We start from the raw sequence: 57671 nt of genomic DNA on the forward strand, positions 1-57671 counted from the left end.
AATATATAAGATTATGATTGTTGATGACGAGATGCTTGTTAGGCAAGGAGTCAAGCACCTTCTAGATTGGGAACAAGAGGGATACCGAATCGTCGCTGAGGCTTCGAATGGTCTTGAAGCTTTGGATTTGGTTGATGAGGTCAACCCTCATGTCATTCTAACAGACATCGTAATGCCAGTTATGGACGGTGAGGAATTTGTTAAGCGGGTGAAGGCGAAGTACCCTCAAATTGAGGTGATCGTCTTAAGCAGCTTCAGTGAATACGGCTACGTTCGCTCCACCTTTCAGAGCGGAGTGGCGGATTATATCCTAAAGCCGAAGTTGGAAGCCGAATACCTGTTATCGATCTTAAATAAAACAACTGCCAAAATGGTTGGGACGCAGATGGGTGATCAAGGAATTGATATGGAGGAAAAACAGCTTACACGAATAATCGAGAAGCTAATGAGCGGTTACGAGGCTTCGCAAGATCCTGGGTTGGTGCATTCGAAGTTTCCATACAGGCGTTTTGCAATTTTCGGTACGGACATGCACCATATTAAAGATTCTGATGATAAGGTGACTTTCGCAAGCCAAATAGATAGAGGGCTGCGTAAGCTCAGCAAGGACAAAGCAGCCTATATGCAGCTGAAGTTTGACAACGATTCTATTCTTTTCTTAATCAATGTGAATCCAGAGCAATGGGTCGAAATGGTCATGGAGCTCAGGTGCCTCGTCCCAGAAATGACAGAGATTAAGAGCGGTACCCAATTCGTACTTAGTCAAAGCTTCGAAGATTTTAACCGCCTTGGTGAGATTTATCGGAACAATTACTTGAAGCTTACAAGATATAGTTTTTACCTGCCGACACGAAGCCTGATTGAAAATGATCATTTACCGGGACTCTCGGATGCGTATCAAGAATATGACATGGGCGAATTATCGGAACAGCTGCGACGCAAGCAATTCCAGAAGGCGTTTACGAGCTTTCTGGAATTTGTGCATCTGTGGTCGAAGGACTATCGCACCGAAATTTTTGAATTCAAATCGTTTTTGGGTAACTTCATATTTAACGTGACGACAACACTTGGGAAAATGAAGTATGAAACCCCTGGGGGAGAAGACGCTAAATACGACTACTTCCGAAAAATTGATGAAGCAAGGTATGCCAAAGACGCAATTGCTATTGCTGAAGAATTCATACATGAGGCAGAACATGTGATTCGCAAGGCGAACTCATTATTTAATCTAAATATATCTAATCTACTTGAATATATTCATGAGCATTACGCTGATCCGATCACGCTGACCGGAGTGGCGAGGCAGTTTCATTTCAATGCTTCGTATCTTTCAAGCTTTTTTGCTACTCATAATGAGGAAGGTTTCAGTGAATACCTGAACAAAGTCCGGTTGGAAAAAGCGATGGAGCTTCTCTTGACGACAGGAGAATCGATATCCGAAATCAGTGCAAATGTAGGCTATTCGGACCAGAGTTATTTTACAAAGGTGTTTAAAAAGCATACCGGCATATCGCCAAGCCAGTATCGGAAACAATTCTCGGAGGAGATAAAGGAGTCATGATAAGAAAGGCTGCATTAAAGCTGAAAAAGCAGGGCTTGTTCCTCAAGTTGTTTCTCGTCACGCTCATTAGCATCGTTACCGTATCGCTAATAACCCTAGCTATAACGATCAGCATGTCGGAGAAATTATTTTTTCAAACGTTCAGCATTACTAACAGCAAGTTACTGAACCAGATGAAGACCAACCTTGAGTCTTACAACTACACGGTAGCTACTGGAGCAGCGATGATAGCTCAAAATGCCTCTATCCGAAACTATTTATCTGGCGAAGAGACGGATGCAGTATCACTTGCCACCGAAACATACCATATGACAGAAGGCATGAAGGCGATTCGGTCCAACTTTAGCGCTTATGACGTTGGAATTATGATCATAGGCGTGAATGGTCGGAGTTATTCAACAGATGCTTATTATTGGTCCACTTTCGCCGAGGAAATGAAAAATCACACCGTTACGAAAGCAACAAATGACCAATCTGCGCAAATCTTGTACCAGCTCTATCCAGCTGGTGATAACAAAGGCATAGCGAAAGAGCAAGTGCTTGTGGCTTCCAAAGCTTTATTTGATCAACAGACAAGTAGTTTTTACGGCACCTTGTATGTCGCAATTCGTGATCGCAATTTCAGATCTTTTTATGCTAACTTTACGAGTGAAGGCAATGACGTGTTGTTGATAAATAAAAACGGATTGATTGTGTCCAGCAATCGGAGCGAGCGGATTGGGCTGATGGACAAGCCGTTATATACAGAAGTAGCAGCTCAGCAGCTCGGAGAAGAAGATGAAGGATCCGCCTACGTCATGGGTAATGAACGAATTGTGTTTTCTGAATATTTGCCGGAGTTTGATTTTTATCTGGTAAATCTAATTGACAAGAAAGCCGTGACCGGACAGATGGTGAATGCAGAAGCGGTGACGTTGACCATTATGGTCATCGTGGCGATTTCCCTTATTATCGTATTTTTAATTACCCGAAAAATGACGAAGTCCCTGCGTGTACTCGTTAAACAAATGTCACATATTCCAACGAGTGGATTCGATAATCATATCGATATCGCTACTAGCAGTTATGAAGTTAAAGAGCTGGGCAACGCTTTTAATTATATGCTTGATGCACTGCATGATTATGTAGATCGACTGTTGGAAACCCAAAAGCAAGTGCGTAACGCAGAGCTGGCCGCACTACAAATGCAAATCAATCCGCACTTTCTATACAATACGCTGGCATCAATAAAGTTTTTGGTGCTGCAGGGTAATAAGGAAAAAGCAGCAGGTACAATTAATGCACTTATCTCTCTACTGCAAAATACAGTTAGTGATGTAGAGTCCACTATTCCTGTTTGTCAGGAACTGGAGACAATGAAGCATTATGTCTATATCAATCATGTGCGGTACAGTGAGAAGATACGCGTGAATTATTTTGTGGAGCCGGACAGCTTGGATTACCACATACCGAAGCTCATTCTCCAGCCTTTTATCGAAAATGCTTTCTTTCACGGATTCAACATTAAAGAACAAGGAAGTATTTTGATCATGATAGCCGTGCAGGAGGACCAACTAGTATGCGAGGTTGTGGATAACGGAGACGGTATGGATATAGAGCAAAAGCAGCTGAAAGTGGAGAAGATACGTACGCCGAAGAGGAAACGCCAATTTTTCTCCGGCATCGGCATACGTAATGTAGACGACAGAATTAAATTAATGTATGGGGAGAATTATGGGATTAACATAACAAGCAAACGGGGAGAAGGTACTAAAATCAAAATTAACATTCCATTAATTAATAAATAAAGAATGTGCAAAACAACTAAAGAATGTGCTAGAGACGTCATGAAAAGTAAATAAACGATCCAATAATAGCACAAAAGCTAACAAAGATAATACAAAAGAATATGTACACAAAGTGTTAAGATGGATGCGTTATTGGAAAACGTTTTCATCTTTTTTTATTTTACAAGGGGGATTATTAATTGAAAAAATTAGTTTTCGTTCTGCTTGCTAGCGTTATTCTCTTGACGGCATGTTCGTCTGGTGGAACGAAAGGCAGTCTAACAAGCTCGGGCGATGGAGGCACATCCAATCCGAAAGAGATTACTGTTTGGGCGTGGGACCCGGCGTTTAACATTGCCGCCATGGGTGTAGCAAAAGAAGCATATTCACAAGTTCATTCGGATGTCTTGATCAACATCGTGGAAAACGCGCAGGCTGATATCGTTCAAAAGCTGAACACCGTGTTGAATTCAGGTTCAACGAAAGGTTTACCTAACATCGTATTGATCGAGGATTATCGAGCACAGAGCTTTTTGCAAGCGTATCCGGATTCGTTTTATGAATTGACAGACGCTGTAAAAGTCGAAAATTTCGCTGATTATAAGATTGATCCGACCAGTGTTGATGGTAAGCAATACGGCGTACCGTTTGATTCAGGTGTCACCGGAATGTATGTACGGACAGATTATTTGGAGCAAGCGGGCTATAGCTTAGCTGACATGGAAGAAATCGACTGGAAGCAGTATATCGAGATCGGTAAAGCTGTAAAAGAGAAGACCGGCAAAAGCATGCTCACCCTTGACCCTAACGATCTTGGACTTATTCGCATGATGATGCAATCTGCTGGGCAATGGTATACAGCAGCGGATGGCAAGACTCCGTTCATTGCAGACAACGCCGCTTTAAAAGAGGCGATTGAATTGTATAAAGAAATGCTGGATTCCGGCATTGTGAAGGTGATATCGGATTGGAGCCAATTTGTTGGTGCATTCAATCATGGTGAAGTCGCCAGCGTACCTACCGGTAACTGGATTACTCCTTCAATTAAAGCAGAAGCTTCTCAGTCACAAAAATGGGCAGTAGCTCCGCTTCCTAAGCTTGCAGTAGCAAAAGGCTCCGTCCATGCATCAAGCCTTGGCGGCAGCTCTTGGTATGTAATGAATGTGGAGGGAAAAGAAGCTGCTGCCGAGTTTCTCGGAAAGACGTTTGCCTCCGACGCTGAACTCTATCAGTCTCTAAATACTAAGATTGGAGTCATCGGTACCCTGAAGGCTGCGGCAAGTGGAGAAGCTTACTCTGCGGCAGACGAATATTTTCAAGGCCAAAAAATCGTATCTGATTTTGCAACATGGACCGCAAAGATCCCCACCGTCAACTACGGCATGAACACTTACGCCATAGAGGATATTATTGTTGTTGCACTGCAAGCTTATTTTGGCGGGAAAGATGTGGATACTGTTCTGAAAGATGCGCAGATGCAAGCTGATACTCAAATTCGCTAAATACACACAACTGTATATCATAGTTTCTCTCCACTGCCCCCCAATTGTTAGACACCATCTAACAATTAGGGGGCAGTTTTTCTATGATCAATTTATGACTTCTTCTCCCCAGCCGTCATAACACATTTTCACAAAACGATTCACCCCGTACCCGTCAAGTCCTGTTGCATAGCAGCCAATTTCATAATTTCCTTGAAGTCGAAGGCCATCAACTTTACACTTTGATTCGCATATACGATCCGACTATTGTCATCAGAGATCATAAATGATGCTAGCATTGTCGTTCCGAACTATTTGTGGCATGTATTCACACGGTTCAATTGGGGTGAGCCTTGGGGTGCAGCAACACGTGAAGGGCAGCTTGAATGGCGGCGCACCAACCAACGGTTTTTTGCTCGTAACTTCATTCCGTCAATGCTTGGATGGTTTCTTGTTCGTTCGGCTTCCGATCAGTTCGAAGCAACGTCACCTGATGAAATAGAGTGTGTATTATCGAAAGCGGCAGGTTTTAACGCTGGTTTTGCTTTAGTTGCCGATATGCAGGTGCTTAGGCGAAACGGCAACATCGAGTCGGTATTTACATCCGTACGCAAGTGGGAAGCTGCCAGACAAGCTGGCGCCTAGTGGACAACCTCGATCTTTTAGTTGCAAGTTCGAAGGCGCTCCGAAACCTCTAGTTAGCGTCCGAGTGACGACAGGGGAAGAAGTAGTAAAATAAGCGGCGACCGTTTTCCTATACATAATAGGGGAACGGTTGTTTTTTCTGAGTACGCCGATTTCCGAAACTCTAATGATTCACTATTGCTTCCGTATCTCCGATTATCCATTCATGTCCACATAGTGCAAAATTAAGTCTTGTTAGTTCAAATACTAATATGGTTTGGGAGTTTATCATCTAAGAATATGCTTTTACTAATAGACTGATAGTTTAGAGTCTGGAGAAGTTGTTTCAACTTCAGGACAACGAAAAAAACCTTAATTATGAAATTCGGTATACAGCTATGATCTTATTCCAGGCTGGGCAATATGGCCATTCAGGCTTGTGATCTTGTTCACTTGAAGTTTGACAGATACTTTAGCCAACAAATGAAAGAATCAAGCACTCAGAGAGCTAAAAGGAGAAAACAATGAGCACAAGAAAAGACTTACAACATTACCCTTATATGAATGCAAGCTTGCCTATTGAAGAAAGAGTTGCGGACCTTATATCGAGAATGTCACTTGAAGAAAAGGTAAGACAGCTTGATATTTATTCTGGAAATGAAATTTCCGATTCAGTAGAAGGCTTAAATGCAGATTTGCTTAACTACGAAAAAATGGAAAAGGTATCTGCTGGAATTGGAATCGGATGCATCCAAAACCGAAATTCCAAAGCGGAGACTGCTAATAAAATTCAGGAGTATATCATCCAAAATTCAAGATGGGGGATTCCGGTACTCTTTAGTGAAGAGGGACTTCACGGTTTTGGGTGGAAAGGCTGTACAGTGCTCCCTCAGCAGGTCGCACTCGCATCAACATTTGAGCCAGAACTCGGATATAAACAAGCGAGAGTCATCGCTTCCGAAGCGCGCAGCTTTGGTATACATGAGGTTTGGGCACCTGTTCTCGATCTAGCTAGGGAAATCCGATGGGGACGAGTGGAAGAAGGATACGGAGAGGATCCTTATCTAGGGTCTATGTTCGCGGAGAACATGGTAAGAGGGCTTCAAACGGATGACCTTACAAGACCCGATGCCGTAGTGTCGGAACCCAAACACTTTACAGGATACGGTGCTCCTAGGGGAGGACACAATTGTGCTCCGGCCATGATGGGGCATCATGATAATGCATTTTACTGTCTGCCTGTATTTGAGGCTGCTTTTCAAGCGGGTGCAATGAACACAATGTGTTCCTATAACTCTATTGACGGCACTCCTGTAGCTAGCGACCATTCGCTGCTTACTGGTGTACTTCGCGATAAGTGGGGCATGAAGGGCTTCGTACGAGCGGATATGACGGCTGTCTCCATGCTGCATACCATGCACTTTGTTGCTGAAAACAATCGGGAAGCTATCAAAATGGGTCTTGAAGCCGGTGTTGACATGCAGCTTTACGACTTTCCGCATGATATATACCAGGACAGCATTATTGACCTTGTAAAATCAGGTGAGGTGGACGAGAAAGTAGTAGACACAGCTGCTGGACGTGTACTTACAGTTAAATTTACAGTTGGAATCTTTGAAAATCCATATACAGATATCGAACTTTCTTCGAAAGTTGTGCACAGTGAGGAGCACGTACAGACGGCTCTCGAAGTTGCAAGAAAGTCGATCTGCCTGTTGAAAAACAGCAAAAATACGCTTCCTCTCAAAAGAGACATTGGCAAGATTGCAGTGATTGGACCAAGCGCGGATATTCCCCGTTACGGAGATTACAGCAGCCCAGTTGTGCCTGAGCATGCGGTTACGCTTTTGAAAGGCATCCAAAACATCGTTTCGGAAAAGACCGAAGTTATCTACGCCAAGGGCTGCGAAATTCTGGAGTCCGACTTAATGACTATACCGGGCAAATGGCTCAAGGACAATGATGACAACGACGGACTTGTAGGTGAGTACTACAATTCTCTTTCTTTTGAGGGAAATCCTGTTTGTGTGCGAAATGACAAACAGATAAACTTCAACTGGATTTACACAAAACCTGCTGACGGTGTAAACGCAGATAACTTCACCGTTCGTTGGACAGGCAAAATTAAACCGTGCGATACAGTGGATGGTTACATTGGACTCAGCAGCATGGACAGCATGCGTTTGTGGATCGACGGCACGCTGCTTGTTGACGGTTGGGGCGACCTTGACTCCAATCAGATGGTTGCGTTCAAATTTGTCGAAGGCGAAGAGTACGATGTTAAGGTTGAGTATCTCAATGATTCACGTGGGGTAAGGGTAATCCTCGGTTACAGCCTCGGCAACGATTATATGGACGCTGCGGTTAAAGCAGCACAAGAGGCGGATGTTGTTATTGTAGCGGTGGGTGACAACGATCAGACTAGTGGAGAGAACCTGGACAGAGCGGACCTTAATCTTCCGGGCAGACAACTTGAACTCGTCAAGAGAATTTATGAAACAGGAACGCCTGTTGTTCTTGTCCTCCAAAACGGACGTCCGATGTCGATCACATGGGAGGCAGAGCATCTGCACGCGATTATAGAGGCATGGTTTGTTGGCGAGCAGGGCGGAAATGCTATTGCAGAGGTTATTTTCGGAGATGTCAATCCTGCTGGTCGTATTCCGATGTCTTTCCCAAGATCGGTTGGTCAGCTACCTGTATACTATAACCGCACACCATTCTATGGACATAAATATGTTGAAATGGATTGGCTCCCACTGTACCCATTCGGGTTTGGTCTGAGTTACACAACATTTGCGTATTCGGATCTTGACATTTCAGCAAGGGAAATTGCTCCGGATGGAACAGTGGATGTATCGTTTAACGTAACTAATACGGGAAATGTCGCAGGTGAGGAAGTTGCTCAGCTTTATATTAGGGATGAATTCAGCAGTACGGTCAGACCAGTCAAGGAGCTTGCAGGGTTTAAGCGAATTCATCTTGAAATAGGCGAAACAAAGCGCATCACACTTACACTGGGATACAGACAACTCCGTACACTTACTAGAAGCCATGATTGGGTTGTGGAACCGGGTAAATTTGAGGTAATGGTCGGACCAAACTCGGGCGACGTTCCGCTAACAGGAGAGTTTTTCGTTCGGAAATAAATATGTATGAGTTATCACTGCTGGTATGATTCGAAATTAGGGAGGTAGTTCATTTGCCGCGTGTTCTTTTTATACGCAGCAAGGGAACTGTATCCCTTTTTTTGGTTCCATTTACCTCTGTATTTCTCCCCATTTTATAGGAATAACATGATTTTCATTAAAAATTGCTTCGAAATCAGAAAAACCTTTTGACTTTTTATAATGACCCCCAATAATTTACATAACGCACCGTGACTGCTCATGAGGTTAAAGCGATTGCCGGCGATCATGAAGTAGAAGTTAGCTCAGGGAATCCGGACTAGACTTTTTCGATGAGCGTAATGATGAAAAGCGGAGTGATCATGTTATAAAGCGGAAGAAAACGGAACCTTGCGCTATTGTCACGGGATGGATGAGGTTAACAACATTCTGGATAGAATTAGGAACTAATGGACAATTATGATGTGTTGACTCTGCTTGCTCGATAATTATAGAGTGCTCAGTGCCGGCCGTGTTGGTCAGAAAATCAATTTGTAAAACAAAATTAAACATGATCTCAAACCACTTTCTAAAGTGGTTTTTTTATTGTCTTAGTAGGTTTCTATCCTAGTTTTTTTACTCTTAATCCACCGTTCGAACAAAGCTAATTTACTTTTGCATCGTATTTATCCGGTATAAACGTTTGAATTGGATTCTAAAAATTTCTGGAGTGATGATCTTTACAGGAAAAATTATGTCTACTAAACTAGCTACATTCTATTGTTAACCAAAATGAAAACATAAGGTTAACAATTAAATGTATTCAGCAAAAGGTGGTGTCATCCTGTGGCTATCTCTACAGTCGTTATCTTGATGACATAAAAAAGTACGGAAATGTTAAACAATTTGCCGCTAAAACAAACAACCCACCGGGCACTTTCCCCATTTCTAGCATTCCTTGGGTTAGCTTCACTGGCTTTAACCTGAACATCTATAATGAGGGAACCTATTTATTACCCATCTTTACAATGGGGAAATATTTTCAGCATGACGAAAAAATACTGTTGCCATTATCAGGACAATTCCACCATGCCGTTTGCGACGGTTACCATGCCGGGGTGCTGTATAATGAGCTGCATGGTTACCAAACTACACGGGTTAAATAGAGCAAGGAGCAGCTACTACGGTAGCTGCTCCTTGTTTCTATTAAGCTAAAGGGCAGCCTGCTCATACGATCTATCAGCAACTATTCTTAATTCTAATAAGAAATTACTTATATATAGAATCTTAATTTATACGCTTATTCATAAGCGGTTGCACAATGCTCATATCGGGAATTGTGTATCCAATAGGCATTAATTGAAGAATACGATTCCAGATGTTTTTTTGTTCAATATCATGGGCTGATGAGAATTTGGAATCGATCATCTGCTGTAAATTATGAGCAGTTAGCAATTCTGGTCTTCTCAGGTTAAAAAGTATTGATCTTCGACTTGCTTTTTTAAGCATTCGTTTAATTATCTTCTTTTTGCGAGTCTTCTTTTTCTGTTTTTTCGTTTTCTTATTTTTAATGCGATTAGATATCTTCTTCTTCGTAAGATGCGCCATTTACTTCTTCCTTTCTTTTTCTTCCGTTGAACAGGTTGTATAGGTTGTATAATTTGTGTAGGTTGTATAGGTTGCAAACTAATTTCGTTATCGATTTCTGGATGCTTGCTTTTCGCGAGATTATACAAATCGATGACACGTTCAGTCATCGCATGCAATGACCAATGTTCCTCTCCCCATCTCTTTGCATGATTTGCCAGCTCAATCAGTGATGTTGAATCATCTTCATCTAAGGCTGATCTTAAGCAATGAAACAGCTGATCTCTATCTCCAGCATGAAATACAAGTCCAGTCGATGAGTGGGTTACCATTTCTGGAATACCACCAGCGTCTGAAGTGATGACTGGCTTGCCTGCAATTTGTGCTTCGATAATGGCAAATGGCTGGTTATCCTGCATGCTGGGCAGGACGACAAAATCAGCTTGTCGAAGCAATTCAGGAACATCCTCGCGGTTTCCCATAAAGATAACGTGATCAGTAAGACCGAGATTATTGGCAGTTTGCGTTATTTCTTCACGAAGAAAACCATCTCCTACGAACCAACAAATCCAATCCGTACGTTCTTCTTTTAGTTTGGCTAGTGCATAGATGAGATGAATTTGACCTTTCACAACATCAAAGCGTGCAGGGCACATAAATACTTTCTTCTCAGCAGGTCTTGTAACATTTGATTCTCGATTCATGTTTTGAAGAAACTCGTCAATGTCAAAACCATAATGGCTGACTGTAATACTATGTTCTGGAACAGAAAATTCATTTACTAAAACATCTTTTAACCACTGCGAGGGCGAGATTGTTACATCACTGACGGTTGCACCCAAATTTTCACGTATGGCCGAATAGTGCCAAAGCGGGGTATTTGTGTCTTGTTCCAGTAACCCCAATTCTTTCAACTTAACAAGCCACTCTTTGGTGAGACAGCCATGAATTGTCGTTACTAAAGGAGTTTTAGGAGATTTAACACGTGACAACGCATGTGCGCTAACAATGTCCTGTGCATGGATAATGTCATAATCGGATAAGTCGAAGTACAAGGCAGCTGCTTCAATACAATACCGCTCAATTTCGGTGCTAGTTATCCATGGATCAGTTCCGGGCAAATAGTGATTCATATAGAGACTAGTCTGATCGGCAATAAGAGATGTTAGTTTGCTTTTATCAATGAATAAGCTTTTTCCTGGGACATGGAATCCCTGTCCATCCGGCGTCGGGGAGAATATATCTACGTGATGCCCTGCGAGCTGTAATCCTTTTGACAACTGATTGACATACGTATTTACGCCACCTGCATGAGGTAGAGACCAGCTGCAGGCGATTAGTATTCGCATTTGTTCCCCTCCGGTCAATTTGTCTGTCATTCCACTATCATATGAGTCTATTACAATAATGTTAACGTACATCCACCTATTTTTCTCTTGTATCATTACAGGCGATTATCAATCAACGATTGCATCTAGTCGGTATAATTCAATATCCTCAAAATCTTATAAACTTCGTGACATTCTACTATTTCTGTAAAATATAGACTTTTATCTAATGCGATTTTGATTAATTTTCGTATGATGCTAGAAGATTAGTCAAAGGAGTTGAAAGAGTGAAAGAGCATGCTACTAATTATAAAATTGGTATTATTGGGTTAGGGTACGTTGGCTTGCCATTGGCTGAGTTGTTTCTTGAGAAAGGAAATACGGTTTATGGCATTGATACTGATGAACGAAAAATCAATATGTTAAACAAGCGTCAATCCTATTTGTCTGACTATAAGAAAAACGAGATTCGAAATCTTTTCAGTAAAAATAGTTTTCATGTTGGGACTACCTTCAATGTCATCGAGAAAGTCGATGTCATAATCATTTGTGTGCCTACGCCGCTAGATGATCATGATCAACCTGATTTGAAATATGTGATTGGAGCTGCACAAAATTTGCTTCCACATTTGCGAAGAGGTCAACTCATTGTATTGGAAAGTTCTACGTACCCGGGAACTTGTGAGGAGCTGCTTAAGCCGATTTTGGAGTCCACTGGTCTCCTAGTAGGCAGAGAAATTTCGCTCGCATATTCACCAGAACGAATTGATCCCGGTTCGAAATGGGAATTGGAGCATATCCCCAAAGTTATCGGAGGCGTAACGCCATCATGCACATCGTATGCCAAGGAAGTATATGAAGCAGTGTTTAAACGCATGGTCGTCGTGTCTTCACCGCGAGTTGCCGAAATGACGAAGCTGCTCGAGAACAGTCAGCGTTATTTGAATATCTCCTTTATGAACAGTCTGTTGAAGATATGCGAGGAGCTGGATATAAGCCTATGGGAAGTGATCGAGGCAGCAGGTACAAAGCCATATGGCTTTACGAAATATTATCCAGGTCCTGGCGTTGGCGGACATTGTATACCGGTTGACCCATTATATTTGTTGTGGAAGTCGAGGGAACACCATATTGATCTGCCTTTTATTGAGCTTTGCCGTCAGGTAAATGAGGATATGCCTAGTTTAATAGTAGAACGGGTTGCAAAGACTTTGCGTCCTAAAGAGCTAAAGGAATGCAATGTACTTGTCATCGGGGTTACGTATAAGAAAGATGTAAATGATCTGCGAGAGTCCATCGCGCTGCACATTATAGAGCAACTGCTAGAATCCGGAGTTAAGGTAGATTATTTTGACCCGTATGTAAATGAACTGAAAATTGGCGAAACTGTGCTTCATGCAGTCCCGCTTACGGCACGAAATATGAGAAATATTGATTGTACGTTAATTTTAACGGATCATTCGAATATTCCTTACGAGCTATTTGTGAAACACACACCTGTTGTCATAGATACACGCAATGCTACAAGCAAAGTTGCAGACCGTAAAAACGTCATCTTACTTTAAAAGAGGGGGGATTTCAATGAAAATAGTAGTAACTGGTGGCGCAGGTTTTATCGGCTCACATTTAGTTGAGCGTTTGCTGGAGGAAGGCCACACCGTTTGGACAATAGATGATTTCTCGAATGGGCGGCCGGAATTTTTATCTCATCTCCAAAACCATAAACGTCACACACTTATCCAAGGCTCAGTAATGGATCGAGTGGTGATGAAGAAATTGATTGCCAAAGCTGATGTTGTTTACCACTTAGCGGCTGTTCTAGGCGTTAAAAATACGGTAGATGATCCCATTAAAGTTATAGAAGGCAACATTGACGGTACACGCAATGTACTTGAATTAGCATATCCGCGTCATGTCAAAGTCATTTTTGCTTCAACATCCGAAATATATGGAAAAAATGAGGAGCTGCCTTTTCACGAAATGTCCGGACGTATCTATGGTGCTCCATCTGTTCATCGTTGGTGCTATGCAACGGCGAAGTCGCTGGATGAGCATATGTGCTTTGCTTATGCCCAAAAGGGACTGCCAGTTAACGTGCTTCGGTATTTCAACGCATACGGACCTAGGCAAACAAATTCGCAATATGGCGGTGTTGTAGCACAATTCATTAAGGCAGCCTTGAAGGGAGAGCTACTTGAGGTTTATGGAGATGGGTGTCAAAAACGTTGTTTCACTTATGTAGATGATACGATCTCTGGTACTTTAGCAGCACTCAAGCCGGAAGCTAACGGACTTGCATTCAATATCGGTACGAACCGCTCTATCTCGATTAGGGAACTTGCAAACTTGATTGTTTCTCTTAGCAATTCGAAATCTTCTATCGTGTCCAAAACGTATGATGAAGCTTATGGCGCGGGTTATGAGGATATACCGGCACGAGAGCCGGACTTAACAAGATCACAAACTTTGCTTGGCTATAGACCTTCCGTGAAGTTGGAAGAAGGACTTATGAGAACAATAGACTGGTATCGAAATCATATATGATTTTTGTTCCTTTTGGCTGAAAGAGGGGTGACGGATGAAAATTGCACTTGTTTCATATTGGTGTGTTCCATATACAGGTGGAGTATCCACTTATGTATTGGCACTCAGGAAAGGACTTGAAGATAGGGGGCATGAGGTCGATATCCTCTCTCATAACGAAACTGGGCAGAATTACCACGTTGTCGATAAAGGTAAGTCGATTGATAAGCAAGCTGTATTAACTCCGATCATGCAGTATATGGGTCTTCGGTTCAATGAGAAATCATTGAATTATAATTCTTGGTTGGCAGCAATGGACGGGGAACGAATCGCTTTCCGTCAAGCATTATCCGAATTTTCCTTAAAGGAATATGACCTGATTCATGCGCAAGATGTGATCTCTGCGATTGGAGTATCTGAAGTTAAGCCGCGAACTACACCTCTTATTGTAACCCTTCACGGGAAACTAGAAGCCGAATGGAGGCTTCAAGGTTATATTTCTGATGATACCCTATCTGAACAATGGGGAAATGCGCTCGATCATTATGGAAGCATGGTTGGTGATTGGAATATTTACCCTTCCAAATGGCTTAAACAACAATATGAATCAACTGGGCTCATGAATGATATACAAATGGATGTTATTCCATATGGATTCGATACGTTATCTTTCCTCCATAAATCTACTAATGGAATAATAACGACTAAACCAGAAGGGGTGAAGCTGTTGGTCTGTCCCGCGCGTCTAGATCAGGTGAAAGGCCATGATGTTTTATTCCATGCACTTTCATTGCTGTTAAAGAACCGTTCGGATTGGATATGTTGGTTGATCGGAGACGGACCGCTGCGGGATAGTCTTGAACAAGTGATGTACCAGTATAATCTGGAGGGCCATGTCAAGTTTCTTGGACATCGGAACGATATGGCAGCTCTATTGAAGGAAGCGGATTACGTTGTAGTGCCAAGCATTCATGATAATTTTCCGTTCGTGGTCATGGAATCGCAAGCAATGGGGAAACCGATCATTGCTTCAGCAGTAGGAGGTATTCCAGAAATGATTACTCATGGAGAGAACGGTTTATTAGTGCCGGCCGGTCGAGCAGATTTGTTATGCAGCCAAATTCATAAACTATTCAATGATGACTCTCTTCGAAAACGTCTGGCCAATAAAGCCAGATCTTATGGACTCAAAAAATGGTCGTTGGATACGATGTGCGATCGAACTTTACAGCTGTACGAAAAGGCGCTTCAAGTCAAGCGAGGTGAAGTAAATTGAAAATTTTACTTGCAACGTACTGGCTGATCCCCCATGTTGGAGGGGTTTGGGTCTATATTCAAGATTTAAAAGCAAGCTTGGAACGACTAGGTCATGAGGTGGATGTGTTCGCTAGGCATCCGGATGAAAATAGCTATTATATGGCTAATACTGGTGAGCGGGTAGAGAAAGAGAGATTTAAACGGCTCGTCGAAGGCGAAATACGAGCGATCTACGCTCCATACCAGTCGCTAATTGATCCATGGATTGTAGAACAGGAAATTGAGTTCTGCTCTTATGCCCTTGCAGCATCTTATTTTGGACTTGGAAATTATGATTTGATTCATACTCAGGATGTCATTTCATCCCGAGCACTATGGCAAATTAAACCGGAAGAGATACCATTAATAAGTACAATCCATGGATGCCTCTCAACTGACTACTGGGTATCGCTCGAAGGGAAATTGCCGTCCGATACGATTTGGAAGTATGCATGTGCTCGGGAGTATTATGGCGCAACCTCAAGCGATTTGACCATTGTTCCGACGAAATGGCTGCATGATACGCTCGTTGGTTATATGGTGCCTTCTCAGCATATGGAGGTTATCCCATATGGGATGAACGTGGAGCTATATTTGCAACGGATGAATGAACGCTCTACCTTTAAGATACCGGATGCAGCGAATGTCATCATCTGTCCTGCGCGATTTGACAAAGTAAAAGGGCACAGCTGTTTACTAGATGCTCTGTATACTCTCAAACAAATAAGAAATGATTGGATATGTCTACTCGTTGGTGATGGGAATCTTCGGTCAGAGTTAGAGTCGAAAGCAAACCGCTTGGGCTTAGCTAGTCACGTCATTTTTACGGGCAGCAGAAATGACGTTCCGTCATTGATTAAGCAGTCTGATATCGTCGTGCTCGCAAGCTTAAATGACAATCATCCGTTTACTGTCATGGAAGCGCAGATTGCACATAAGCCACTCGTTGTTTCCAATGCTGGCGGTATTCCGGAAATGGTGAAACACAATCATACGGGATTGGTTGCAAAAGCTGGGGACAGTGACGAATTGTCACACTGCTTGAATGCACTGCTGGATGATCATAAGCTTCGCAATAAGCTTGCAGCTAATGGTTACAAATGGGGCGTGAAACGATGGTCACTAACGACCATGGAGCAGCTAACCACACATCTTTATGAACAGCTCTTGAATAAACAGCGTATACGAAAAGTAACACATCCTCCGAAACATGATGGAAGACATGGGGCATGGATAAGCTCTTCATTAAGAGAAATGTACAATATGTACATTCCGCAATCCTTTTCAATTGTTGATGATCATATTGTTGGTTCCGTTCTATATCAAGGAAAATAAAAAACTATCTGAAAGGAAAGATCACATGGCCAATATACAAATCACCCCATCAGGTCCACAACAAGAACCATCCATCGCTCTAAATTCACTGGATCAATCTACTGTCATCGTAACAACGAATGATCTGCGTTCAGGAAATAACATGACGACGATCTACCGGTCAATCAATGGCGGTGCATCATACACGGAGATGCTGAATTCCCCTCCAGTGGGGTTCGCGGCATCAGGTGATGGTGTGGCTGCGTACGGTTATCCTAATCTGTTTCTTGTTGCTGCGACAGCTTTGAATGTGAACCCTGTACGGGACTCGTCCATTATCGTGTACCGCTCGACGAACAATGGCGCCTCCTTCTCAACCCCAATCATTGTAAACCAAGGGTTTGGCACCGCTGTATATAACGACAAGCCGTCTATACGCATAGATACGTCGAATGGCAGTCCGTATCTTGGTCAAGCATATGTTGCGTTTACACGTTATTTCAACAATTTCCAAAGCTCTGAAACATTGATTTCGCGATCACTAGACCAAGGGTTAACCTGGTCTACTCCCTTTCTGTTAACAAATCAAGTTCAAGATGTTTCGAATTTTGGATCGAGTATCGCAATTGGCCCCGCAGGCGAAATTTATGTCGGATGGATGCAATATGGTCCAGGAACGCCGCAATTTCTTATGCGCAGATCAGATGATGGGGGAGTGACTTATGGTCCTATTATTACCATATCGACAGTCTCGTTAGTTCCAACCCCTCTTCCTGTACCAACCTTTGGTTTTCGCGTCTTGACGATTGCTTATTTAGCCGTAGATATCTCGCCATTTAACGGAGAAGGCATCGTCTATGCTGCTTGGCAAGACAACCGTACAGGTTCTGCACATATATTTCTCTCGCGGTCGACTGACAAAGGCGTTTCATGGTCAACGCCAATTCAAGTAGATGATAGCCCGGCAGGATCGCAAAATATTTTGCCCAATTTAACGGTATCGCGTGATAATGGCGGGGTGAAGGTGATGTACTATACGAACCGTGTAAGCAACTCGTTAATCGATGTGTTTTTAGCTGAATCAAACAATGCCGGTTCGTCGTTTGCGCCTAATCTTCGTGTGACAAGCGTCTCCTTCGATCCGAATGCGGACCCGTCATTAGGCACTCCAACACCATCGATTGGTGATTATAACGACCTAATTGTAAAAGCAACTGGCGCAGCACTCATTGTCTGGATGGACACACGGACGGGATCACAGAACATTTTCGAGGATATCTAAACAAAGAGCGAATTGATTTCCAGCCTAACGGAAATCAATTCGCCATACTGCTTAGTATAGAAACGGTAAAGGTATCGGACTATTGTGTTATAGAAGAACGGTACCGTCCAAATGAACTGGACCAGTAATCGTAGCAACGTTTTGACCGATATGTTCAACAGTTAATGCGTATTGCTGGAATGTGCCAACGATAGCAGGAATAGCCGTCTCGGTGTGTTGGAAAGAAGTCGTGAAATCGAGCGGTACCCATGGACCTTCACTTGCGGTTCCTAAAAATACGGAATCAGTCGTTTGGAAGACAACCGTCGCGGGGGCACTCGTTCCGCCGCGACGAATGCGGAAGAGAAGCTTCGGTACGATATTCAGGACCAGTAATTGCGCCTCCCAGCCGATGGTTGCTTTTAACTCAATCCGGTTGTTTACATTAGTAACTTGAAGAAAGATAGATGTCAGCAGCACTTCCGAACCGGGAGAAATAGAAAGGGGGAGAGACCCTGTTCCAACGGGAACTTCTTGAAACTGGTAGTCATTAATGATTACAGCCATAGCTTTCACCTCCTTTCCTATTGAAAAAAGCATGAATTGGGATATTTAAAAGCCAATCGTTGTACCCATTAACGTAACCGGACCAACTACCGTAATCGTTCCGAGTCCATTGCTTTGCACAGTCAAAAAGTATTGTTGAAACGAACCGACAAGGCTTTGATCAGGCGATTCTACGTGATTTAAAGTTGTTGTTATGATGTTCGAGATTAACCCGCCTGTTCCTAAAAATTCCGAATCTGTTGTTTGATAGACCTCAGGGAATGCCACCGTAGAACCCCCGCGTCGGATGCGGAATGTGAGCTTGGGTACAATCGGAAGCAAAAGTAATTCAGCTTGCCAACCGACCGTAGCTTGCAATACTAATTTATTGCTTGTGCTCGTGACATTAAGAAATACGGATGTTAATAACGTTTCGGTACCGGCAGCCAGCAATAATGGTAATGACTGTGTGTTTTGCTTCACCTCTTGTGACGCAAAATCAACTAAAAATGCCATACTCTCAACTCCTTTTTAATCGTAAATTACCCGATAATTGATCCTAATAATGTAACGGGTCCAATAATTGTCGCCCCACCCGTGCCGCTCAGTTGCGCGGTTAAAAAATACTGTTGATAGGTTCCTGCAATTGCTGGGGTATCAGGAGAGTCGGAACGCTGAAGGGATGTAGTCAAGTCAGAAGTCAGTACCGGTATCAAGTTGCCAGCTCCGAGAAAAACGGAATCTGTAGTCTGAAAGATGAGCGTGCTAGCGGGTGTGAATCCACCGCGGCGGATACGGAAGATGACCTCAGGAACAAGGGGCAGCAGTGATAGTTGAGCCTCCCAGCCGACGGTAGCAGACAGTTCCACTTCCACATTTGCATTAGCGATATTAAGAAAGATAGAGGTCAGCAAAACTTCTGTGCCAGCTGGCAAATTAAGAGGAAGCGACATTTGTCCGATAGAAACTTCTTGTGATGCAAAATCAATCAATTGAGCCATTTACGCAGCTCCTTTCCTGTTCAATTGAATATTACATTATAGTAGATTCATAGATTCACATTGCGGACACGGATAGATGTACCCGTTTAAAGGTTTGATTTTTTTGGTTATTGGAGGAAAGAGAATGGATGACGAAATTACGAAGATGGAACGAATGTACGCGACGTCCTTCCACGATGTCATGATGGATCATCATTATCGATATCATTTTGCATTGAACTACATTCGTCGTGGAGATTATATATTGGATGCGGCTTGCGGCTCAGGGTATGGCACTCATTACTTGGCTACAAACTCTGCTTGCACACTGACTGTCGGTGTGGATCGATCGGATCATGCATTAAATTGGGCGATTGATCATTTCTACTGCGACAAAACCGTTTATGTGAAAAGCGATTTATCTGGATTGTTTCAAGAAGAACTTCCTATCCAAAAGTTCGATGTTATTACCTGCTTCGAAACCGTCGAGCATATGAAGGATGATCGGTCATTCGTCCAGAAGCTTTATGATTCTCTTAAATTAAACGGCATTCTTCTTATCTCAGCACCAAATGAAAAGGTTATTCCGCATTTGAACAATCCGTACTTCCTAGGTGGTGTGAATCCTCATCACTATCGCCATTATCAACCTAATGAATTGTCCAGCTTGTTGACGGATTGTGGCTTTCGTATCCAACAGGTATGTACACAAGATAATGAGACGTATGAGCTTATTATAGGCCGTGATGATGGTTTTACAACGGTTCTTGTTGCCATGAAATGAATAAAAAATAGGCGATCGCTCTCAGGCTGAATGCCTAGAAACGATCGCCGCTTTAGCCTATTATTTACGGTAATACTCATAAGTTTGTGTTAATCCTTCGATTAAGCTAACTTTCGGCCGCCAACCCAATATTTGTTCAGCTTTCAAATTATCGAGACAGCTGTCCATAATATCACCTGGCCGCTCTGGGCCATGTGCAACATCTATGGCTGAGCCGTGAATCATATTTAACCTATGCACTAAGTTATTAATCGAAGTAGGCAAGGCTGTACTTATGTTGATCGTTTCTTGATTCCCTTGACGGCTCGCAGCTATATTTGCTCTTACAACATCTTGCACAAAAATAAAATCGCGATTTTGATTGCCGCTGCCATGCACAAAAAGCGGAAGCCCCTTATGCAGGTTGCTCATAAATATGGCAATAACGCCACCTTCACCTTTTGCAGTTTGACGAGGACCATATACGTTGCTATAACGTAATATCGTGTAGTTAATGCCGTTCAATTCATGAAACAATCGAATATAGCACTCGCTTGCATGTTTGGATAAACCATAATAGGAAATCGGAGAAGGTAATGCATCCTCCGATGCACGTTCTTTTTTTGAGACACCATATACGGCCGAGGTAGAGGAGAATATGATTTTTTCGACGCCAGCTTGCTTGCAAGCATGAATAAGCCGCACGGTACCAACGATATTTACGTTAGCGTCGAATGCAGGGTCGGCTATCGAACGTTGAACATCAACCTGAGCAGCCATATGAAACACAACATCAGGCTTGACTGTTTGAATGATTTGAGAAGATGAATCACTGTTTATATCTTCAATATGCAATGTTGCTGCAGGATTTACATATTTTATTGATCCAGTTGTAAGATTGTCGATAATGTGTACCTCAGCGCCACTATCGATAAGCATATCTGTAAGATGGGAACCAATAAAACCTGCACCTCCTGTAACCAAAGCTTTCATAACACAACTCCCCACTATGACGTTTTGATTCATCATATGCATAAAAAAGGGATTGGAATATGTATTCATACCCTAGGTTATAGCCAATTTGACAGCTAATATTTCATCTAATTTTGGTCAAGAGGTTATATATGCCCATAGCAAGTTAACTGAACTAGTTCCGCGTATATTTTCTTGTCTAGATCAACAGAAAAAGGAGCGACATGAAGTATGCCTCTCCTAGTGGAAGATAAATCGGCTGATACGAAGAACTTTTTTTCGGGTAACACTTTTACGAGCTAACGGAAGAAGCTGATTAAGCTAAAGGTTTGAAATAATATTTTGTATATTGCTGATCATTCCTGTCCATACCGTAATCTGTCTGTCAGGATATGAGAATGCAACATCAATGTAGTCTTCTAGAGACCTGGAAGGCTCTTCATAACTCGGGTCTGCGTTCGGATCAAATGAAGTGTCTGAGAGACGAGTATTAGGAGCTGATTAAGTGTATCCAGGACAAAGTCCGTATCTTGCGTATCGGATAGACTGCTGGCTACGATCTCTCCGTTATATAAATCGAGGATGCTCGATAGGTACATCATTTTTCCACCGAATGGTAAATACGTAATATCCGTGACGAGTTTATGCATCGGTGCTTCAGCTTGAAATTGCCGCTTTAACAGGTACTCAGCTACATAAGCAGGCTGCCCTGTATGCTTTCGTTTCTTGACTCTGACTCGACATTGAAGCTGCTCACATTGCATGATTCGTTGTACGCGCTTGTGATTAATCTTGTACTTTTTTCGAAGCAGTGCAGTAATCTTTCGGTATCCCTAACGGAATTTATGCTCAGTGCAGAGTTCTCGAAACTCTTCAACCATGCTGTCCAATGGCCGAGTTTTTGAATGCCGAAGATCCAGCTTTTCTACTCCTCGGCCGGATTGACGAATGGTGTGAGGGTACAAGCGCCTTCGACAAATCGCTGTATTCATTTGCAATACAAAATATTGCGGAAGAGTATATGTCTACTTCTATCCCTCAAGTATCCTTTGAATTCGAAGAGAAGACGAAGATTGCTTGGTTGATTCAACCGAAACAGGAAGGATTCTTCTCCAGCAGAGTGACGGTGACGAGAGAGCGGGCTTTGGCGTTTGTTAAAGGCGCAGCAGAGATGATCCAGAACGCGTGCAAGAAGCTGCTCAATATAAAACTATCATTTCCCGTGGGTACGACATACCGGGAATGGAAAGAGCTATCCGATCAGTTTGAGCATTTGCGCTTGTTGATGAATCGCGGGCTGGGACTTGGACAAGAATTACTGCTGCTTGAACAGGAATCACACGAACTGGCCGCGGATTTAGACGTAAGAGAGCTGCGCAAACAAATGAAGAAAATGACGTTGATGCAAACGCTTCTGGAAAACGGTCAATAGGTACGAAGACAAAGGAGTTGCTGGGGGAAAATAGGTTGAAAATCAACGAAATATCCAAAGCAGTCGGTTTCTTGTCCGAGCAATCATTTTACCGTTTTTTTCGTAAAGCAATGAATGCAACCCCGCAGGAATACCGGAATCAGATTGGAAGGTCAACAGATGATAGTCGAATGTAAACAACGGCGAATAGAAGGGGGACGACAAGCTCTATTATATTCAAGGTGCAAGATCGAGAAGAGACAATTGCGAAGGGGGAAAATAAATAGCTAAGTGAATATCAACTAGTTGTCCGAAATGTGCAAAAATAAGACTTTATCTTTCAAAGACTTGAAACGATTACTTTTTGTAAAATGAAACAATAAAACTTGTGAATGCAGGATCTGTCTGTCCGTCATACCAGCCCCATTTGTCTTAAGGAATCTCTATGGGTTAATTAACAATTAGGAGGAAAGATCGGTGAAAATAAGAAGAAAAGCACTTATAACAACAGTAACGATGTCGCTTTTAGCGTTCCCCTATAATGTATTAGCAGGAGACTCCATGCCGCCTACAGGCGATGCAGCATATGGCAAGGATTAACCGATGACCCATGGATATCGAGCTGTCGATATCGAGCAATGGTCTCCAGCGACTGATCCGAATGCTGAGTGATTAAGAGCTTTTGTGCCCTTGCAACAGAGGAATTAGGCGTTTTCTGCGACCCAAGCGAATCCTAAGCTGAGCCCAGAGACTGAGTTTTTTAACCTAATTGGGGATTATGACTTCTATTTCCTTGGCGCAACGCCTTATAATAACGAGTTTTCGAACTATTTATTTAACTTCTGGCAATATACAGACTATTATGGCGGTTGGCATGGAACAGCAACAGAGGATGTACCTTCCAGCTTATATGATTCTACCGAATCTTGGGAAAGACGAGCATTTGAGTTCGGCATCGTAGATCTCCCTAACCCAGCTTATACGAATGCGGCGCACAAAAATGGCGTGAAATCGGTAGGTTGTATCTTTATCTCGCGCGGAGGGCAACCGTATGATCTTTTGCTTAAGCAAAGGGAAGACGGAAGTTTCCCGGTAGCAGAGAAGCTGATGAGATGAAGGAATACTTCGGCTTCGATGGGTATTTCATTAACCAAGATACGTCTATTAATCCCGAATTCATTAACAACTCCATCTTTATGAACTATAGCTGGAACTCTCCGGATGGATGGAATAATGGTGATAGCACGAATCAAGTCTATATTAAGAAAAGCGTCGAAGAAGCGAAGAGAAGAGGCATTGATCCTTTAAAAACAGTTTTCTCAGGGATCGAGGCAGGTATGGGGAACTTCGGAGGAACTCACAACTCCACTCGCAATATGGATGTCATTCTTGATCCAGGGACAGGGAACCCGCTTACTGCGATTGCGTCACTAGGAGGAAACTTTGTTCAACATGCCCTGGATGAGAACTTGGGTGATCCGAGCAAGAACCTTCGAGGTGATGACGATCAACAGTGGATGATCGCTGAACGTGAGCGCATGTGGTATTAAGTTCGTATGCGAATCGTGAAATCGCTGCCCTGGGTCAAGCATTTGATCCGAAGGGGAAATCCATCAACGGCTATCAAGTCAACATCGGGGAGCTTAAACTCACAGATGGGAGAAACTACACGCCTAGCACGCCTACGGGTTTTGCAGTCAAAGATCGATATCATACCAATGAAATCGATGTCGTGTGGAATCGTACTGATTATAGTAAGGTGAAGCAATACAATCTCTATGCAAAGCTGAATAATGGAAAAGAGGAATTTTTAGGCGGAGTTTATGGCGACAACTTCTATGTGAAAAACTTAGATAAACATGTCGTGGCTCTTAAATTGACTGCTGTTGGAGCCGATCAAAGCGAGAGCAAACCAGCCATTATTGAACTTGAAAGTAAAGATTATCTTTCGAAAGTGTCAGTCAATGAAACAGCCGAAGGATTCGATATCAGCTGGGGCAAGGAGAACCGCGGCAGCAAAGTTCGTTTCGACTTGAGCTTTACGGATGGCAGAAAAGATACTTATACCAAGACCTTGGATATAAAACTGGCTTCAGGGAAATTCGAAGTACCAGTGAAAGATGATGATCGTTACCTGTTAAGAATATCCACATTGGATAAGAGAGAGAATGTTATAGATACCGTCAGTTATGCAGGCAAAATGAAAGATATTTATTCCGAATCATTTGATGGAAGCTACTATATTAATGGCAATAAGCTTGGGATCGATGTACCTTCCTCGAAAGACTGGTGGCATACGTTCATTACCGTTAATGGAGTAGCGGTTAAACCTACAAAAAAGTATGATGGTGCAACAACCGATTATTTCATTCGGGGATATCATGATTTGAATGGATTATCTATTCCGGTAGAGGGATCTGTAATCGGTATTACGCTGGAAGGCTATAAAGGGAACATGTCCGAAGTCAAGAATATTACGGTAAAACAAGTTACCGAATAGATTGGTAAAGCTCACCCATATATTTAATGAAAACCTGACCCTTTGAGGTCGGGTTTTTCCAATGTTGGAACGCTTCTGCGGGTTCAAACAATTGATTTTTTTCTGAGAATGGTAAGTACATCATGGATATCGATGCAAAGGCTTGGCAGGAGGAAATGAAATGTGGTTTCAAAAGAGAAGATTTACGATTTTTCCTAAGCTGCTCCTGGGCTTCTTGATCGCGATTTTACCTGTGTACATGTTGGGCATTTATTTGAACAAACAGGTGGCCAGCAGTTTGCGGGATCAAATTCTGCAATCCATGCAAACCAATGTGAAATTTTATTTGTCATCACTGACGAATGAAATCGTTAATATCGAAAATTTCAAACGTTCCTTACTGGTGGACGAGGATCTTATGGCTTTAAGTACGGTAGCTCCGGCCTTGACGGAAAACGAGCTGCGTGAAGCGATTTTGCGGTTAGAGAGAAAGGTGGCTCTTCTGCAGGACTCCAGCTCTTATATTGCGAGTGCAACTCTCTACATCCCGTTGATTGACAAGCAAATAAAGTCCGGAAGCTACATTGAGGGTGTCTCGATCAAAGAACTGGAAACGATTCGATTCAAGATGCAGCAGCAATTATCTCCATTAGTATGGCATGGCGACAAGTTGCTTATGGGCTCCTATTACCCGGAAAGCGTGATCAAAAACAGGGCTCCCGTCTTCTTGATCGAGATCGAGATCAATCAGCGGATGATCATGGACGATTTAAGCAGTATGTCCGATCAAGGAGGAGCTTACCTCTATTTCAAGCAGGAGGGTCGTGTTATTACTAATCACGCGGTGCCCAATACTTCCGATGAAATCGAAAAATTATTATCTCGGCAGTCAGGCGGTGAAGTTGAAAGTGTCATATTTGAGAACCAAGGGAAGAAATATTTGGTTTCGCTCCGGCAATCGTCAGGATATGATTTTTCGCTAGGAATATACACGCCGGAAGACGTCATTATGCGCGACTTTGACAAATATAATGCGTTGTTCTGGATCTTGTTCGCTTTGTCCATCATTGTGATGGCGCTGTTCTCGTATTGGATTTTCAAAGCGATTCGGAATCCCGTCCGCAACCTGTTAAAGGCCTTCCGAAAAGTGGAGCAAGGTCAGCTAGCGGTTCGGGTCTCACAGAGGAGTAATGACGAATTTTCGGACCTGTCAGAACAGTTCAATAAGATGGTAGCTAAGCTGCAATCCTTGATACAAGAAGTATACGAGCAGCAAATTAGGAGTCAGCAGTCTGAACTAAGACAGCTGCAGTCGCAGATCAACCCGCATTTCCTTTACAATAGCTTTTTTATTTTGCATCAGCTGATCGAATTCGAGGATTTGGATAATGCAAGGAAGTTCGTACACTATCTTGGCAACTACTTTCAGTTTATTACGAGAGATGCAAAGTCAGAGCTGTCACTAGAGCAAGAAATGAAGCATGCTGAAGCGTATTTGAATATCCAGATGATGCGGTTCGGCAGCAGGATTAATGTTTCGGTGGAACCGATTCCCCCTTGGTGGGAGGAATTGCTGGTACCGCGTCTCATCGTGCAGCCTATCATTGAAAATGCCTACCAGCATGGACTGGAGTCCAGAATATCAGATGGTCATTTGCGAATAACGAATGAATTGCGGGACAACTTCCTTTGTATCTATTTTGAAGATAATGGCACCGCGCTTACGGAAGACGAGCTTATGCGGCTCAAGTTCAAGCTTCAGGATGCATCGGAACTTGAAACGACGGGAGTCGTCAATGTGCATAGGCGGCTGCAGATCAAATTTGGCCTATCGGCTGGTCTATACGTTTTCCGAAGCGAGCTAGGCGGCTTGGGCGTTGCGATGAAAATACCTGTTAAGACAAAGGAGGAGTAAGATGTACCGCTTATTAATCGTAGATGATGAGCCTTTGATTCTGCAGGGGCTTACGAAGTTATGCAGCCGGTTGACGGAACCCGAATTGGAAATCTATTCGGCGGGTACGTCGCAGGAGGCGTTGATGTGGCTCGGAAGAGTGAAAATAGACATTGTGTTGTCGGATATTCGGATGCCAGGCATGAATGGTCTGGAGCTTCAGGGCGAGATTGTGAAGCAGTGGCCTAGGTGCAAAGTGATCTTCTTGACCGGTCACAGCGACTTTGCTTATATTCAGCAAGCGATTCGGCAAGGCAGCGCGGACTATATTCTTAAGACCGAAGGCAATGCCAAAATTGTGGAATGCATTCTCGCTGTTGCCAAGCAGCTTGATCAAGAGCAATTAGTGGATATGCAGCTCATTGAGGCAAGCCAGCAAAGGAAGGTCGCGTTGCCCTATATTCAGAAGCAGTATTTGAACGAGCTGATACAAGGTGATGACAGGTCGCTGCATTCGCTACGCGACAAATTCGAAGATCTGCAGATTCCTCTGGATGCTGGTGTTCCTTGCTTGCTCATGATTGTGCGCATCGATGATTGGGGACAACGGGAAAGCTTGATGGACAAAACTCTGTTCCAATTTGCTCTGGACAATATGACGAACGAATTATTATCTCCACTCACGAAAGTAATCTCTATGAGTTATGACAAAAACAAAATGGTTTGGTTTATCCAGCCTTCCGAAGCTCCATCTGATCAAGGCGCTTTCAAAAGAACATTCCTGTTCGTTCGCGAAATGTTGGAACAAATTCAATTGACATCGCTTAATTTGCTAAAGCTGCCTCTGTCTCTGGCGCTTGCGAACAGCTTCTCGGAATGGTATGACGTTCCGCACAAGTTCGAGCGGCTTAATCTGCTTTTCCATAGCGGTCTTGGATTCGGAAGCGAGCTGATTTTACTGGAGCCTGAATTCATGCCCCAAACTAATAACTGTAGCGCAGAGATGCGTCTTACCTCGGTTCATTTTAATAAAATTTCCTATTTGAAGTCCTGCATGGAGAATGGACAAGAGGATGCAACAATTGAAACGCTGGAGGAGCTGCTTGCTTTCGCGTCGCTGTCGGGAGCTTTCCCAAGCGCTGTGCAGATGGAGCTATACTATTTGCTTGTCGCAGTATTCCTGCCTCATGGCTTGCTGCATTCGAGTAATGACGCTCACACCGATCAGGATTTGGGACGGTTTACGCAGTTCGAAAGATACCGTTCCTGGCATCAAATTTGCGAAGAATTCACTTCTTATGCCAAGAATATATTTGAATGGCAGCATGCCGGCATGGTCGTTCAGGAGCATGAGCTCATTCAGAAAATCCAGCATTATGTGGCGAGCCATCTGTCTGGAGATTTGTCGCTGTCGAGAATTGGTGAGGTGGTGGGGCATAACCCTTCCTATCTCTCCAGGTTGTACAAAAAACTGACGGGTAAAGGTTTGTCCAGTTATATCAACGAAATTAGGCTGGAGAAAGCGAAGCGTATGCTGGAGCAAGATGGTTACAAGGTGCACGAGATTGCATCCGAGCTCGGTTTCTTGTCTTCGCAGTATTTCCATCGTTTTTTCAAAAAAGCGACGCATCTGACGCCGCAGGAATACCGTGAACTGAAGAGGGATTCAAACGTGTAAATAAAAGATACAAATGTCACGAATGGAAACTAGTTAGCGTACTCGCTTTACTTTTATAATGAAGCCGTAGCAAAGAAAACTAACTAGAAAAGGGTGTTCATGATGAAGAGAAAAGGTCATTTGAGTATCATTCTCGCAAACATCTTGGTATGTTCCGTTGTCCTGGCAGGCTGTGGCAGCAAAGACGACGGCATCGAACAAAGCGGGAGTGCTAATTCTGGAAATCAAGGGACAGGAGAAGCCGTTATTGAGCCGCTTGGCAAATATGATCCTCCCATTGATGTAACAGCGGCGAAATTTATCACGCAAGACGTGGTGTATCCAGAAGGTCAATCGGAGTCGAAAAATGCCTGGCAAGATCTCTATAAAGAAATGGGTATTAATCTAAAATACGATTGGATTGTAAAAGGTACGGACGCACAATATTTCCAGAAGCTGAACCTCTCCATCGCTTCCGGAGAAATACCCGATCTCATGATGGTTAACTCCTCTCAATTAAAGCAATTGGTCGAATCGGATATGTTGGAAGATCTGACATCAGTTTATGAGAAATATGCAACTCCAGCTGTAAAAAGCGTTTTCGAGCAGGACAAGCAGGCTTTGCAATCCGTTACTTTCGACGGCAAATTATTTGCAATTCCAAAGACGGAGCCGATGATCGGCGCGCAAACACCGTTGCTATGGCTGCGTACGGACTGGTTGACGAAGCTGGGTCTTTCCGAGCCGAAAACATGGGAAGAAGTATTGCAAATTTCGAATGCCTTCACGACCAAAGATCCTGACGGCAACGGCAAAGCGGATACATTCGGCATCGCGCTAAGCAAAGATATCATTAACGGCTATCCTTCCCTGAATGGATTCCTAAATGCTTACGGCGCATATCCTCGGATCTGGAAAAAAGATGCATCAGGCAACTTAGTCTACGGAAGCATCCAGCCAGAAGTCAAATCAGCGCTAATCAAGCTGGCAGAACTGTACAAGAACGGCGAACTGGATAAGGAATTTGGCGTAAAGGACGGCTCGAAAGTTGCGGAGTCGCTGGTCGGCGACCGTATTGGGATGATGTTTGGACCAAGCTGGGCTTCACAATGGCCGCTTCAAGATAACAAAAAGAAAAACGGTGCTGCAGAGTGGAGAGCGTTTCCGATCCCGTCCGTCGATGGCGGTAATGCCACCGTGCAAATGCCGTTTGGCGCATCGTTCTACTATGTAGTTAAGAAGGATATGAAACATCCGGAAATTGCGGTCAAGATGGCAAATCTCTTCATGGAGAAGCTGTATGGAGAAACTGCAGATTATTTGAAATATGGAGTAGACGGCAGCGGTATAACGGTTGCCAAATATTCAATGGTGGATTTGTTTGCGCCGGACAAAGATATCAACCGTTCGGTGAACGTAGCGGAAGCGATCAAGATCGGGGATCCATCCAAGCTGAACCCGGAAGAGAAATCAACCTACGACAAAATCAAGGCATTTGAAGGCGGAGACTTGAATTTCTACGGTGAAATGTACCAGAACGGTCCAGAAGGAGCGATGATGGTGCTGAAGAAACTGTCGGATGAAGGTAAAGTGATCGCTGAAGGATACGGCGGAGCTCCTACCGATACGATGGGTGAGAAAAAAGCTACATTGGAGAAGATGGAGACTGAAATCTTCACGAAAATCGTTTACGGCGCTGCTTCGATCGACCAATTCGACAAGTTCGTCGAGGATTGGAAAGCGCTCGGCGGCGATCAAATTACACAAGAAGTCAATGAATGGAACGCTTCACAACAATAATCCAAGTGTGAGGGGTAAGATGCTTATGGCTTGCCCCTTTTCTTCTATACAGACAAATTGAGATTCGAAATAAGGAAGTGGACATCTTGCACACAAAAAAGGGACTCAGGCAGCTTCCGTTGCACTTGATGTTAATACCGGGCATCGTGATCGTATTGATCTATTGCTACTTTCCGATGGTCGGGGTATTGATGGCGTTCCAAAAGTATATTCCGTCAAAAGGTTTGTTCGATTCCAAATGGGTAGAATTTAGAAATTTCGAATATTTGTTTCAAATGCCCGATTTCGGGCAGGTTCTCTGGAATACGGTTTATATCGCTGTTCTCAAGATGGTGTTTGGGCTTCTTGTGCCGATTACGATCGCTATTTTGCTAAACGAAGTTGGCAAAATGTATGTGAAGAGATGGGTTCAAACGCTAATTTATCTTCCTCACTTTTTATCATGGGTTATTCTGGGCGGCGTATTCATCGATATTTTGTCACCGTCCAACGGACTGCTGAATCAGTTTTTAGGTATCTTCTCAATTAAACCTATTTTTTTTCTAGGAGATAATACTTGGTTTCCGATAACCTTGATCGTTTCGGATATTTGGAAGGAATTCGGATTCAGTACGATTGTTTATTTAGCGGCACTGACAACGATTAATCCCAGTTTGTACGAAGCAGCCATGATCGATGGCGCGGGCAGATGGAAGCAAACATGGAATATTACCCTTCCAGGTATGATGCCGGTTATCATTTTGATGGCGACATTAAGTTTAGGAAATGTATTAAATGCAGGGTTTGACCAAGTATTTAATTTATATAGTCCGCTAGTTTATGAGAGTGGAGATATTCTGGATACGCTAATTTATCGAATTGGGTTAATGGATATGCAGTACGGTGTGGCTACCGCACTTGGCTTGTTCAAATCAATTATCTCTTTTGCCCTTGTATCTATCTCGTATTGGCTGGCATACAAAATTGCTGATTACCGCATCTTTTAGGAAAGGAGAGAACCGATTTGGTAGAAGGAAAATCATTTGGACGAAGCTTATTTCACACACTCAATTATGTCTTTCTTATTGGAATCGCATTATCTTGTCTGATACCACTTATTCATATTTTGGCGGTATCCCTAAGCTCAAATGTAGCGGCAAGCGCTGGGATCGTAAAGCTATGGCCTCAGGAAATGACGTTCAAAGCCTATGAATTCGTGTTATCCAAGAGTGAGTTTCTTACTTCGTTATGGATTACGGTGGAGAGGGTTGTTCTAGGCACAGTCATTAGCATGGTTTTAACCATTCTTATTGCTTATCCGCTGTCCAAAACCGGCAAGGAGCTGAAATTCAGGACGGGTTACGCGTGGTTCTTCGTCTTTACGATTTTGTTCAGCGGGGGATTGATTCCTTGGTATATGACGATTCGCGCGACCGGGCTGCTCGATTCCATATGGGCATTAGTTATTCCTGGGGCTGTTCCTGTATTTAATGTCATTTTATTATTGAATTTTTTTAGAGGGCTGCCCAAAGAACTGGAAGAAGCGGCATTTGTCGACGGCGCGACACACTGGACTACGTTATGGCGTATATTTGTGCCGCTGTCGATGCCTTCCATTGCCACGATTATGCTGTTCACGATCGTTATGCATTGGAATTCATGGTTTGACGGACTTGTGGTCATGAATTCGCAGCATAACTATCCTCTGTCGAGTTACCTGCAAACCGTCATCGTTCAATCGAGCTTGACCAACATGTCCGCGGAGCAGCTGGCGAATTTAGCTTCCGTGTCGGACCGAACAGTAAAAGCCGCGCAAATTTTCGTAGGTGCGCTGCCGATTCTTGCTTTTTATCCATTCCTGCAGAAGTATTTCGTGAAAGGTATGGTTTTGGGCGGGGTAAAAGAATAATTAAAGGAGCGATTGCTAATGGAGACTGGAACTAAACCTTGGACAATTTACGCGATTCATCACTCGCATACCGATGTGGGGTACACGGAGCGACAAGAGAAGATAAAACAATATCACGTCGATTTTATACGGCAGGCGCTTCATATTTTTCGCGAAATTCAGGATGGACGTCGCCCTGAATGGAATGGATTTAAATGGGTCTGCGAAACGTTTTGGCCAATTGAGGCGTTCCTCGAAAAGGCTACTGAGCAGGAAAAGTTGGAGTTTGCTGAAGCGGTAAGACGCGGAGATATCGGGCTTTCAGGCACTTATCTTAATATGAGCGAGCTTGTCGGCAAAGATCTGCTTGAAGCAATGATCGGCCGTGTTCGCACTTACGGAGAATCGATTGGAATGCCGGTGAAGTCTGCCATGACAGCCGATATTACGGGCTTTAGCTGGGGGTATGGCGAGGTGCTGCTCAATGCGGGTATTCAAAACTTGATCACCTGCATCCATACTCATCATTCGATGTATCCACTATGGAAGAAGCAGCAGCCTTTCTGGTGGGAGATGCCAAATGGCGAAAGGCTCCTGACATGGAACGGAGAGCATTACGTCTTCGGCAACGATTTGGGATTAATTCCAGGTATCGGAGGCTCTTATACCATTAAGGATGAATTCGATACGTCCAAGGGCATCACGTTCGAGATTGCGGAAGCGCGTATTCCGAGGTATTTGGAACGGTTGCGTGCGGACGGGTATCCGTTCCCATTCGCACCTGTCATGATGTCTGGGCTGCCGACGGACAACAGCTCTCCGAATGCCCAGCTTATGGATTTCGTGAACCAGTGGAACAGCAAACATAGCGAAAAAATCAAAATCGTACCGTGTACGTTGGATGAATTTTTTGACGCGGTACGTGGTCATGCAGAACAGCATCCCGACGATATTCCTGTATTCCGGGGCGATTGGCCAGATTGGTGGACGGATGGCGTTGGTTCAACGCCGAAGCATGTGCAAGTATTCCGAGAGGCGCAGCGTGTCCATCGGAAAGTGAAGCAGCTTGATCCAAACGGAGAGATTGTAACTGCTGAGGCGATGAGAGCGATGGAATACGAGCTGACATTGTTCGCCGAGCATACTTGGGGCTACCATTCCTCTGTGACAGAGCCTTGGAATCCCTTCGTGCAGGAGCTTGGTGTCCGCAAGGAGGCGTTTGCCGCCAATGCGAGCACGCTCGTACATCGCGCATTGTATGATATTTTGGAACATAAAGGGGATGCGCTGCTTGCACCAGACCGGCCGATGCGGTTCAAGCTGCACAATCCTAATCCTTTTGCACAAGAAGACGTTGCCCATCTGATTATGGAAGGTTGGCACTATGACCTGATCAAGGACGGATTCGAAGCACGTGTCGAAGGAAGTGGAGAGGTATATCCTGCTCAGCTAAGAGTTGCGCCGAGGGGTGTCATCGTTAGCATACCAGTGACACTTCAAGCCGGAGAAGAGAAAATATTGATGATCCATCCTGTCCACAATGGTCAAGCAAAGACAGCATACACTACGGATTACGTAGGTTCAGACAGAATGATGGATATCGACGTATCGCATGTAGAGAAAACTTTTCACTTCACCTCGACTTATTTGGAGACGCCATTTGTCCGGATGGAATGGAAGAAGGGCGAAGGGATTACATCCTGGATCGACAAGCGTACTGGGGAGGAAATGCTGCGCTCTGACCGCAATCACCATGCCTTCTCGCCGGTATATGACATAACCCGTGCTTCCAGCGTTAAGGATATGTATGAAGTTAGACGCATGATGGGCCGCAACCGTAAAGGAGCCGATGCGATTGTCTCGACAGGGGTACTGACGAGTGCGGAAGTAATTGCGCAGGGTGATGTGTACGGTACAGTTCAGTTGACGTTCGAGGTGGCGGGATGCTCGCATTATTCATTGCTCGTTACGGCATATACAGACAGACCTCGCGTGGATGTGGCCGTACGTATGCATAAGGACAGCGTATGGGATCCGGAGAATCTGTATATTTCCTTGCCTTTCGGGGGCCATATTATGGATGGCGAGCAGGAGCTGTGGATGGATAAAATGGATTCTCTAGCTCGTCCGCGCAAGGATCAATTGCCGGGAAGTCTAGCCGATTATTATTGCATCGGGGAAGGCGTCGCTTACGTGGGAAGTCAAGGTGGCGTGTCAATAGCCATGCCGGATACACCGCTTATTCAACTAGGAAAGCTTGAACACGGCTTCCGATTACTGAACGGGGACGAGAAGCTGGAGCATGATCCAGGTCATCTCTATTCATGGGCAATGAACAATTATTGGGAAACTAACTTTACGGCAACGCTGGGCGGCTTCTATGAATTCCGATATTTTGTCGCATGGGGCGAAGCGCTTAATAAGCCGGAATCAGCGATGACCACTTGCCGCAGCATGAATGCTGGTATCTTGGCATGGAGATCGAAATGATGAAAGTGAAAAAGTATTTAGATGCTTCAATATCGACGGAAAAGCGGGTTCATGATCTGCTGGAACGCATGACGCTAGAGGAAAAAATCGGCCAGCTTATCCAACCCTTTGGCTGGCAGGCATACGAACGAACGGAAGACGGCATAGAGCTGACGGAAACATTCCGTTCCTATATCGAGAGGGGGAGCGTTGGCTCACTCTACGGCGTTTTGCGAGCTGATCCTTGGACCGGTGTAACACTGGAGTCGGGATTATCGCCCCGCGAAGGGGCGGAAGTTATCAATCTGATTCAAAAATACGCGATTGAGCATACGAGGCTTGGTATTCCAATCTTGTTCGGGGAGGAATGCTCCCATGGGCATATGGCCATCGGTGCAACGGTATTCCCAGTGCCGCTTGCGATGGGCAGCAGCTGGAATACGCCGCTGTATCTAGAAGTATGCCGCGCGATTGCAGCAGAGACGAGGGTACAAGGGGGAACGGTCACATATTCCCCTGTCCTCGACGTCGTCCGCGATTCTAGATGGGGACGGACGGAAGAGACATTCGGCGAGGATCCGTATCTTATCGGAGAGATGGCGGTAGCGGCAGTCGAAGGCTTGCAAGGGGAGTCCATCGCTTCGGGTGATACCGTTATCGCAACACTCAAGCATTTCGCCGGCTACGGCAGCTCCGAAGGAGGACGCAATGCGGCGCCCGCTCGAATCGGCGCGAGGGAGCTTCTCGAAAAGGATTTGTTGCCATTCGAGCGAGCGGTGCAGGCCGGTGCGCTGTCGATCATGACGGCATACAACGAAATCGATGGCGTGCCATGCACGTCGAATTATGAGCTGCTTACCCAAACTTTGAGAGAAAAGTGGGGATTCGAGGGATTCGTCATTACCGATTGCGGAGCGATCAATATGCTTTGCGGCGGCCACCAAGTAGTAGAAAGCGAAGAGGATGCAGCATGCGCGGCGCTGCTTGCGGGTGTCGATATGGAAATGTCTGGCGACAGCTTCGGCAAGCATTTGCTGCATGCCGTAAGGAATCAAAAGGTCTCTATAGAGGATATTGATCTTGCTGTGCGCCGCATTCTTCACCAGAAATTTGAGTTAGGCTTGTTCGAGCGACCATACGCGAACCCAGACAGGGCCTCGGAAATTATCGGCCAAGAAAGCCACATCAAGTTGGCGGGACGGATGGCGCAAGAAAGCATAATCCTGCTCAAGAACCACAATCAGGTGCTGCCGTTGTCAACAAACTTGAGCAAAATCGCGGTCATCGGACCTAACGCGAACAATATTTATAATCAATTGGGTGATTATACATCGCCGCAGGAGCGCTCCGGTATTGTGACGGTACTGGACGGCATTCAGCGAAAATGCGTTGGCCAAAGCGAGGTCATGTATGCGCCGGGCTGCCGCATTAAAGATCCGTCGAAGGAAGGATTCGAGCACGCACTCCAAATCGCGCAGGCTGCAGATGCGATCATAGCCGTAGTTGGCGGTTCCAGCGCAAGGGACTTCGGCGAAGGAACGATAGATTTGAAGACGGGTGCTGCGATTATTACCGATCAGTCAAGCTTAAGCGATATGGATTGCGGAGAAGGATTTGACAGAGCGGAACTGAGTTTGTCAGGCGTTCAATTGGAATTGCTGAAAGAGCTTCACAAGACAGACAAACCGCTTATCGTCGTTTTTATCAACGGACGGCCGATCGTGGAACCGTGGATCGACGAACACGCCGATGCGATTCTAGAGGCTTGGTATCCTGGACAGGAAGGCGGGAATGCAATCGCGGACGTACTATTCGGCGATTACAACCCGTCCGGCAGGCTCACAATATCGATTCCTAAGCATTCGGGACAACTTCCGATTTATTACAATACGAAGCGGACCAAAGGCAAGCGATATGTGGAGACAGACTTAGAACCTAGATATCCATTCGGTTATGGCCTTAGCTACACGTCTTTCCAGTATGACGGCATCACGCTAAGCAAATCTAATATAAAGCCGGATGAGAGCTGCACCGTAAGCGTTGATGTCACGAATATCGGCGGAATGGCGGGACAGGAGGTCGTACAGCTTTATGTAACGGATGTTGTCAGTTCCGTAACGAGGCCAGCTTTGGAATTGAAAGGCTTCCTGAAAATTCAATTGGAGCCTGGCGAATCGACGACCGTCCAGTTTACGATCGCAAAGGAACAATTGCAATACGTAGGAAGGGACTATCGCCGCATCGTCGAACCGGGTCAGTTCCGTATCCAAGTAGGCGGCCACGCAGAGTCGCTCCTTGGGGCTGACTTGTATGTACTTCCACCCGAATAAGTATGGAGAGAGGATGAAACAACACTATGAAAAACCATCGTTTGCCGCAAATTGATATCCCCGAGCTAAAGCTGCCGCCTTCCATCATAAAGGCGATGGAGGAAGCCGACAAGCTGCTCGCTCATCGGCCGAAGCTTAACCGATTATTTCAGAACTGCTTCCCAAATACGCTGGAGACGACAACAAAGCTGCTGGAGGACGGGACTACCTTTGTCCTAACAGGAGACATCCCCGCTATGTGGTTGCGGGATTCCGTGGAGCAAGTGATGCATTATGTCCCGTTTGCCAAGGAAGACCCCGAGCTGCAGCGTATTTTGGAGGGAGTCATTAATCGCCATATGTTCTATATTAGCATTGATCCTTATGCTAACGCTTTTAACGAAACCGCCAATGACTGGCATTGGAACTCCGGAGACGAAACGGAAAGTTCGCCTTGGGTGTGGGAACGTAAATTCGAACTCGATTCCATGTGCTTCTCTTTCCGTCTAGCCTATCATTATTGGAAGGAAACGGGCCGGACGGGCATATTCAATGAGCAATTCAAAGCTTCTTTGCTGGCGATGCTGGACGTCTGGCAGATCGAGCAGCAGCATGCTGAGCTCTCAACGTATAGATTCCAGCGTCATAATGGAATCATGATCGATACACTGCGGAGGCAAGGGCGCGGCATGCTGGTCAACGAGACTGGCATGATCTGGTCAGGATTCCGTCCAAGCGACGATGCTTGCGATTTCCATTTCAACATTCCGTCTAATATGTTCGCCGCTGTAACACTTCGCGACATGGGCGAAATCGTCCGTTACGTATACCGAGATGAGAAGCTTGCGGCTCGCATGGCTGTAATGGAAGAAGAAATCCGGCATGCTATTGAATTGTACGGCATCGTGGAACATCCGAAGTACGGACGCATGTACGCATTCGAGACAGACGGCTTCGGCAATCACGTCCTAATGGATGACGCAGGTACGCCAAGTCTGATATCGGCGCCTTATATCGGCTTCGCGGATGCAAACGATCCTATCTATTTGAACACGCGAGCTTTCATTTTGAGCGAAGATAATCCTTACTATTACAAAGGCGAGAGCCTTAGCGGTATTGGCAGCCCTCATACACCGCCGGACTTCGTGTGGCATCTCGCTTATTCTATGCAAGGTTTGACCGCCGTGGACCCGGATGAAATCAGGGAAATGATCGATATCATGGAGTCGACGGATGCTGACACCGGCTTTATGCATGAAGGCTTCCACAAAGATGATCCTACCAATTTCACGAGGGATTGGTTTGCTTGGTCAAACAGTCAGTTTGCCCATTTGGTGTGGAAAGCTTTGCAACAAGGCATTATTTAGAGCGATAGTCAATTCATTTAAACGTACAGCCCTTTTTATCAAACATATGACGGCGATTATTGAAGGAGGTATGATCCATGTTTAATAAATATCCTATAAACCCAGTCAGGCAGCCATTCTTGGAACAGCCAATTTCAAAAGGTTATGAAGCTTTAACGGAGCTATTAAAGGCGAGCTTGGACGAGAAGACGGGCACGCCCACGCTTATTATCGTGGACGGCACGCACGGCGCTGACTTTCAGTCATTCATTCGGCATGCTGCTTCCGCGATCGAGAAGCAAGGTTGGAGCTTGAACGTTCAAAGCACGGCAGGTTACTTGAAATCCGGTGAGACGCTGCGTGAGGAATTCGACCGCAACATTACGGAAAATAGAGCGTTCGGTTACGTGACTGAGGATGAAATCGAGGCTTATTTCGTATTGGACGCAAGAGAAACGCTCGCGACCCGATTGAAAGAACAAAATGGGAGAACGGCGATTATCGTGTTCGGCCCAGGCGCTTATTGGCTTGCGGGAGAGCGGATCGGCACTGTCTTATTTCTGGATGTTTCTAGGGAATATCAGCAAATCCAGCATAAAAAGCAACTGCTCAATTTCGGAATGTCATGGAACCGCGATTCCGTTGAAAAGTATAAAATTAGTTATTTCGTGGAATGGCCGATACTGGAAACGTACCGTAAACGTATTTTCCAGAACATCGATCTCTACTTGGACATGAACAAGCCGGAAGAGCCTGTATTCTTGACCATCTCTGACTTGGAAGGCATGATCCGGAGCGTGGCCCAAAATCCGCTTCGCGTTAAGCCGTTTTTCGCCCCTGGTATTTGGGGTGGACAATATTTGAAAGACATGGCTGACCTTCCTAAGGAGTGGGTGAACTGTGCATGGAGCTTCGAGCCGATCGCACCAGAGAATTCTATTCTAATTGGATATGGAGGCGACGTGATCGAAGTACCGTTCCTGATCGTGATGGCCCTTGAATATAAAGCCATCATGGGCGAACGTCCGGTGTCGTTGTTCGGCGATTATTTTCCGGTGCGGTTCGATTACCTTGATACGATGAACGGGGACAAATTATCTTGCCAAGTGCATCCGAAGCAGGACTACGTGCGTGAACATTTCAACGAGTTTATGACACAGCAGGAATCTTATTACATTATGGAACAGAAAAAGGATGCCAAGGTTTACCTCGGGCTTACGGAAGGAACGGAGAGAGAGAATTTCCAAAACGCCGTCTTGCAGGCACAGGAAACAGGCGTACCGATGGAATTCACTGAATATGTCAACGAATTCGATTCGAACAAAGGGGATTTGTTCCTCATTCCTCCGGGAACCGTTCATGCTTCAGGGATCGATAATCTTGTGCTTGAAGTCTCATCTACGACTTGGTGGTTTACGTTCAAGCTATACGATTATTTGCGTAAGGATCTAGATGGCAAACCACGTCCGATCAACGCGGATCACGGCTTCCGTAATATCGATTACGACAAAACGACATCGTGGGTTAAGCAAAACCTCATCCCCGAGCCGCAGCTGCTGCAGATCCAAGGCGGCAACGAAGAGTATTTGCTCGGTCAACGAGACGATCTACTGTTTTACGTAAGGCGGATCCATCTGCAGACGGAATGGCTAGACCAGACGGACGGCGAGTTTGTCATGTACAATCTCGTGGAGGGAAATAGCGTACGTATTGTATCCATTGCGGATGAATCAATATTCGTCGATTTGAATTACGCGGAATCTTATATTCTACCTTCCGTATTCGGTGCATACAAAATCGTAAACCTGACGGAAACGCCATGCAAACTGATTAAAGCGGGAGTATCTCCGGAATGGAACGTGAGCCTGATTGAACGCTGATCTCATATTTGCTTTGGATGTGGGTGGAACTTATGTCAAGGGATGCGTTGTAGAACGCGGGGAAGTAATGGAAGGCACGATCTCTCATTATGCTGCAAATGCCAAGGGATCGGAAGAAGTCATCATTGGCGGATTGGCAGCTATCCTATTAGACTTGCTTGAAAAATATAAGCGGTTTCCGCATTCATTCTCACCCGAAGCCATCGGCATCGGCATGTCCTTTCCTGGACCGTTTGATTATGAAAACGGCGTGAGCTGGATTCGTGAGCTGGATAAATTCGAATCGCTGTACGGTGTAAACGTGAAAGAAAAGCTCATGCAAGCATTGCTTGCAAACGGCTTTGGGGAGAATACAGATTTCTTGGACATCCGGTTCCAGAATGATGGCAGATTGTTTGGTTTGGGAACCGGCAAACTCTATCCAAATGAGCGAATACTGACTATTACGCTTGGGACGGGTATTGGTTCAGCTTTTATTGATTGCAGAACTCTTGTCACCGAAGGTGAACACGTACCGCAAGATGGCTATTTATATAACTTGCCTCATCAAGGCGTGGCTGCGGATGAATGCTTCTCGCGGAGAGGAATTCTTAAGTTATTCCGGGATGCCGGCTGTCAGCATGATGGCATGGATGTGAAGGATCTTGCGGAGGTTGCCCGGAAGGGCGAGAATCGCATGAGCGAGCTGTTCAGGGCATTCGGGGATGAATTGGGACAATTCTTACTGCCTTTCCTAATAGATTTTAAGGCTGACCGTCTCATAATTGGAGGCCAAATAGCCAAAAGCATGGATTTGTTCGGAGAAGGCCTTATTCGCATGCTCTCACCACTCGGTATGAAAGTCGAAGCCCTCGACAATGCGCTGCACCATACCTTTATCGGTGCTTCCTGTATGTTCGACGCAGAACCACATGGAACCCCGTAATAGGACTCCTTACTAGTGGAGCCGTATAAGGTGACCGTGATTGGAGAATGGAGCGTGAGCAATCGCTTATCTCTAAACCTTATTATAAATAATAAAACAATCTCGGTGGCTTTTATGTTAGCAACGACCATAGAATGAAATAGAGAGATACAAATGAATGTTATATTAATCCAAACCTTATAGTGCTCATCATAAGTATGGACCATCCTTCGGGATGGTTTTTTTTTTTGAGAATGAATGGGATTTGTCAACACAAGGCTACATTATAATAGAAAAAAGTCAGGTTAGCATGATGACTAAAACTATCTTTTAAGGAATAATCAGTTTATAAGAATCTTTGATGGGGGTCAAAATGAAAAAAATTGCACTTATTGGTTCTGGAGGTTCACGCAAATCAACTTTGGCTAGCAAGCTGGGCAGAATATTATCGATTAAAGTTCATCATTTGGATTCAATTTTTTGGAAGCCGGGTTGGATTAGCATGCCAAAAAACGAGCAAAAAGTTGTTCAAGAGGAGCTCAAAAGTCATGATAGTTGGATTATAGATGGTAATTATGGAGGCACTTTAGATATTAGGTTACAAGCGGCTGATACAATCATATTTGTTGACCTATCAAGATGGATCTGCATTGTTCGCGTGTTGAAGAGAAGGTTCGAGTACCGCAACAAGAAGAGAATGGATATGGCAGAAGGTTGCGAAGAAAGGGTCAGTTTGGAATTTTTGAAATGGGTCTGGGAATACCCAGACAAACAAAAGCCGAAGATAACAGAAAAACTGCGAAGGTTATCGAATGAAAAGAAAATAATTATTTTGAAGTCTCCGAAAGACGTACGAGAATTTGTAGCAAAACTTGAATAAAACATTGATGAGCAGGCCCTGTGGTGGCCTGCTTATTTTAATAAGCTAATAGACAGTCATGCGTAATTAGAATTGTATAATTAGTCCATTAGATTCCAATATGTGGTATTAATATTTTGGAAATGTTTTTACATACGATTATTGAATGGTGAATCCGTATTTTGTAACAATCCAGAGTTTATGCCAAAGAGTCGGATAACTTTTTATTAGTTTCAAGGATAGGTGGAAAAACTAATGGCTTTTTTATTTGCTATATTGGCTTTTTTATTTATGTTGTTTTTCTTAAGTACATTCCGTGCTCTTATTAATAAAGAAAACAGTACTCAATTAACTATTTTTACATCTTTACTTTTTGGGGGGCTATTTTGGGTATGTCTACTAATTTGGTCTTAATAGAGTTTTTGAACTAACGGGATTGAAGTTGATTCTACGTTTAAAGGAGAAATGAAATGTGACCAAACTAAATATGGATTTTTTATTGAAAGCTATTGATCAGAAAGATAAGGAATTAAAGAAAGCAGAAAAGGATGCATTTTCCTTAGAAATGACTGATCCAAAATTCGAAGAGCAGTACAATAAACTTGAAAAAATAAGACAGGAAGTAATGGATTTAAATTTACAGGTAAGCAATTTAAGTAGTTTATGAATATGAAGATCAACGATTGCACAGATAACAAAAAGAGGAAAGTAAAGTCTTGATTATTACACGAAAAGTCGGAATTTTCTGCGATATATATATGTGAGATGCGGAAGCGTTCCGGACTTGTAGGAGGTAGGTTTCCATGATTACGGACTTAAAACGTGATATAATCGCTATTATTCTAAGCGTGTTCATTATTGGTGTAATCGTCTTTAAAACCTATATGCCCGACGCATTCGCAAGCAAGTCCGCACCGACTTTATCACTTGAAGAGGCAAGCGAGCGCCTAGAGCGAATTATTTCGAATGGCGGAACGTATACGTATATAACCAGCTTCGATAGCCACGCCCTTGAACCTGTCGTGTACGAAGCGTTAGTGATAGTAACCGATATAAAAGAGAGAAATTTATAAAAATGGTCCAGCTACCTTATACTGGGTTTTCGTTTTATTAGAGTATAGGTCACGGAATCTCACGTGAGTATATGAACCAAGAGGCGCAGTAAAACTATTTATTTCGTATTGACAGAAGTATATAGAAATATAGTTAAAGAGTAAGACTATTACATAATTGACCACATGGAAGGCAACAACTCCATGTGGTTTTTTTGATTAAAGCTGTTTCAAACTTTGCTCATCATGTTTTATTTGCAATAAACGCATCAATTAACAGTTAGGATACTTTTCTGATAAGCCTCAAGAGTCGAGAAAGTGCTAATTGTAATATGTGGGTTAACCTTTCGCCAAAACCGTTGTAACGTTTACTAATTATCTAAGTAAATCTGCAACTCCGGGGCTATGCTCATTTGGCATATCAGGAAGCTCTGGAACTGGAAACCCCTGAGGAGGAGGAGTTACTGATAAAGTACCACTATTCCTGCTTGGGCTTTCACCTTGAAAAATATTAGAAATTAATGTTTCATCTAAGCGGAAATTAAATTGCATATTGTGATAGCCCATATCTACGAACTTTCTGCACTCAGGATATTTGTTGATATCATAGTTCGGTACTGGGAACACTTTACCCCAATCAACGCCCAGTGTTTCAAGTGCTTTGGCAAAAGCGTTCTGATGCGCATTATCACGGACAATAAGAAATCCTAACGTTTCTCTGAATGTTTGATTAGAGCTCATCTCATAAATCCGTGTTTTTTGCAGAACACCAGTAGACTCAAGCACGACATTGTTTAACATGTCTGCAACAAGATTGCCATGACTATAAACCCACGATGCATTCCATGGATTTCCTCCCGCATCTATAGGTAAAGAACTTTTAGCTCCCATAATATAGTGGTGGGGGTTTCCGTGTTTAACCGCCTCGTCAATCGGAGCTTTATCAACCCCAGCATCTCCGGGAATATTTAGACCAGATTCATTAAGTAGTTGATTGATCGTACTCTGAACAAGCTCGACATGAGCAATTTCTTCTAAAAACACCCCTCTCAGTAGATCGCGAAATTGTTTGTCTTTTCCTCTGAAATTAGAGCTTTGGAAAAAATATTGCATCATGGTTCGCATTTCACCGAATTGGCCGCCTAACGCTTCCTGAAGAACTTTTGCAGCTGCTGGATCTGGTTTATCTGGTTTAATTACGTTGATTAGTTCTTCTTTGTAATAGTACAAAACAATCACTCCTTTATCGTTTCTAAACAACCTGAACACGTTGATTATGATTTCACAGTTAAAGTTTCATTATGCAAATTCTGAAAAGGATTGTGGAAATCATATCAATTTCAAAGAAGTGAATGGTTTATAAATTTGTCCTCGTCCGATTATGTTAAATTAAGTTAACATTGCTTGTTTGTTGGATTGAGATGAGAATAGATAAGTGAAACATGATTATGGAAATATCTAGGTTTAAGATAAATTGACTAACCAACTCATTAAGATGGCTTCTGGTTATTATGGCTGTTTTCTTGTTAAACTAATGGGCAATTTAGTGCAGCTTATTACGTTAATTTTGACACCATACCGAACTTAAGACTATTCTTATGAGTACCTAAGATTCGCTGTATTTGGCAAAAGGCAGGCATCAAATCACAACCAATATTAATGAATATATATAAATAGATAGAGGAGGTCCTTATGGTTGAAGTCTCATACCGCTGACCGTATTAAAATCCCGGCAGGATTTTGGATAGGATTACGTCAATTAGGAATTGCCCCTCATGACGTAGCTCGTAAAGCAGGATTGCCGCTCACCATTATTACTGAATCAGTAGTTACCACCGCTCATTATTTCGCGATCTGGCAGGCTTATTCCGATCTCATTGGCGACACTGCAAAAGGAATTATCAAGCTTGCGACCATATATGAAACAGCGCAATATCCACCGACTGTCTTAGCTACTTACTATGCTCGTGACTATCGTGACGCTTTAAACCGAATGTCTCGGTACAAACAAATGTGCCCACCCGAAAGCCTGCGTATTATTGAGGAAGGAGAGTATTGTACAATCGAACTGGAATGGCTGCATACGGAGCAAGCAGGTCCGCCGCTACTGGTGGGTATCACATTGGCATTTCTATTGGAGCTAGGGCGTCGGGGAACAGGTCAACCCTTGACAGCGCGTGTTGTCGAATTTTCACAATCAATGGGCGATGTACAAGCTCTTGAAGCTTATTTTGGCTGCCCAATCAGAATGGATGCAAACTATAACCGTTTGACGCTGCATCGAAGCGATCTGGATCGTCCTTTTGTCACGTACAACGAAGAGTTACTGGAGATTCTGACTCCTGTTTTAGACCGATCGCTCAATGAACAGCAAAGCAGCCGCTCTATAACTGAAATGGTCAAATGGATTCTAAAACGCAGCCTTACAGGTGGGCGCCCCGATATTCAGGTTGTCGCGAAGGAACTCGGTATGAGCGATCGTACCTTGCAACGCCGGCTTACCGACGAAAATACGAGTTTCAAGCATGTTTTAACAAAAGCTAGACATGAGCAGGCACTAGAGTACTTGGCAAATCCCTCGCTTGATATTAAGGAAATCGCTTTTTTAATTGGATATGAAGACCAAAATTCATTCTACCGCGCCTTCCGTCTTTGGGAAGGTGAGACTCCTACAAATTGGCGTACGGAATATTTGGTACAAACCCATTAGCCGAAGGACGGCTAGAATTGCCGATTATATAGAATTCCCAACCATATAAATTTATAGAGAGCTAGTATTTATTGCGTTTTTTTATTTGGCGTGTTAAACGAGTACATTGGCGCGATATGCTAGTTACTAACCCATTCAGACAAGGTAATATTATCACTATCCTCATTACAAGACTGTTTTAATCATGACTATTAATCAGCTTGTCGTGAATGAATAAGTAAATGAAAAGGGAGAAATTTAATATGGATATGGGATTAAAAAATAAAATAGCTTTAGTTACAGGATCAACGAAGGGTATAGGTAAAGCAATTGCTATTGAACTTGCTAAAGAAGGTGTCCATGTACTCATTAATGGTCGAAATTACGAAGAGGTGGAACGAATTGTAAATGAAATCAAATCAGATTTCCCGGCTACCTCACCTCAAAATGCTACAGCCGATATTGTGGATATTTCGCAAAGAGAAGCTTTATTCGAAAAATACCCCAATATTGATATATTAGTAAATAGTATGGGCATCTATGAAATGATGAAATATGAAGATGTTGACGATGAGATATGGGAAAAATACTTCCGCACGAACGTACTTGCGGCAAATGGATTATCTAAATATTATTTACCTAAAATGTTGAAAAATGATTATGGCCGCATTATCTTTATTGCGAGTGAAGAAGCAATAATGCCTTCAGGACAAATGCCTCAGTATTGTATGACAAAATCAATGCTATTATCATTGTCCAAAAGCTTATCCAAATTAACAGTTGGAACAGAAGTTACAGTCAATACGATCCTGCCAGGACCAACTCTCTCTGAAAATGTGCATCAAATCATTGAGGGCATATACTCAAATGAAGATATGAGTTTTTCAGAAAAAGAGAAAAATTTTATGACTACAAACCTGCCTCAATCTGAAATACAGCGATTTATCAAGCCTATTGAAATAGGTAGATTAGCTGCATTTGTATGCAGTCCTTATGCATCCGCATTTAAAGGTTCTCCAATTCGTATGGATGGGGGAATGGTACCGACTATTTTTTAAGTTGTTTACGATTTGAATGATTGATTCTAATTTCATTTGGAATTGATGTAATAAAACGTTAGAATTATTTTGAGAAGATATGGTAAGTACTCTTTCTTCAGAGGTTTATAGAATAGAGAGGAGAATGAGAAATGGATCTATCTATAAGTAAACGGCATGCCTCGCTACGAGAGGCTGAATGCAAGGCGGAACAACTATTCAAGGCGATCGAAGATCAAGGAATTATTCGTCCTGATGTGACTGAAAAGCAAATAAATCGTGAAATCTATCAATTGGCATTCGAGATGTTTGGTATTAAAAAATATTGGCATAAACGAATCGTGCGAGCTGGAAAAAACACGTTGTTCCCATATAGAGAAAACCCGCCTGATCTGATTGTTTCCAAAGTTGATATTATATTTCTGGATTTTGGCCCAATTTTTGAAGATTGGGAAGCTGATTTCGGAAGAACCTTCGTTCTAGGAGATGATCCAGCAAAAATAAAATTGAAAAATGATATTGTTGAGGCCTGGGATGAAGGGAAGGCCTATTTTCAGTCTCAATCTGCGATTACAGGTAGTGAACTTTATACTTATGTGAGTCATCTAGCTTTAAAATACGGATGGGAGTTTGGAGGACCGCATGCGGGTCACCTTATTGGTGAATTCCCTCATGAAGTCATACAGGGAGAATCCGTTGAAAACTATATTCATCAAGGTAATCATATTCCAATGAGAGATCCGGATTCGAATGGTAAGCCTCGCGATTGGATTTTGGAAATTCATTTTGTGGATAGGAAGCTGGAAATTGGCGGATTTATAGAGCAATTATTAAACGTTGATTAATGTAGCTATTGATATTGAATATAGAGTAGTAGGATAAAAGAAACTATAAATGGCTGCGAAGCAAATCGGCAGCCTTTTTTTGGTTAACTTGGTGATCTTTTTATTTGAAGTACGATTAGCCGGAATATATGCTTCGGCTATTAGATCGAGGGTAAGATTGCCGGTATCTGTTAATTTATTGTTCTAAAGGATATGTGAAATTCGCGAATGTCCTGAAACTGCATTTACAGCACTTCCAGAGCAGTAAAATGTCCATCGCGGGACATAGCATAATAAACTTTGAACTTGTATGTTACACTGTTATAAGTGGTATACGCTGATTATTATTACTTTAGGTAGTATAAATGGGTTATTGAATGAACTTCCAATACCCATCAGCGCTCCTGTTCAATATAGCGAACATTCACCTGTCGATAAAGTATTAGAGTATATTCAAGTTAATTATTCATTAAAGATTTCATTAAACGAATTGATTGGTAAAGTGGCCTTTTTTTTCAAATAGTATAGATTGCGATATACAATATACGTAAAAAGGAATTAATAACATGTATGATGAGCAGTATGCGCCAGGGCATCTGCTCTTTTTTAATTGACGGAGAGTAGTATAAGTGAGACTCAAGAAAGGTTTTGAGTGGATTTTTTTATATAAACAGATAATAATAAGAAGAAATAGATTTATATTTAACCATATGGAATGAATGATAATGCATAAAAGTGATTAAATCATGCTGTTAAGCTTCGGCAGTGAGTGGAGGATAATATGGTTGAAAATAATCGATCAAATGGGAGAGCAACCCGTTATGCTATTGCTTATAATAAAATTTTGAAGATGATAAAAGATGGGTTGTATCCGGAAGGAAGTAAGTTTCCAACTGAACCGATATTAGCAGAGCAGCTTGGGATAAGCAGGTCTACTTTAAGACAAGCATTAAGACTATTACAGGAAGATGGGATTCTAGAAGCTAAAAAAGGAATAGGGAACTTTGTTCGTAAAACGCTAAATATTGACAATGTAGGTATGGAACGGATGTCAAATCCGTTCTATATGAGTTGCATAGATCCAATTGATTATGTCGATATTGAAATGGAAGTTCAAGTATCAAGTGAGCATATTGATCGAATTTTTAATAGAAAAACCCCCGTTGCCCTTGCGATATACAGGTATTATAAAAGTGAAAATAGGATAATAGGTTCGTGTTTTTCACACGTTGCCACGGACTTTGATTATATTAATACGATTGATCTGAATAATCACGCTGAAGTCTTAGAATTTCTTGAACATAACATTTATGAATTCGGACTTTCCTCTGCGCTTGAAATTCGTCTAGTCCCAGCAACAGAAAATATAAAAGAAGCGAACTCGGGGAATGAATCAAGTTATTATCAGATGATTATTGAGCGAATTAGCGATAAAACCGGAAATATTATAGCCTATAGTAAATATTATATTCCCTTCGAGCGTGCCATTTTTAAAGTATTTAGAAAACAATAAATGTTCATATACAAAAAACCTTCTTCGTTTTGAGAAATCAAACAAGGAAGGTTTTTTTTATTATTTCATATTGACAACGTTTACAATTAGATTTATCATCAACTTGTACAAAAAATACAACAATACAGACAAGTGAACAATATTTGTTTAAAATGTGTGTTGGTAAAGAGGGATGAGTGAATGAAAAAGATTGTTGTGCTGGGAAGCTTGAATATGGACATGTTCATGACGACAGAACGGCTACCCATGATTGGTGAAACGATTTGTAGCGATCAACTCCATTACATGGTTGGTGGGAAGGGGTCAAATCAGGCTGTAGCCGCATCTCGTATGGGAATTTACACATCCTTATTAGGATGTATAGGTAATGATGCGTTTGGTGAAAAAATTCAGAAACATTTATCAAAAGAATCATTGGATATCTCCTCTCTGAATATTGAAAAAGATATCTCTACAGGAATAGCGACAGTTTTTAAAACCAAAAACAATAACGCTATTGTTGTGAACCCTGGAGCTAATAATTATTGTGATCTACAAACTGTGGAACAAAATATTCAAATCATTAAGCAAGCAGATGTATTGCTAACACAGTTAGAAATCCCTATTGAGACAGTTGAATATGCATTGCAAAAAGCTAAGGAATTTGGTGTAACAACTATTCTAAATCCCGCGCCTTACAAAGAAATACCGACAGGTTTGTTACAATATATCGATTATTTAACTCCGAACGATACTGAATTTGAAAGTATGATGAATGGGGAATTGGAATCTTCGGGTGATTTAGAAACAGACATGCTGGAATGGAGTATGCGAAACAATGTGAAGTTAATTGTTACAAGGGGCTCCCAAGGTTCCTCCTTTGTTGAGAATGGTCAAATGACTACCGTTCCATGTTCGAGTGTTGATGTCGTTGATACTACAGGGGCGGGCGATACTTTTAATGGAATATTCGCTTACGCAATTGCAGAAAAAAAGGAATTGCGAGATGCAGTAAGGATGGCAGTAATCGGCGCAACGTTATCGGTAACGGCATTTGGTGCACAAAGAGGAATGCCTTCTTTAAAAGAATTAGAAAAATACCTATAAGAGAAGTGAGGAGCAATAACGATGATTAAGATGATTTTAGATTTAGATACAGGAATAGATGATGGAATGGCATTAGCTTATGCAATCGGGAATCCAGATATCGAGTTAATCGGAGTAACTGGCACTTATGGGAATGTGTACACAGAAGAAGGGGTGCAAAATGTTTTGAATATCCTGAATATGTGCAATGCACAAGATATTCCGGTATTTGCTGGAGAAAACCATGCGATGTGTAAAGATGACTTTAATCGATTGGAAGTTAGTGCACGTATTCATGGAGCTAATGGGGTAGGGCAAGTTCAAATGGAAAAATCACCCAAACCTAAAGAAAAGAAAAGTGCGGTCGATTTTTTAGTTGAATCAGCAAAAAAATATGGAAACGAATTGGTTATTGTAGCTACCGGGCCTTTGACCAATCTTGCAATGGCACTCAAACGAGCTCCAGAAATGAAAGACATCATGGGTAGAGTCGTTATTATGGGTGGCGCGTTAACAATCCCAGGTAATGTTAGTCCGTATACAGAAGCTAATATTTCGCAAGATCCAGAAGCAGCCAAGTACCTATTTGAAAGTGGTGTAGATGTTACTATGGTCGGTTTGGATGTAACGCAACGCTCTATACTCACAAGCGAAAATACTAGAGTCTGGAGGAGCACTGGAACAACAGCAGGAAGAATATATGCGGATATGGTAGATTATTACATTTCGCAACATAATGAAATCCAAGGCTGTTATCTTCATGACCCTTCGGCTGTAATTAATGCAGTACATCCTGAATTTTTTACGATGGTATCCATGCATATGACCGTTATTACACAAGGAGAGGCAGTAGGTAGAACGATTGGAAACCCACAGAAACTAAGAGATGCAAATCCAAACCTAAAGGTGTGCATTCAGGTAGATTCACAATCTTTAGTACAACATTTAAATGAAACGCTAATGCTTGTATTTCAAAAAAATTCATAATTTAGCCTCTTAGTTTGGACACCAAAGAAGGGAGACTTACCTAATGGATAATGTAGCGAAGCCATCACAGCAGAAAAGTCAAGTAACCATCGTCGGAGGTCGTGCAGCAGCTTTGGTCGTAACCTTAATTTTGTGTGTGTTGTCTTATCAATTGAATGCTAGCATGCTTACACCTGCACTTCCAGATATCGCGAAAGCCATGCATGTCAGTATTGCTCAGGTATCCCAGGTTTCATCCTTGTTTTTCCTTGCAGGAGCAATCGGCGGCGTTGTGCTGAGCCGATGGAGTGATTTTATTGGTAGACGTCGCGCGCTTGTCATCGTCCTCATCATACTGGGAGCGGGAACCCTCCTATGTATCTTTGCTTCAAATTTTACTTTTTTATTGATCGGACGATTGCTCCAAGGCGCCTCTAGCGCAGCGTTCCAACTGGCTTACGTGATTTTGAGTGAGGCTTTCAGCGTGAAGGTCTTCGGAACCGTCCTAGGTATCCTCACGGCAGTAAATGGAGGAGTTGGAGGTATTGACGGATATATTGGCGGCCTGCTTAGTAACCAGTTCGGTTATCGATCAATCTTCGTTGTCGTCTTTATTCTGGGTCTCATCGCTTTGTTATGTGTAATGCTCGTCGTTCCCAAAGAAAAAAGATCTGAGACAACCCATAAGATGGACTGGTGGGGTGCGGCAGTACTTTCCATTGGATTAATCTGTGTTACGTACTTTGTATCTAATGGTCCATCTGAGGGTTGGCTGGCACCTATTACTTTAATTTACCTTTTCGGAACCGCTATCTGTCTGATTGCATTCTGGTTCATTGAGAAGAAGAGCAGGACGCCGATGATAGCCGTCCAGCATCTTCGTTCCCGTCAAGTGTGGCCCGTCATTACTACAACCATTCTAACTTTGTCTAGTACCTTTGCTGTTATCAACTTTACTATCGTTCTACTAAGTCAGGACTTCAAGGTAGGATACGGACTCGACGCGGCTACATCCGCGTTACTTTTCCTTACGCCTGCAGCATTAATCGGTGTCTTCTCTGCGCCATTGTCCGGTTGGCTTGCCGGTAAATTTGGCTGGATTCTCTTGCAACGAGTAGGCATGATCATCAACATTGCAGTTCTCATTGTGATCGCACTACTGCCGCAGAGTCAATGGCTTGTGTTTGCTTCTATTGCAGTTCTTGGTGTCACTTACAACGGACTGATTCTTACGACCATAAACGGACTAGGAGTACTTCTTTCACCAGAAGAAGCACCAGCAGCTTTACCAGGACTCAACGGTGCCGCATTCGGTATTGGTGCAAGTCTCGGAATAGGAATCGTAGCTCCCTATGTCGCTCAAGGAACGATTAGTGGATACAGTACTGCACTGTGGATTTCAGTTGGTATTGCTGTAATGGCATTCATAGCTAGTCTTTTCATTGCTCCTAGACAGGGGCATAAGCTCTAGTGTCATCTCAAAGATTTATCAAGGTAAAGGCATTACAGTTTTATGAGGTTGTCGTTTGACACCCGCACGGTGGACACTTTGAAAAAAGTAGCCATCCTGCGGGTTTTTATGTTTCAATGAAAATATTTAGATTTATATGTGGTGCGAATCATCGAGAAAATATTGAAATTTTTACCGATAATGATCTTTGAAGGATTTAATATATTTAAAAATGGATGGTTGTTTCAAAGATGATATAATCTTCGTAAATCAATCATGGAAATAAAACGAGCGATATGATTAGCGAAAGAGTGGGCGTATGAGGAAATCAACTTACAAACAATATTTTCTGTTTCTAGCATTCATATTATTTCTTCTATTTCCCGGCTCATCTGCTTTAGGAAAAAGCATTCAACCGGAGGCAGTGAAAGGTATTCTCGATTTATCAGCTTGGAATATGGAGCGAGATGGGTTGCAAAATCTGGATGGCGAATGGGAGTTTTATTGGGATCGTTTGTTAACTCCCGCTGATTTTAAGGTCGGTCTGAATAGCGTTGCTCCCTATGCTCCTTCTTATGCCCAAGTGCCAAAGGTGTGGGAGGGACAAGAGTCATCCGGGCAATCATTGTCGAATCAAGGATATGCGACCTATCGGCTGCTCATTCGTACAGCGGCTGCTGACAATGGTACCAATATGGCGCTTTATGTTCCAAGTGTCGCGACAGCGTATCAATTATGGATTAACGGGGAGCTGGCGGCAGCGAACGGTAAGGTAGGAACGAGCAAAGAAACGATGATTCCTGCGAATTTCCCTAAACCTGTGTTTTTTCATTTGCAGGGAAGCAAGACCGAAATAGTTATTCAGGTTTCTAATTTTGTGCAACGCAAAGGCGGCTTGTGGGAATCTTTGCGCATTGGTGTTTCGAATGAAGTGGTGGCTAGCCGTGAAAAAGAGTTAACGGTTCAATTACTCGTAATAGGAAGTTTGTTTACGATGGGGTTATATCATATCGGGCTTTTTCTGGCGCGCAGAAAGGATAGATCGCCGCTATTTTTCGGTTGCTTCTCATTGGGGATGGCATTACGAGCGATGGTCACAGGACCCACGTTAATCACGTATCTGTTCCCGCAAATCGCTTGGGAATTTCAGGTTCATCTAGAATATTTATCAGTCGTTGTTGCCTTATGGATGCTGATCATGTTCTCCTATTCACGATATCCCGGCGAAATGCATCGTAAAGTGAGAGATTTGTTTGTCATAGCAATGGCGGCCTATAGTTTATTTGTCCTCTTGACGCCAGCGTTGATATACACGTACAGTATGTTAGCATTTCAAGTTGTTTCTGTGTTGGCAATTTGTTATGTCATTTATGTTTCTATTCGGGCTTTCCTGCGCAAAAGAGAAGGTGCTACGCTTAATATGGCGGCAGTACTCGTCCTATTAGTATTAGTGCTCAATGATATTCTTTTTTATAATCATATTGTTGCAACAGGAGATTTGATGCAGCTCGGCATGGTGTTTTATGTGTTCATGGAGTCCGTTAATTTGTCCCATCAATTTTCAAGATCGTTCGCTCGTGTTGAAAGCATGTCGACTCAATTGCTAGAGTGGAACGAATTGTTAGAAGAAAAGGTAAAAGAAAGAACCGAAGCGCTGGAACAATCCAATGCAAGCGTTCAGACAATCAATCAGGAATTGGTTAAAATGGAGCAGTCGCGTCGTCATCTCTTATCAAACATTTCGCATGAACTGGGCACTCCTCTGACGCTCATTCAAGGTTATGTGAAGGTTGTTATGGACCGAATGGATGAGGATAACCGGGATCGATATTTGCGGCTAACCTATGAAAAAACAGTGATATTGGATCGTATTATCGGCGACTTGTTCGAGTTGTCGAAGTTCGAAACGGGGAAAATTCGGTTTGATTTTCAAGCAGTTGATTCCGTGGCGTTTTTTCGTTCGTTATTTGAAAAATTGGAGCTGCCTATCAAAAAAGAAGGTCATAGCTTTGCATTTATCGATAAGACCGATTCTCAAACAGATAAGCAACTAATCATATGGATCGACGTTGTGCGAATTGAACAAGTTGTGATGAATTTGTTGTTCAACGCTCAAAAATTTACGCCCGTTAGCGGCTCCGTTCATCTTATCATCGAAAAATACGGTTCTTTTGAGAAGGGAGACTTAGGTTTAAAGGTTAAAGTCTGGGATACAGGAAATGGCATTGACGATGAAGATATACCGTTTGTTTTTGATCGGTTCTATCGGGGAAGAGAGTCACATAAGCGCCGTTCGGCTGGAACCGGCCTCGGTCTGGCGATTTGTAAAGAAATTATTGAGCATCATGGGGGGACAATTGATGTGGAAAGTAAAGCAGGCAAAGGAAGTACTTTTACCTTTACGCTTCCAGCGATGGTCGATATGGAGGGAGAAGTAGACGTATGACGGAGGGCGCAAAAATATTAATCGTTGATGACGAAAAGGAAATTCGTGAACTGATCGGCCTCTACTTGCGGAATCACGGGTTGCAGGTAGTCATGGCGAAAGACGGGAATCAGACGTTGGGGCTTTTGAAGCAGGAGAAGCCAGATCTGGTAATTCTCGATATTGTGCTTCCCGATATGGATGGCGTAGAGTTGTGCAGGCGGATTCGCGAGTATTCGGATATCCCGATCGTTTTTCTGAGCTGTAAAAAGGAAGCGGACGATATCATTGGGGGTCTCGATACTGGCGGGGATGATTACATGACCAAGCCGTTCGATCCGATGGTGCTCGTCTCTCGAGTGAAAGCGAATTTAAGACGAGTGTCATCCATTCAAAAACGCAGCAAGGAAATGATGTTGATCACGTGCGGCGATTTGCAGGTAAATTTGCAAAGCTTGGAAGTTCAGGTGAATGGAGAGCTAATCGACTTGTTCGCCAAAGAGCGTCAGCTATTGCTTTTTCTGCTGCAAAATCCGAACCAAGTATTTAGCGCAGAACAACTGCACCGGCAGGTGTGGGGATGGGACAGCTTCAGCGACGAGCGGACGGTTATGGTGCATATTAGCAATTTACGCAAAAAGATTGAACCAGATCAATCAGCGACCAAGTACATTCATACAGTTAGGGGCTTCGGGTATAAATTTTGCCGGGATACCTAAATTTTAGTTTCAGACAATGCGATTATTCCTTACGTGGAATATCGCTTTTTTTTAACTACTTTTAAACTTTGACTGCTATCATTTAGCGTGAATGGGGATATTGTTTGCAAACGAATTGTTTTTTGGAGAAGGAGCGAAGCGGCTTTGTATACGTATAATTTTGAAACAAATTGGAAATTCGAGTCTGATATCAATCAAGTTTGGGGACTGATCGGCGGATTTAAGTATAGCGATTGGTGGAATGGAGTAAGTTCTGAGCCGATCTCTCAAAGCACTGGGCAAGATGGGATTGGCAGTAAGTATCATTATGTTTTCCGTACGAAGCTCCCTTATCAGCTATCTTTCGAGGCGGAAATAGTAGGGAAAGAAGAGCCCAAATATTTAGAAATCAGGGCGACAGGAGAACTGGAGGGCAGAGGGGTTTGGACATTATCACAAGAAGGCAGCATAACTCATGTCAAATATGTATGGCAGGTAAATGCAAATAAGAAATGGATGAACTTGTTAGCTCCTATATTGAAACCTGCGTTCGTTTGGAATCATGATCAAGTTATGGACCAGGGTGCTAAAGGAATTGCAGATGCTTTAGGAGTAAAGCTGCTTTCCTACTAAACAGAGAGCATTGACACTTAAATGGAGGTTCTGACATGTATCGAAGATTATTAATAGCCGCTATTATTATTTCAGGTCTCGGCTATCTTTTTGCCTTAGCAGATGAAAATATGATGATGCGTTGGATTTTCAAGCCAGGAACTATCATTCTGATGATATTACTGGCAGCAACAATACGAAACGTTTCCAAACCCTATAAAAATTTAATCATTATAGGATTGTTCCTCTCCGCCATTGGTGATTGTTTCTTATTGTTATCAGGAAAGCAATGGTTTACGTTTGGTTTGGTTGCATTTTTATTCGCTCATCTCGCATATGTCGCTGCTTTTGTGACTCGTTGGCGGTTTTCTCGTTACCATTTGCTTGCTCTCATTCCGATTGCGGCATACTCCTTTTTGCTCTTAAACAGGCTTCATACAGACATTCTTGTTGGGGGAAACGCCGGATTATGGATTCCGGTGTTGATCTATGTCGTCGTAATTTCTATTATGATTTGGAGCGCTGTTATTAGTAGAAGCTGGATTGCCGTAACCGGCGCAATTTTGTTCTTCATGTCCGATTCACTGCTTGCTTGGAATATGTTTGTCACGTCAATTTCATGGGCGGGATATGGGGTAATGATTTCCTACTACCTTGCTCAGTTTTTACTTACTAAAAGCATTGAAAGATCAAAGAAGAATGTAATCGCTTATGAGAATTATAGTTCGATAAGATAGATGTTTGTGATCTGCTGAATCAAACGAGCAACAAGCCGATAACCGATTTTCCTGACTAAAGGGAAGTCGGTTTTTGTCATTTTCGTCGAAAAATGTTTTTTATGAATGTTTTTTAACCAGTTTTAAACTTCTGCTGATAGATTGATAGTAAACTTCGAAAGAGATGAGGGAGAATATTTATGTTTTCAGCTAGTCTGCTTCACAACAGGATGCGCTATCGTCGCATCGCAATCATTTATACGCTTTTGTCTGCGATCGTTCTGTCCTTAGGCGCACCCATACAGGTGATGGGCGCAGGTGCCGCATTCATGGATTTCAGTGTCGTGCCTGAAACAACGGCACTGTATAGCGGATATTCGACAGGCGGAACGTATACGAAGGAGACGCCGGCGTATCATTTTGAAATGACTTCAGCGGAAGCCTTACAGGCAGGAGATAAAATTGAAATTATGCTGCCGCATGGTTTCAATTTTGTTGGAAATCCGAATTCCTATGGGTTATGGACAACTGATGTCAGTGTGCCTTCCAATAGTGTCGAGGTCAAGGTGAACGGATCAACGCTCTCACTTTTTGATTCCGTTACAACGCAAAGATCGGATAATTGGCAGCCGATGATTTC

General features: G+C 43.1%; 49 protein-coding genes and 1 pseudogene (2 of these 50 cut by a window edge). 43 read left to right on the plus strand and 7 right to left on the minus strand.

The genetic code is table 11. The features are described 5' to 3' along the window. The 6 genes from ACIFSR_RS16140 to ACIFSR_RS16165 all read left to right on the plus strand — a co-directional run. Positions 1-1561 carry the 3' portion of a response regulator transcription factor gene (locus ACIFSR_RS16140; RefSeq protein WP_430058308.1) on the plus strand. The gene continues 8 nt to the left of window position 1, outside the view, so the window shows 1561 of its 1569 coding nt (coding positions 9-1569); the start codon falls outside the window, past its left edge; the stop codon is at positions 1559-1561. Further along, the gene (locus tag ACIFSR_RS16145; RefSeq protein WP_339203110.1) at positions 1558-3348 is read left to right on the plus strand and encodes a cache domain-containing sensor histidine kinase; all 1791 of its coding nucleotides are present in this window, start codon (positions 1558-1560) and stop codon (positions 3346-3348) included. Before ACIFSR_RS16140 ends, ACIFSR_RS16145 begins: the two co-directional genes overlap by 4 nt. 179 nt (positions 3349-3527) lie before the next feature. Next, a complete protein-coding gene (locus ACIFSR_RS16150; RefSeq protein WP_430058311.1) occupies positions 3528-4829 on the plus strand; it encodes an ABC transporter substrate-binding protein in 1302 nt (433 codons plus the stop codon). A 246-nt stretch (positions 4830-5075) separates the two neighbouring features. Next, entirely contained in the window at positions 5076-5453 is a 378-nt protein-coding gene (locus tag ACIFSR_RS16155; RefSeq protein ID WP_430058314.1) for a hypothetical protein, read from the plus strand. Positions 5454-5956: 503 nt separating this feature from the next. Beyond that, complete coding sequence (locus ACIFSR_RS16160; protein WP_430058316.1) at positions 5957-8581, plus strand: glycoside hydrolase family 3 C-terminal domain-containing protein; 2625 nt, start codon at positions 5957-5959, stop codon at positions 8579-8581. Between the two features lie 758 nt (positions 8582-9339). Further along, positions 9340-9705, plus strand: a complete 366-nt coding sequence (locus ACIFSR_RS16165; protein WP_430059304.1) for a CatA-like O-acetyltransferase — start codon at positions 9340-9342, stop codon at positions 9703-9705. A gap of 351 nt (positions 9706-10056) precedes the next feature. Here the strand turns inward: ACIFSR_RS16165 and ACIFSR_RS16170 are convergent, their stop codons facing one another. After that, positions 10057-11475 carry a glycosyltransferase family 4 protein gene (locus ACIFSR_RS16170; protein ID WP_430058318.1) on the minus strand — a complete coding sequence of 473 codons (1419 nt, stop codon included), beginning with the start codon at positions 11473-11475 and terminating at the stop codon, positions 10057-10059. Positions 11476-11741: 266 nt separating this feature from the next. Here ACIFSR_RS16170 and ACIFSR_RS16175 point away from each other — a divergent pair, with 266 nt between their 5' ends. From ACIFSR_RS16175 to ACIFSR_RS16195, 5 genes are read left to right on the plus strand one after another with little or no spacing between them, the layout of a single operon-like run. Beyond that, on the plus strand, positions 11742-13019 hold the full coding sequence (locus tag ACIFSR_RS16175) for a nucleotide sugar dehydrogenase (protein WP_339203104.1): 1278 nt from the start codon (positions 11742-11744) through the stop codon (positions 13017-13019). 16 nt (positions 13020-13035) lie between these two features. Continuing rightward, entirely contained in the window at positions 13036-13998 is a 963-nt protein-coding gene (locus tag ACIFSR_RS16180; protein ID WP_430058321.1) for an NAD-dependent epimerase/dehydratase family protein, read from the plus strand. Between the two features lie 34 nt (positions 13999-14032). Next, positions 14033-15253 carry a glycosyltransferase family 4 protein gene (locus ACIFSR_RS16185; RefSeq protein ID WP_430058324.1) on the plus strand — a complete coding sequence of 407 codons (1221 nt, stop codon included), beginning with the start codon at positions 14033-14035 and terminating at the stop codon, positions 15251-15253. Continuing rightward, entirely contained in the window at positions 15250-16608 is a 1359-nt protein-coding gene (locus ACIFSR_RS16190; protein WP_430058327.1) for a glycosyltransferase family 4 protein, read from the plus strand. Before ACIFSR_RS16185 ends, ACIFSR_RS16190 begins: the two co-directional genes overlap by 4 nt. A 25-nt stretch (positions 16609-16633) precedes the next feature. Next, on the plus strand, positions 16634-17869 hold the full coding sequence (locus ACIFSR_RS16195) for a sialidase family protein (RefSeq protein WP_430058329.1): 1236 nt from the start codon (positions 16634-16636) through the stop codon (positions 17867-17869). A gap of 87 nt (positions 17870-17956) precedes the next feature. Here the strand turns inward: ACIFSR_RS16195 and ACIFSR_RS16200 are convergent, their stop codons facing one another. From ACIFSR_RS16200 to ACIFSR_RS16210, 3 genes are read right to left on the minus strand one after another with little or no spacing between them, the layout of a single operon-like run. Then, complete coding sequence (locus tag ACIFSR_RS16200) at positions 17957-18415, minus strand: hypothetical protein (protein WP_430058331.1); 459 nt, start codon at positions 18413-18415, stop codon at positions 17957-17959. Between the two features lie 45 nt (positions 18416-18460). After that, on the minus strand, positions 18461-18910 hold the full coding sequence (locus tag ACIFSR_RS16205; protein ID WP_076265539.1) for a hypothetical protein: 450 nt from the start codon (positions 18908-18910) through the stop codon (positions 18461-18463). A gap of 26 nt (positions 18911-18936) precedes the next feature. Beyond that, positions 18937-19395, minus strand: a complete 459-nt coding sequence (locus tag ACIFSR_RS16210) for a hypothetical protein (RefSeq protein WP_339203094.1) — start codon at positions 19393-19395, stop codon at positions 18937-18939. A gap of 124 nt (positions 19396-19519) precedes the next feature. On the opposite strand from ACIFSR_RS16210, the gene ACIFSR_RS16215 reads away from it, so the two are divergent. Continuing rightward, positions 19520-20158 carry a class I SAM-dependent methyltransferase gene (locus ACIFSR_RS16215; RefSeq protein ID WP_430058334.1) on the plus strand — a complete coding sequence of 213 codons (639 nt, stop codon included), beginning with the start codon at positions 19520-19522 and terminating at the stop codon, positions 20156-20158. A gap of 60 nt (positions 20159-20218) precedes the next feature. On the opposite strand, the gene ACIFSR_RS16220 is transcribed toward ACIFSR_RS16215, so the two are convergent. Both ACIFSR_RS16220 and ACIFSR_RS16225 read right to left on the minus strand, forming a co-directional pair. After that, positions 20219-21130: an NAD-dependent epimerase/dehydratase family protein gene (locus ACIFSR_RS16220; RefSeq protein WP_430058336.1), complete on the minus strand. Its 912-nt coding sequence runs from the start codon at positions 21128-21130 to the stop codon at positions 20219-20221. Between the two features lie 473 nt (positions 21131-21603). Next, positions 21604-21972: pseudogene (locus ACIFSR_RS16225) on the minus strand (IS3 family transposase); the annotation flags it as partial. A 26-nt stretch (positions 21973-21998) separates the two neighbouring features. Here ACIFSR_RS16225 and ACIFSR_RS16230 point away from each other — a divergent pair. The 19 genes from ACIFSR_RS16230 (at position 21999) to ACIFSR_RS16320 (ending at position 43057) form a co-directional block, all read left to right on the plus strand. Then, the gene (locus ACIFSR_RS16230; RefSeq protein ID WP_430058338.1) at positions 21999-22541 is read left to right on the plus strand and encodes a hypothetical protein; all 543 of its coding nucleotides are present in this window, start codon (positions 21999-22001) and stop codon (positions 22539-22541) included. Between the two features lie 17 nt (positions 22542-22558). Further along, positions 22559-22717, plus strand: a complete 159-nt coding sequence (locus tag ACIFSR_RS16235; protein ID WP_430058340.1) for a helix-turn-helix domain-containing protein — start codon at positions 22559-22561, stop codon at positions 22715-22717. A gap of 280 nt (positions 22718-22997) precedes the next feature. Further along, complete coding sequence (locus ACIFSR_RS16240) at positions 22998-23120, plus strand: hypothetical protein (protein WP_430058343.1); 123 nt, start codon at positions 22998-23000, stop codon at positions 23118-23120. 168 nt (positions 23121-23288) lie between these two features. Then, entirely contained in the window at positions 23289-23636 is a 348-nt protein-coding gene (locus ACIFSR_RS16245) for an endo-beta-N-acetylglucosaminidase (RefSeq protein ID WP_430059305.1), read from the plus strand. Then, positions 23633-24070 (plus strand): hypothetical protein, encoded by a 438-nt coding sequence (locus ACIFSR_RS16250; protein ID WP_430058345.1) that lies wholly within the window; start codon positions 23633-23635, stop codon positions 24068-24070. The genes ACIFSR_RS16245 and ACIFSR_RS16250 overlap by 4 nt, the downstream gene beginning before the upstream one ends. Beyond that, positions 24061-25020: a GH85 family endohexosaminidase C-terminal domain-containing protein gene (locus ACIFSR_RS16255; RefSeq protein ID WP_430058348.1), complete on the plus strand. Its 960-nt coding sequence runs from the start codon at positions 24061-24063 to the stop codon at positions 25018-25020. Before ACIFSR_RS16250 ends, ACIFSR_RS16255 begins: the two co-directional genes overlap by 10 nt. Before the next feature lie 160 nt (positions 25021-25180). Next, positions 25181-26914, plus strand: a complete 1734-nt coding sequence (locus tag ACIFSR_RS16260) for a sensor histidine kinase (protein ID WP_430058351.1) — start codon at positions 25181-25183, stop codon at positions 26912-26914. Position 26915: 1 nt separating this feature from the next. Beyond that, the gene (locus ACIFSR_RS16265; RefSeq protein WP_430058354.1) at positions 26916-28571 is read left to right on the plus strand and encodes a response regulator transcription factor; all 1656 of its coding nucleotides are present in this window, start codon (positions 26916-26918) and stop codon (positions 28569-28571) included. Positions 28572-28670: 99 nt separating this feature from the next. Then, positions 28671-30350, plus strand: a complete 1680-nt coding sequence (locus tag ACIFSR_RS16270) for an extracellular solute-binding protein (RefSeq protein WP_430058356.1) — start codon at positions 28671-28673, stop codon at positions 30348-30350. Positions 30351-30478: 128 nt separating this feature from the next. Further along, complete coding sequence (locus tag ACIFSR_RS16275) at positions 30479-31336, plus strand: ABC transporter permease (protein ID WP_430059307.1); 858 nt, start codon at positions 30479-30481, stop codon at positions 31334-31336. A 17-nt stretch (positions 31337-31353) separates the two neighbouring features. Then, a complete protein-coding gene (locus ACIFSR_RS16280; RefSeq protein WP_339203079.1) occupies positions 31354-32238 on the plus strand; it encodes a carbohydrate ABC transporter permease in 885 nt (294 codons plus the stop codon). A gap of 18 nt (positions 32239-32256) precedes the next feature. Further along, complete coding sequence (locus tag ACIFSR_RS16285; RefSeq protein ID WP_339203077.1) at positions 32257-34707, plus strand: glycoside hydrolase; 2451 nt, start codon at positions 32257-32259, stop codon at positions 34705-34707. After that, entirely contained in the window at positions 34707-37016 is a 2310-nt protein-coding gene (locus tag ACIFSR_RS16290; RefSeq protein ID WP_430059309.1) for a glycoside hydrolase family 3 N-terminal domain-containing protein, read from the plus strand. Before ACIFSR_RS16285 ends, ACIFSR_RS16290 begins: the two co-directional genes overlap by 1 nt. Before the next feature lie 26 nt (positions 37017-37042). Beyond that, a complete protein-coding gene (locus tag ACIFSR_RS16295) occupies positions 37043-38362 on the plus strand; it encodes a glycoside hydrolase family 125 protein (protein WP_339203074.1) in 1320 nt (439 codons plus the stop codon). A 77-nt stretch (positions 38363-38439) separates the two neighbouring features. Further along, complete coding sequence (locus tag ACIFSR_RS16300; protein WP_339203072.1) at positions 38440-40221, plus strand: class I mannose-6-phosphate isomerase; 1782 nt, start codon at positions 38440-38442, stop codon at positions 40219-40221. Next, positions 40211-41146: an ROK family protein gene (locus tag ACIFSR_RS16305; protein ID WP_430058361.1), complete on the plus strand. Its 936-nt coding sequence runs from the start codon at positions 40211-40213 to the stop codon at positions 41144-41146. The genes ACIFSR_RS16300 and ACIFSR_RS16305 overlap by 11 nt, the downstream gene beginning before the upstream one ends. A 352-nt stretch (positions 41147-41498) precedes the next feature. After that, the gene (locus ACIFSR_RS16310; protein ID WP_430058363.1) at positions 41499-42005 is read left to right on the plus strand and encodes a DNA topology modulation protein; all 507 of its coding nucleotides are present in this window, start codon (positions 41499-41501) and stop codon (positions 42003-42005) included. A gap of 451 nt (positions 42006-42456) precedes the next feature. Next, complete coding sequence (locus ACIFSR_RS16315) at positions 42457-42651, plus strand: hypothetical protein (protein ID WP_430058366.1); 195 nt, start codon at positions 42457-42459, stop codon at positions 42649-42651. 136 nt (positions 42652-42787) lie between these two features. Further along, positions 42788-43057, plus strand: a complete 270-nt coding sequence (locus ACIFSR_RS16320) for a hypothetical protein (RefSeq protein WP_430058369.1) — start codon at positions 42788-42790, stop codon at positions 43055-43057. Between the two features lie 354 nt (positions 43058-43411). On the opposite strand, the gene ACIFSR_RS16325 is transcribed toward ACIFSR_RS16320, so the two are convergent. After that, a complete protein-coding gene (locus tag ACIFSR_RS16325) occupies positions 43412-44266 on the minus strand; it encodes a manganese catalase family protein (RefSeq protein ID WP_430058372.1) in 855 nt (284 codons plus the stop codon). A gap of 466 nt (positions 44267-44732) precedes the next feature. Here ACIFSR_RS16325 and ACIFSR_RS16330 point away from each other — a divergent pair, with 466 nt between their 5' ends. The 12 genes from ACIFSR_RS16330 to ACIFSR_RS16385 all read left to right on the plus strand — a co-directional run. After that, entirely contained in the window at positions 44733-45746 is a 1014-nt protein-coding gene (locus ACIFSR_RS16330) for a helix-turn-helix domain-containing protein (protein WP_430058374.1), read from the plus strand. Positions 45747-45988: 242 nt separating this feature from the next. Further along, on the plus strand, positions 45989-46783 hold the full coding sequence (locus tag ACIFSR_RS16335) for an SDR family NAD(P)-dependent oxidoreductase (protein WP_430058376.1): 795 nt from the start codon (positions 45989-45991) through the stop codon (positions 46781-46783). A 131-nt stretch (positions 46784-46914) separates the two neighbouring features. Then, entirely contained in the window at positions 46915-47607 is a 693-nt protein-coding gene (locus ACIFSR_RS16340; protein ID WP_430058379.1) for a M24 family metallopeptidase, read from the plus strand. A 760-nt stretch (positions 47608-48367) separates the two neighbouring features. Next, the gene (locus tag ACIFSR_RS16345) at positions 48368-49099 is read left to right on the plus strand and encodes a GntR family transcriptional regulator (protein WP_430058380.1); all 732 of its coding nucleotides are present in this window, start codon (positions 48368-48370) and stop codon (positions 49097-49099) included. 180 nt (positions 49100-49279) lie between these two features. Next, on the plus strand, positions 49280-50185 hold the full coding sequence (gene rbsK / locus ACIFSR_RS16350) for a ribokinase (RefSeq protein WP_430058382.1): 906 nt from the start codon (positions 49280-49282) through the stop codon (positions 50183-50185). A 21-nt stretch (positions 50186-50206) separates the two neighbouring features. Then, complete coding sequence (locus ACIFSR_RS16355) at positions 50207-51151, plus strand: nucleoside hydrolase (protein WP_430058385.1); 945 nt, start codon at positions 50207-50209, stop codon at positions 51149-51151. A gap of 43 nt (positions 51152-51194) precedes the next feature. Next, positions 51195-52601, plus strand: coding sequence for an MFS transporter (locus ACIFSR_RS16360; RefSeq protein WP_430058388.1), 1407 nt, complete (start codon positions 51195-51197; stop codon positions 52599-52601). A 298-nt stretch (positions 52602-52899) separates the two neighbouring features. Further along, positions 52900-55026: a sensor histidine kinase gene (locus tag ACIFSR_RS16365; RefSeq protein ID WP_430058391.1), complete on the plus strand. Its 2127-nt coding sequence runs from the start codon at positions 52900-52902 to the stop codon at positions 55024-55026. Then, entirely contained in the window at positions 55023-55724 is a 702-nt protein-coding gene (locus tag ACIFSR_RS16370) for a response regulator transcription factor (protein ID WP_430058393.1), read from the plus strand. The genes ACIFSR_RS16365 and ACIFSR_RS16370 overlap by 4 nt, the downstream gene beginning before the upstream one ends. Before the next feature lie 144 nt (positions 55725-55868). Further along, positions 55869-56336 carry an SRPBCC family protein gene (locus ACIFSR_RS16375; RefSeq protein ID WP_430058396.1) on the plus strand — a complete coding sequence of 156 codons (468 nt, stop codon included), beginning with the start codon at positions 55869-55871 and terminating at the stop codon, positions 56334-56336. 35 nt (positions 56337-56371) lie between these two features. Further along, positions 56372-57052, plus strand: coding sequence for a lysoplasmalogenase (locus ACIFSR_RS16380; protein WP_430058399.1), 681 nt, complete (start codon positions 56372-56374; stop codon positions 57050-57052). A gap of 179 nt (positions 57053-57231) precedes the next feature. Beyond that, positions 57232-57671, plus strand: the 5' portion of a protein-coding gene (locus ACIFSR_RS16385) for an S-layer homology domain-containing protein (protein ID WP_430058401.1). 2965 nt of this gene lie beyond the right edge of the window; 440 of the gene's 3405 nt are visible here — the first part of the coding sequence; the start codon lies at positions 57232-57234; its stop codon lies off the right edge, out of view.

The sequence above is a fragment of the Paenibacillus sp. NRS-1760 genome (genome assembly GCF_050467785.1).
Classification (GTDB): domain Bacteria; phylum Bacillota; class Bacilli; order Paenibacillales; family Paenibacillaceae; genus Pristimantibacillus.

Coding starts and splice junctions, on each gene's coding strand:
- ACIFSR_RS16145 (WP_339203110.1), top strand. CDS start 1,558: ATGATAAGAAAGGCTGCATTAAAGCTGAAAAAGCAGGGCTTGTTCCTC.
- ACIFSR_RS16160 (WP_430058316.1), top strand. CDS start 5,957: ATGAGCACAAGAAAAGACTTACAACATTACCCTTATATGAATGCAAGC.
- ACIFSR_RS16170 (WP_430058318.1), bottom strand. CDS start 11,475: ATGCGAATACTAATCGCCTGCAGCTGGTCTCTACCTCATGCAGGTGGC.
- ACIFSR_RS16180 (WP_430058321.1), top strand. CDS start 13,036: ATGAAAATAGTAGTAACTGGTGGCGCAGGTTTTATCGGCTCACATTTA.
- ACIFSR_RS16185 (WP_430058324.1), top strand. CDS start 14,033: ATGAAAATTGCACTTGTTTCATATTGGTGTGTTCCATATACAGGTGGA.
- ACIFSR_RS16195 (WP_430058329.1), top strand. CDS start 16,634: ATGGCCAATATACAAATCACCCCATCAGGTCCACAACAAGAACCATCC.
- ACIFSR_RS16200 (WP_430058331.1), bottom strand. CDS start 18,415: ATGGCTGTAATCATTAATGACTACCAGTTTCAAGAAGTTCCCGTTGGA.
- ACIFSR_RS16205 (WP_076265539.1), bottom strand. CDS start 18,910: ATGGCATTTTTAGTTGATTTTGCGTCACAAGAGGTGAAGCAAAACACA.
- ACIFSR_RS16210 (WP_339203094.1), bottom strand. CDS start 19,395: ATGGCTCAATTGATTGATTTTGCATCACAAGAAGTTTCTATCGGACAA.
- ACIFSR_RS16215 (WP_430058334.1), top strand. CDS start 19,520: ATGGATGACGAAATTACGAAGATGGAACGAATGTACGCGACGTCCTTC.
- ACIFSR_RS16220 (WP_430058336.1), bottom strand. CDS start 21,130: ATGAAAGCTTTGGTTACAGGAGGTGCAGGTTTTATTGGTTCCCATCTT.
- ACIFSR_RS16230 (WP_430058338.1), top strand. CDS start 21,999: ATGGCCGAGTTTTTGAATGCCGAAGATCCAGCTTTTCTACTCCTCGGC.
- ACIFSR_RS16250 (WP_430058345.1), top strand. CDS start 23,633: ATGAAGGAATACTTCGGCTTCGATGGGTATTTCATTAACCAAGATACG.
- ACIFSR_RS16260 (WP_430058351.1), top strand. CDS start 25,181: ATGTGGTTTCAAAAGAGAAGATTTACGATTTTTCCTAAGCTGCTCCTG.
- ACIFSR_RS16265 (WP_430058354.1), top strand. CDS start 26,916: ATGTACCGCTTATTAATCGTAGATGATGAGCCTTTGATTCTGCAGGGG.
- ACIFSR_RS16270 (WP_430058356.1), top strand. CDS start 28,671: ATGATGAAGAGAAAAGGTCATTTGAGTATCATTCTCGCAAACATCTTG.
- ACIFSR_RS16275 (WP_430059307.1), top strand. CDS start 30,479: ATGTTAATACCGGGCATCGTGATCGTATTGATCTATTGCTACTTTCCG.
- ACIFSR_RS16285 (WP_339203077.1), top strand. CDS start 32,257: ATGGAGACTGGAACTAAACCTTGGACAATTTACGCGATTCATCACTCG.
- ACIFSR_RS16290 (WP_430059309.1), top strand. CDS start 34,707: ATGAAAGTGAAAAAGTATTTAGATGCTTCAATATCGACGGAAAAGCGG.
- ACIFSR_RS16295 (WP_339203074.1), top strand. CDS start 37,043: ATGAAAAACCATCGTTTGCCGCAAATTGATATCCCCGAGCTAAAGCTG.
- ACIFSR_RS16300 (WP_339203072.1), top strand. CDS start 38,440: ATGTTTAATAAATATCCTATAAACCCAGTCAGGCAGCCATTCTTGGAA.
- ACIFSR_RS16310 (WP_430058363.1), top strand. CDS start 41,499: ATGAAAAAAATTGCACTTATTGGTTCTGGAGGTTCACGCAAATCAACT.
- ACIFSR_RS16320 (WP_430058369.1), top strand. CDS start 42,788: ATGATTACGGACTTAAAACGTGATATAATCGCTATTATTCTAAGCGTG.
- ACIFSR_RS16335 (WP_430058376.1), top strand. CDS start 45,989: ATGGATATGGGATTAAAAAATAAAATAGCTTTAGTTACAGGATCAACG.
- ACIFSR_RS16340 (WP_430058379.1), top strand. CDS start 46,915: ATGGATCTATCTATAAGTAAACGGCATGCCTCGCTACGAGAGGCTGAA.
- ACIFSR_RS16345 (WP_430058380.1), top strand. CDS start 48,368: ATGGTTGAAAATAATCGATCAAATGGGAGAGCAACCCGTTATGCTATT.
- rbsK (WP_430058382.1), top strand. CDS start 49,280: ATGAAAAAGATTGTTGTGCTGGGAAGCTTGAATATGGACATGTTCATG.
- ACIFSR_RS16355 (WP_430058385.1), top strand. CDS start 50,207: ATGATTAAGATGATTTTAGATTTAGATACAGGAATAGATGATGGAATG.
- ACIFSR_RS16360 (WP_430058388.1), top strand. CDS start 51,195: ATGGATAATGTAGCGAAGCCATCACAGCAGAAAAGTCAAGTAACCATC.
- ACIFSR_RS16365 (WP_430058391.1), top strand. CDS start 52,900: ATGAGGAAATCAACTTACAAACAATATTTTCTGTTTCTAGCATTCATA.
- ACIFSR_RS16370 (WP_430058393.1), top strand. CDS start 55,023: ATGACGGAGGGCGCAAAAATATTAATCGTTGATGACGAAAAGGAAATT.
- ACIFSR_RS16380 (WP_430058399.1), top strand. CDS start 56,372: ATGTATCGAAGATTATTAATAGCCGCTATTATTATTTCAGGTCTCGGC.